The organism is Rhizobium sp. WYCCWR 11128, assembly GCF_013416305.1.
In the GTDB taxonomy this organism is placed as follows: domain Bacteria; phylum Pseudomonadota; class Alphaproteobacteria; order Rhizobiales; family Rhizobiaceae; genus Rhizobium; species Rhizobium indicum.
The window spans coordinates 57189-114859 of the sequence record NZ_JACCEZ010000008.1 but is presented as its reverse complement, the minus strand read 5'-3'; the positions used below and the strand labels follow the sequence as shown (position 1 = coordinate 114859).

The following is a 57671-nucleotide window of genomic DNA, read 5'->3' as shown; positions in this document are numbered from 1 at the left end:
GCATCTATCAGCCGACGAGCGGTGAAATCCGCTATCGCAACCGCAGCGGCGGCACGGTCGATCTCGCGGCCTTGTCGGGGTCTGCCCTCGACGAAATCCATCGCGACCTGCGCATCGTGTTTCAGGATCCGCAATCCTCACTCAATCCGCGCCTTCCCGTCATCGACATCATCGGCGAGGTGCTTGGTGTCAACGGCATCGCCAAGGGCCGGGAACTCGAGCACCGGGTCGCCGACCTCATGCAGAGCGTCGGCCTGCGGCCCGAATACATGCACCGCTATCCCCATGCTTTCTCCGGCGGCGAGCGCCAGCGCATCGGCATCGCCCGGGCGCTGGCCTCCAATCCGCGGCTGGTGATCGCCGATGAGGCCGTTTCGGCGCTCGATGTCAGCGTGCAGGCACAAACCATCAACCTCTTGCAGGACCTGCAGGAGCAGTTCGGTCTGACCTATCTCTTCGTCGCCCACGACCTCTCGGTCGTCCGGCACATCTCGGACAATATTGCCGTCATGTATGTCGGTCGGGTGGTCGAAAAGGCGCCGACGGAGCAGATCTTTTCGCGCCCGCTCCACCCCTACACCGAAGCGCTGCTCTCGGCCGTGCCGATTGCCGATCCGAGGATGCGCCGCCACGGCCAGCGCATCCGGCTGGCGGGCGAGGTCGCCGATCCCGCCCATCCGCCCCCCGGCTGCGCATTTCATCCGCGCTGCCGCTACGCCACCGAGCTTTGCAAGCAGGAGGTGCCGGGCTTACGCACCGTCACCGCCGATGGGCACGCAGTGGCCTGTCACTACGCCGAATCCTTGTCGCTTAATCCCTTCGCCGACCGTACCGTTCCGGAGTTCAATTGATGCCCGAATTCATTCCACGCTCCGAGCAGCGTCCCATCGTGGATATCTCCTCCACGACGCTCGATCTCATCTACTTCGACCTCGTCACGCTTTCGGCCGATGGCCAGAACACGCGGCGGCTGCCCATGCACGAAAGCCTCTACGTCGTGCTGTCGGGGCAGGTGGATATCGAGGTCGATGACATCATGTTCGAAGCGGTGGGCCGGCGAGCCGATATCTGGGGAGGCGATGCGGACTCGGTTTACGCGCCCGTCGGAGCCAATGTCCGGATATCGGCTCGTGGCGCGGCGGCGGAAGTCGCCATTGCCGGCGGCCTCTGCGACACGCGTTACGCCGCGTTTCGCATCACGCCGGATGAGGTCGACGCGGTCAATGTCGGCTCGTCGGACACGCACAGCCAGCGGCGGATCGTCCACCTGCTCGGCCAACGACAGAACGGACGCTGCGGCAACCTGCTGGTGAGCGAACTCTATGCCGGCGAGGGCTGCTGGTCCGGCTATCCCCCTCACAAGCACGATACCGAAGACGGCGATGTCGAAACCCGGCACGAAGAACTCTATCACTACCGCTTCCAGCCAGAGACCGGCTTCGGCAGCCAGATCACCTATGACGAAGACGGTCCGGTCAAGATCCTCATGACCCGCAACGGCGACACCGTCCTGGTCGACCGGGGTTACCACCCGACGGTCACCTCGCCGGGGCACCGGGGCTATATCTTCACCATTCTCGTCGGCAAGCATCGCCGGGGGCTGATCCAGCGCTTCGATCCCGCCCATCAGCATCTGACCAAAACCATCCCCGGCATCGATGCGATGCGCGACAAGTTCAAATAATCCGGCTCCTGGCTTCGTGCGCCGACATTGCGGCGCACTGCCAAACGTCCGCCCAAGGAGAGACGACCCATGCGTGAACGTACGCGAATAAACGTTGATGCCAGTGAAGCGGTGCGCCCGTTCAACCGGTTCTGGCGCGGCACCGGCTTTTCACCCGCCGAGCTGCTGCTCGAGCCCGAGATGCGCCAGATGCTCGCCTATATCGGCGGCCTGCCGAATGAGGGCATCAAGTTCCTGCGGGTGCATTATCTCTACAATCTGCTGAGCGCAAAGGGCGGGGCCGGCTATGACTGGTCCCTGCTCGACCGCGCGCTCGACGTGATGATCGAACACCGGCTGAAGCCGTTCTTCGAGCTGATGGGCAACCCGTCCGGCCTGTTCACCGACTATGAGGACATGGATCAGGTCAGGCGCTGGCGGGATCTCGTGACGGCGACGGTCGACCGTTATGGCGCGCGTTACGGCATGGACGAATTGCGCACATGGTATTTCGAAACGACGAACGAGGCCGATTCCGGCTGGTGGACCTACGGGATCAAGGGTTACACCAACTACTACGACGCCTGCGTCGTGGGGCTCGATGCCATCGATCCCAACCTGCCGATGGGCGGGCCTGGCACCGCCCGTACGCTCTCGCCGATCTTTCGCGCCCTCATGGCTCATTGCGACAGCGGCACGAGCTGCCTCACCGGCGATGGCCCGCCGCGGATCGATTACATCTCGATCCATGAAAAGGGCGTCAACGGCAGCAAGGAAGACCTGACCCCGAAAACCAACGCCATCGTCGACCGCACGTTGCTCGTCGTCGACTATCTCAAAGAGCATCACCCGCGCCTCGCGGGCCTGCCCATCATCAATGATGAATGCGATCCGCAGCTCGGCTGGAGCGATCATCATAGCTGGCACGGCAAAGCCTATTACGCCGGCATCATCGCCCGCATCGTCGAACAACACGACCGGCGCATCATCGCCCCGAAAGCGGCGAATTTCACCTTCCTCAGCAATGACCACGCCTTTATCGGCGGCTGGAGCCAGCGCACGATCTTTGCCTATTTCGGTTCGCGCAATTTCACCAAGGCGCAGTGGGAGCACAAGACCAATCTGGATATGCTGGTCACGGATGTCGACAGGGCGCCGCCCTTCGACATCATCAAGAAGCCCGGCCTCACATCGATGGAACTGCTGGCAACGCTTGGCGATACCGTTTGCAAGGTGACGGCCGAACCGCCGCTTGCTCCCGACCAGGATGGCCTGGCGATCCTGCCGACGCGGCTGCCGGGCGGCGGTGTTTCCATCAGCCTCATCCATAGCGTCGATGCCATCAACCGTTCGGGCCGGACCGCCGTCCGCCTCGAGGTGAGCGGCTTGGTTCCCAGCCGCCACGCCCTTTGCCTGCTGCGCATCGACGAGGAATTCACCAATCCGATGGAGGTCTGGGAGGCCCAGCGCGACGAAAGCGATCCGCGTGGCCCCTTCGAGCCGGTCGGCGCACCGCCCGCACCGACCGAGGCGCAGTTTGCCGAACTGCGCCGGGCGCAGGAGCCCGCCTTGCTGCATCCGATCAGCGTCGTCGACTGCGACGAAGGCCGGATCAGTGTCGACCTCGATGTGCCATTGCCGTCGCTGACGCAGGTGCTTGTCGTTCCTGATACTGGCACGCACCCGGCGGCACCGACCGGCCTTGTCGTCGAACGCTACCTTGGCCTTGGCGGCCGGGAGGAGCGCATGCTGTTCTGGGCTGCCGGCGATATCCGGCCGGCCATCTTCTACGATGTCCTGGTCAGCACCGATGGCGGGACTTTTGAAAAGGTCAGTTCCGTCCCGCTGATCTCGACGGCATTTCTGCACATGTCGCCGCCGGAGGGCGTGCGTTATGCGGTGTGCGCCCGTGATGCATTCGGCCGCCGCAGCGAGCTTTGTGTCTCCCTCTCATGAACAATGCCTTTCTGCCTGGGATCTGATCGATGGATATCGCCTATTTCACCAAGACCCTGGAGGGCCTGTCGCTCGAGAAGGCGGCCGGGATCACTGCCGGTTTGGGATTCGACTGCGCTGATCTTCTTATTCGCGACGGTCACGCCGTTTCCCCTGACAGGCCGGAGGAAATCGTCAATGCGGTAAAGCTCTTTGCCGCGGCCGGCCTGCGCACCCCGATGGCGACCATCGATTCCACCCGGCCCGACGATGCCGCATCCCGGCTTCTCGGTTGTTGCGGCGAGGCTGGCATCGGGCAGGTCCGGCTTGGCTTCTGGCGCTACGACCCGTCGCGGCGCTGGCAGGCCCAGCTTGATGAGGCGCGGCGCGATCTCGACGGCTTCGAGCGCCTGGCCGAACGCTTCGGCGTCAAGCTGACGATCCAGCTTCACGGCGGCACCCTGCACAGCTCGGGCGCGCTGGCGGTGCGATTGCTGGCCGGGCGTGATCCCATCAGAATTGGCGCTTATCCCGATCCGGCCAATCAGATCATTCGCGAGGGGAGCGAGGACTGGCGTCTAACCCTCGATATTCTCGAACCGTGGTTCTGCTGCATGGGCGTCAAGAACAGCGGTTGGTTCCCCGGCGCTTACGGAGCTCATGGCCAACGCGCATGGCATTCGGACTGGTACGGGCTCGATGAAGGCATGGTGCCCTGGAACGAAATAGTCCCGCATCTGGTGGCCACCGGCTTTGCCGGCGTGCTCTCGATGCAATCCCAATACCGCGTCTCTCGAGAGCGGGCGCTCGACAAGGTCCGCGCCGATCTTGCCCATCTCAGGCGCCTGGTCGCCGTAGCGAAAGAGTAGAACCATGATCGAACAGGCTCCCGTTATCGCCGTATTGCTGACCGAAAAAACCCGCCGGATGATGCTGGACGACGCGGCGATTGCCCAGTTGAACGCTCTTGGCGAGGTGCGTTGGCCGACCGGCGCCACAATCGACGCCACCGATGTCGACCACCTGCTGCAAGACGCCACGGCATGTCTCACCGGATGGGGCACGCCGCCCTTCGATCCCGCCGCGCGCCAGCGCCATCCGCAACTCGCCCTTGTCGCCCATTCGGCAGGCAGCGTCCGAACACTCGTTCCCCCCCGTCTGTTCGACGATGGCATTCGCGTCACCCATGCCGCCTCGAAAATTGCCGCCTCGGTTGCCGAGTTCGTCGTCGCCGAAGCGCTGCTCGCCATGCGCGGCATTCATCGGCTGCATCATCAATTGCGCAACGGCGGCGAATGGCTCGACGTCCGCGCAGCCGTGCCGCAAAGATTGCTGGGCGCCAGAACGGTTGGCATCGTCGGCGCCGGATATGTCGGGCGGGCGGTCATGCGGCTGCTCGTTCCATTCGGCTGCCGCGTGCTGGTCGTCGATCCCTTTCTCCACGATAGCGAGGCCGCTGCGCTCGGCGTTTTCAATGCCGGGTTGAACGATATGCTGGCTCAGAGCGACGTGATCTCTCTGCATGCGCCTGTCCTGCCCGAAACGCGCCGCATGATCGGCGCCCGCGAACTGGCGCTGCTGCGCCCCGGCGCGCTGTTCATCAATACGGCGCGCTCGCAGCTGGTCGACGAGGCGGCTCTGCTCGCCGAGATCCGCTCCGGCCGCATCGAGGCGGCTCTGGACGTCTTTGACGACGAGCCGCTGCCTGCAGATAGTCCGTTCCGCGATCCCGCACTGGCCAATGTCACCATTTCGCCGCACGCTGCCGGTCACACCGAAGAGGCGCATCTCGCCCAAGGACAGGCCATGGTGGATGAGATCGGCCGGCTGCTTCGCCGGGAACCTCTCCATCACGAAGTGTCCCGTGCCATGCTCGACCGCATGGCATGACCATGGATAGAAGCATTGGAGGTTCCGTGACGGCGCCGCGCATCAGAATCATCGAGATCGCCGCTTTCGAGCGCGACATCAGGCTGCGCCTGCCGTTCCGTTTTGGCGCGGCAACTCTCGAAAAGGCGCCGCAAGCCTTTCTCAGGGTCCGCGTCGAGGATGAAGAGGGGCGAACCGCCCTTGGCGCCGCCGCCGAGATGATGGTGCCGAAATGGTTCGACAAGAACCCGGCGCTCACGCCGGCGCAGAATGTCGATCAGTTGCGCACCTCGATCCGCACTGCTGCGGCCGCTTCGCTCGAACCGTCGGCGCCGACGACATTGTTTGCCGCCGCCCGTCTGAACGAAATGGAAACCGTGCGGCGTTTGCCTGGAAATCCGTTGGCCGCCGGTTTTGGTCCGTCGCTCATCGCCCGCGCCGCGCTCGATGCCTATTGCCGCCTTGCCGGCATTTCCTTCTTCGAGGCGGTGCGGGGCAATCTCGTCGGCATCGGCGGCCCCATGCTGCCCGACGATATCGACGCGGATGCAGCTTCGGCGGTGCTGTCCGATCTCCGTCCTGCCGGCTCGATCTCGGCCCGGCATACGATCGGGCTTGTCGATCCGATCAGCGAGGGCGATGTCGTCCATCCCGTCGATGACGGCCTGCCGGAAAGCCTCGAGGCGGTGATTACGCGCTATGGCAACCGCTGGTTCAAGATCAAGCTTTCAGGCGCGATCGATGCCGATATCGACCGGCTGACGCGGATCGCCGCCGTGCTGGACAGCGTGACCGACTACCGGGTGACGGTCGACGGCAACGAACAGTTTGGCGGACCCGAACAGCTCGCCGCCTTGCTGGCGCAAATCAAGGCGACGCCCCGGCTGGCGAGGCTGCGTGCGGCCATTGCCTTTGTCGAACAGCCGTTCTCGCGCGCAATCACCATGGAAACGCCGCTGGGGGCTTTGGCGGCGCAATTGCCCTTCCTGATCGATGAGAGCGATGACGGCGATGGCGCCTTCGCCTCCGCCAGGCGGCTCGGCTATACCGGCGTCTCCTCGAAAACCTGCAAGGGCATTTACCGTTCGCTGCTGAAGGCGATCCGCATCAGAACCGGAACGGTGCCGGGATTGTTCCTCTCCGGCGAGGATCTGACCTGCCAGGCTGGGCTTGCCGTGCAACAGGATCTGGCGCTGGTCTCGCTGCTCGGTCTCTCCCACGTCGAGCGCAACGGCCATCACTATGTGGCCGGCATGCAGGGAGCGTCGCAGGCGGAGAAGGCGCGCTTTGCCGCGGCCCATCCCGATCTCTACGAGCAGGGTGCCGACGGACCGCTGCTGTCGATCCGCGACGGCCGGATCGCCATCGGCTCGCTCGGGGCGGTCGGCTACGCGAGCGGCGCCTTGCCCGATTTCGAAGCGATGACGCCATTGTCATGACGGCCGACAATGGTCAGCATGAGAGATAGGGAGTGCTGCCTCGTTGAACTGTTCGATCTGTCCGGCAAACACGCCCTGATCACCCGGAGCATCGATCACCCCGTTCCTCCAATTGAAATGTCTTCCAGTAGAGCATGACGCTCTATTCGAACGTTTTCAGCGCGGCCTGATTGGATCCCGGGACTTAAGAGAGCAGCAATTGAGATATAATTTTTTGAATCAAGCTTCAGCAACCACCGCCAAATCTCGGCAAATATGACTTTTCGCTCCGCGAAGCGGCAATGCAGAATATTTCGATGTGCCTTGGACACACGACACTCCGGATTGAACTGAGGTCGAACTCTAATAGCTGTGTGGATGTTAAGCGCGGTTAAGGAAGTGTAAAGTTTGGTAAAGGTTCTTTCTGCGACGCAGGCGAGGTAGGCTGTTGGCAGAGAAGATGCAGGACGCGCAGGCGGCGCGAGGCCGCCTGCGGGGGAACACGTCCCGCGGTCTCGTCCCGGGGGAGGGAATTCGACCGAAGAGGTTGCCATGAAAGCCGCCGGTGCGGCCCGTATCGGCTACGGAACCATCCGGCCAATGGCGCAGATGGTCATCTCGGACCTTGCCCTCGCTTCGAAAGCTCGGGCTTGAAGGTGATCGCCGCACGATCGTTGGATGCAAGCGGTTCCGAGTCGGCAGTATCAGGCCCGGTCGGGCGCACGAGGCGCTTGAGCGCCTCGTTGAGGTCGTCGACAAAAGTGAAGATGACAGGGATGACGATGAGGCTGAGCAGCGTCGACATCATGACACCGCCGATCACCACGATCGCCATCGGCTGCCGGAAGCTGGAATCGCCGCCTGTCAGGCTGAGAGCCACCGGAAGCATGCCGAATGCCATGGCGATGGTGGTCATGATGATCGGTCGCGCGCGCTTGTGGCAGGCATCCACAAGGGCATCGAACCGCGACATGCCCTGGCGACGCGACATGATCGCGTATTCGATGAGAAGGATGGAGTTCTTCGTCACCACGCCCATGAGCATGAGCAGCCCGATGACGGCCGACATCGAGAAGCTGGTTCCGGTCACCACCAGCGGCACCAGCGCACCGCCGAGCGAGAGCGGCAGAGCCATCAGAAGGGTGAGTGGCTGCAGGAAGTCGTGGAACAGCAGGACGAGGACTGCGTAGATGCAGAACACACCGATCGCCATTGCAAGGCCAAAGCTCTGGAACAGCTCCGAACTGCGCTGCAGTTCGCCCTGTTCGACAAGGGTGACCCCCGGCGGCAGGCGTCGGAGTGCCGGCAGAGCCTGCGCCTCGCGGTTGACGTCGCCCAGGATGCGGCCGTTGAGCTCGACGGAAAGAGTGACATTGCGCATCCGGTCGATGCGGTCGATCTCCGACGGACTGCCGCCGATCCGGATATCGGCAATCGACCCGAGATCGACATTGCCGTTCGTTCCAGCCACCCGCATGTTCTTGATGTCGTCGAGCTTCGTACGTGTCTCGGGGCTGAAGCGGACAACGATCGGAACCTGGCGCTGCGGCAGGTTGAGTTTTGGCAGATCGGCGGAATATTCCCCGTTCGTCGCTACGCGCACCGCCTCGGCGATGGCGCTCGACGTCACCCCGAGCGCTGCTGCGCGGGCGAAGTCGGGCGTGATCTGGATCTCGGGCGCCTGCCTGGCTGCGGTCGATGTCACCGCGCCGATGCCCTGCAGCGTGCGGAGCTGCTCTTCGAGCGCCGTGCTTGCACTGTCAAGCGCGTTGGCATCGTCACTGGCAAGGGTGATCTCCAGCTTCGTGCCGTTGCCGCCGCCGCCGACCGCGACCCGCACACCTGATAGGACCGAGAGAGCCTGCCGGATGTCGTTTTCGATTTCCGACTGTTTGCGATCGCGCTCGCCGATGGGCGACAGCACAGCGACGATCGTGGCGGATCCGACGCTGCTCGTGGTGCTGGAGTCGGGGCCGCCGCCTGATGATGCGGAACCGACCGAGGAAAAGACATGTGTCACGTCCTGGAGCTTGCCGACGATATCGGCGGCCTTCGTGGTGGTGGCGTCCGTCTGCTCGATAGTGGCACCCGGCTGCATGGTGAGCGTGATCTGAGCTCGCGCGTCGTCGGAAGCGGGCAGGAAGCCGGATTTCAGGAGTGGGATGGTGGCAAGCGAAAGTGCGACGACGACGGCAGTCACTGCCACCGTGGTCTTCCTGCGGTTCATGGCGGCTTTCACGATTGCCAGATAGGCGCGCATGACGCGGCCGTCCTTTTCCTCGGTCGGATGGGCCTTCATGAAATAGGCGGCCATCATCGGCGTCAGCAAGCGTGCGACGACGAGCGAGACGAGGACGGCAACGGCGGCGGTGATGCCGAACTGGCGGAATATAAGGCCCGGTATGCCGCTCATGAAGGCCGTCGGCAGGAAGACCGCGACCAACGTGAAGGTGGTTGCGATGACGGCGAGCCCGATCTCGTTGGCCGCCTCAAGAGCGGCGTCGATCGGCCGCTTGCCCATCTGCAGATGGCGGGCGATGTTCTCGACCTCGACGATGGCATCGTCAACGAGGATGCCGACCACGAGCGACAGCGCCAGCAAGGTGACGATATTCAGGCTGAAGCCGGCCAGGTACATGACAAGGAAGGTCGGTATGACCGATAATGGCAACGCCACGGCCGACAGGATTGTCGCACGCCAGTCCCGAAGGAAGAGCCAGACGACGATGATCGCCAGGATCGCCCCTTCGTAGAGCATGTGCATCGAACCATCGTAGTTGTCGATGATCGGCCCGATCGTGCTGTAGGCTTCCTCGATCTGCACGTTGGAATGCTTGGCCGCGAACTGTTTCATCGTCTCGTCGACGTCGGCCGCGACACCGCTGTCCGAAAACCCGTTCGAGCGCTTGATCTCGACCGCGATCACCGGTTTGCCGTCGAGATAGGCCATCGAGGACCGCTCGGCGAAACTGTCCGTGACCGATGCGACGTCGTCGAGACGAACCTGCTGCCCGTTGGCCAGAGGAATTCTGAGTTCCTTCAGAGCATCGACCGAGGCCACGGCGCCGAGCGTGCGCAATGTCTGCCGGGTGCCGCCAATCTCTCCAAGGCCACCTGAAGTATCAGCCTGAACCGACTTCAATTGCGCCGACACAGTGGTCGCCGTGACGCCGAATGCCGCCATCGTCGTCGGATCGAGGTCGACGTGAACCTCGCGGTCGACACCGCCGATGCGGTTGACCTGTCCGACGCCCGATACCGATAGGAGCGCCTTGGTCAGATCGTTGTCGATGAACCAGGAGAGCTCGGTTTCATTAAGGGCGGTAGACTGGATGGCATAGGTGACCAGCGCCGAACTCTGCACGGTGACTTTGGTGACGCTTGGCGTTTGCATCTGCGCCGGCAGATCGGCCTTTGCGCTGTCGACGGCGTTGCGGACCTCGTTCAGGGCCGTTTCGCTGTCCTTCTCCAGTTTGAAGGACACGCTGATCGACACCGTGCCATCGGTGATCGTCGTCGTGACGTGGTCGAGATAGCTCAGCGAGGCAAGATTGTCCTCGATCGTGCGGGCGACCTCCGTTTCGAGCTGCGCCGGCGCTGCGCCATCGAGCGTCGCGGTAATTTTGATGGTCGGGAGGTCCATATCGGGGAAGTTCTGGACCGGCAGATGCTTGAACGCCAGCAAACCGCCGACGGCAAGCATCGCAAAGAGCAGGATTGCCGGTACGGGATTGCGGATCGAAAATGCGGAGAAGTTCATCAACCTTCTCCCGCAGTCTTCACGAGATCGTTGTCCGACAGAAACGCTCCGCCCGACGTCACCACTCTCGCCGACTTATCTATGCCGGAGACGATCTCGACTTCCCCGTCGTTGCGGCGGCCGGTCTCGACCCGCACCCGCCTTACCCGCTTGTCCTCGCCGGCGGTGAAGACGTAGTTTATGCCGTCACGGAAAACGATCGCCGTCTCCGGAACCGTCAGTGCCGGTGTGGTCCTCAGTTCGATGGTGCCGGTGACATAAAGGCCGGTGCGCGGCTGAACATCCTGGGGAAGCGCGACATAGACGATCGCCCGGCTTGTATTGGTGTCGACCGAAGGTCCGACGAGCCTCACCTTGCCCTGAATGGCGTGTCCGTCCGGCCCGTCGATGTCGACGCTCAATCCTTCCGAGATGCGCGAGAGGTAACGAGCGGAAACCTCGGCCTGCCATTCGACCCGCTGCTGGCGGACCAGGCGAAACAGCTCGGCGCCGGAGGAGACGACCGCGCCGAGTTCGGCCGATCGCGAGGTTACGAGACCGTCGTCGACGGCCGTGACAGTTGTCTGGTCGAGCTTGATCTTCTGGCTGTCGAGCGCCGCCTCTTCAGACGCAAGATTTGCCGTCGCCGTCTGTTCGTCGGCGAAATATTCGACGATCTTTTCATCCGAGAGAGCGCCCGAAGAGCGAAGCTGGCGAGCCCGATCCGCATTGGCCTTCGCCTTTGTCAGGTTTGCCTTAGCGGTCACGACGGCCGCCTCCTGCTTGCGAAGGTCGGCCTGCACGCTGTCCTGCGACATCAGGACGAGGATCTGCCCCTTCTTAACCACGGAGCCGACGTCGGCCAGGATTTCGGTTACGCGCAGACCGCTCGTCTCGGAAGCGATGATGGCTTCCTGCCAGGGCTTCAGCCAGCCGCTTGCGGGAACGGTTTCCGGCCAGTCCCGCTCAGCCGGCGTCACCAGCGAGACGGTAAGGGCAGGTGCGGCGGATTGATCCGCCATGGCATTGCGCAGGGGAAGCAGAAGCGCTGCCGTAACAAGAGCGGCAACGAATATTCTGGGCGGCTTTCTCAACGATGCACTCCTTGTGGTCCAAGGCATGGGTGCCTTTTCCCGATCCGTGCCAACTCGATGCAGGATTGCGGCTCATGATGAGGCAACCCGATACTGGCTCGCGGTGATGTCATGGCAGGATAAGTAACCGGGTGAACGTTAAGTGCGGTCAAGTTAGTGTTAAGTTAGGTAAAACCCGGTCGCGCGACGGTGTTTGTGCTGTATGGCTGACAAGGATCAATGACGGACGAAGTGAATGAACAAGGTTCTCCTCATCGACGACGATGCCGAGCTGACGACGCTTCTGCAGGAATATCTGGTCGAAGAAGGATATGAGGTCGTCACCGATACGGACGGGCGCGCCGCCATTGCGGCGGCGGCCGGCAATACGGTCGATATTATCGTGCTCGACATCATGATGCCTCGGATGAACGGGATCGAGGTTCTGCAGAGGATCAGGAAGCTCAGCCAGGTCCCGGTCCTGATGCTGACCGCAAGGGGCGATGACGTCGACAGGATATCGGGTCTCAATCTGGGTGCCGACGACTATGTGCCGAAGCCATGCTCGCCGGGCGAACTTGCGGCGAGACTGCGCGCTATCCTCCGCCGGGCAGGCCAGCCGGCGGCCGGCGCGACGACCGACACGATAAGGGCGGGAAAACTCGTGATTCATCCGAGCAGCAGGATCGCCGAATGGCGCGGCGAAAGCTTGGAACTGACGGGCACGGAATTCAGCCTGCTCGAGGTCCTCGCTCGCAGCGCCGGCCAGCTCGTGTCGAAGCAGGACATTTCGAAGCGGGCCTTCGGCAAGCCGCTGACCCCGTTCGATCGCCGTATCGACGTCCATATCAGCAGCGTTCGTCAGAAGCTCGGACTGAGGGAGGACGGGCAATCCTGGATCCAGTCCGTTCGCGGCCAGGGCTACCAACTTCTCGTGGACTGACCATGCCCCGGCTTTTCTGGAAATTCTTCACGACGATCTGGCTGACGATGGCGGCGACAGTCGGCGTGATCTTCCTGCTCGTCAATTTTCTCCAGGGGGTTCCTTTTGCGCGCGAACTGGAGGAAGAGCGGCGCGCGATCGCCCTGAACCTCACCGCAAACGTGCTCGCCAGAGATGGCGAAGATGCCGCCGCGCATTTCGTGCGCACAAGCGAAGAGACGCTACCGGCTGGTCTGACGATCTCCAAAACTGCGGAAGCCGATGCCTGTGCGGTTCCAAAGACCGTCGATACAAGATCTTTCCAGAAGGACGGGGTTTGCTATCAGATTTCCCTGCCGGTCCAGGCGACGTTCACCTTCGACAACATAGGTCCGTTCATACCGTGGCTCGCGATCCTGATTTCGAGCACGATATCGGCAGGTGCACTCGCCCGGTACCTCATTCGTCCCGTCGTGCATCTGCGTGATGGCTTGAGCGCGCTCGCCCATGGCCGCTTCGACTTCCGCATCGGTGACAAGATGGCCGGCCGAAAGGACGAGGTCACCGCGCTTGCGCATGACTTCGATTCCAGCGCCGCCCGGCTTCAAGAGCTGCAGGATGCGCAGCAGAGATTGTTCCATGATGTCTCCCACGAATTGCGTTCGCCTTTGTCCCGTCTGCAGGCCGCTGTCGGCGTCCTCCGGCAGAGCCCGGCCAAACTCGGCGCCATGCTGGACCGCATGGACCGGGAGGTCGAACGGCTCGATGCGCTGGTCGGCGAAGTTCTGACGCTTGCCAGGTTGACTGCGGGATCCAGCCGGCCGCTGAAAACGCACACTCTTGATGTCATCGAGCTCCTGAACGAAATTCTCGGCGATGCGGCATTCGAAGCCCAGGCGCGGGAGGTCTCAATCACAACCAGTGTCGAGGGCGTCTTCCGCGCCGAAGTCGAAGGCGAACTGATCTACAGGGCGCTCGAAAACGTCGTCCGCAACGCCGTCAAATACACGGCCGAGCATTCGCACATATCAGTGGCTTGCGAGGCGACGACCGAGCGCCTCAAAATCTGCGTCACGGATCAAGGGCCGGGTGTCAGGCGAGACGAACTCGAACGGATCTTCCAGCCGTTCTCACGTGGGACAGAGGCCGTGCCAAGAGGCGGATATGGCCTGGGTCTTGCAATCACCAGGCAGGCCGTCGAGCGCCATGGCGGGCGTGTGCATGCGTCGTTGCCGGATGCCGGAGGCCTGGCAATCACCCTGGAACTTCCTAGAAAACCGACACCCTATGGTTCTGTTGACCACCAAGCCTGATTCGGCTCCCCGCGATTTTACCTAACTTTACAGTGTCTTTACCGCCATTAACGTTGGCGCCGCTAAGCCTGAACCCATGATCTCGGTTCAGAAAGCTCGCCAGTGAGTCCGTCGCTCTGCACGAAAATATCATCGCTCCGCTACGCCGCATCCGCCCTCACGCTGCTGCTCGCAGGCTGCGTCAGCGGGCCGGATCATGTTCCCCCTGAGATGCCGCTCCCCGCCAAATTCGCAGAGGGTGGCAGCAAGAGCAATGGTGGTGTCGTGACGGCAGAGTGGTGGACGGCCTATCGCGACAAGCGGCTCGACGGCCTGGTGGCCCATGGCCTCAGTGAGAACCTCGATGTGCTGCAGGCGCTCGAGAGCATCAACTCGGCTGCCGCCAATGTCACGGTTGCCGGCGCCGGCGGTCTGCCGAGTCTCAGTGTCGACGCATCGCACACGGTATCCGGCGAGAAGGGGCGGCTCCGCACGACGGTCGGCACCACCAACACGACAGCCGGCGGGGCCAGCCTTTCCTGGCTGCTCGACGTCTTCGGCCAGTATCGTCGCTCGAAGGAGAGCGCCATCGCCTCGCTGGGGGCCGCCTATGCGACGGCCGACAATGCAAGGCTCACCTTCCTGAAAGACCTGGTCGAGAGCTATATCGACGCCCGCTACTATCAGGAGCGCATCGCGCTTTCACAGGCGAGCTTGAAATCCCGCCAACAGACTTACGAACTCACGCAGCTGCAGCTCAAGGCAGGTGCCGCCTCCCGCCTCGACGTCGTTCAGGCCGAGGGTCTGGTACAGTCGACGAAGTCCGACATTCCCGGCCTCGAACAGAGCTTCACCGAATCGGCCCATCACATTGCCACTCTGCTCGGGATGCCGGCGGCCTCGCTGATGGGCGAGTTGCAGAAAAGCGCCGGCCAGCCGGTTTTCCGCGGCGACATTCGCGCCGGCATTCCGGCTGACCTCATCCGCAACCGTCCCGATATCCGCAAGGCCGAACGCGAGCTGGCGGCGGCTGTTGCCGATATCGGCACCGCAGAAGCCCAGCTCTATCCGTCGATCTCGCTCTCCGGTTCGATCTCGCCGAGCTGGGTCAAATCATCAGGCGCCAGCGGCGGAACTCTGACCAGCTGGTCTTTCGGGCCGACGCTCAACCTGCCGATCTTCGATGGCGGCAAATTGCGGGCGAATGTCGATCTCGAAAAATCCGATGCCAAGACCCAGTATCTCGCCTGGAAAGCGGCGGTGCTGAACGGGGTCGAAGAGGTGGAAAACGCGCTGTCGGCGGTTCGCCGCGACACGCAGACGCTGGAACCGCTGCGCAGGCAGGTGCAGACGGCGCAGGAATCGCTGGCACTGTCGACCACCAGTTACAAGGACGGCGCCTCGTCGCTGCTCGACGTCCTCGACGCGCAGCGTTCGGTCTCCGATGCCCAGGCAAGCTTAGCCGCCACCGTGCAGCAGGTCGCCAAGGATTATGTCGATCTCTACGTCGCCATCGGCGCCGGTTACCTCCCCCAAGAAGAGCCGATCGCCTCGAAACGAGCGGCGAAATCGGGCTGATCGGCCGTCCAATCACCTCGCGGCGGCACCGGTCAAACGGAGCCTGCTGCCCTTATATTTCAATATTTTACCCAACTTTACACTGGCTTTACCGCCATTAGCGCTGGCCTCGCTAAAAGCTGAATCCATGATCCCGGTTCAGAAGATTCGCCGATGACTTCCAATATCCGACCAGCAGAAGTGCCAACGCGGGCGGCACTCTGCGCCGTCCTCCTCGCTTTGCTCTCCTCCTGCACGAACGTACCCCTGCAGCAGGGCACTTCCCTCGGCTCTTATGCGGGAATGGCGACGTCGGGCGGCTCTCTGACCAAAGCAAAATTGCGGGTGAATTCGCCGGCGGTTCTTGCCGCGCAAACGGTACGCATCGCTCCGACGAAGGTGGAGAATGCCGGCGGCGGTTCTTTCGACGCCAAGGACCTGGCGCTCCTGACCAACGCCGTCGACCGGGCGCTGTGCATGAGCCTCATCGACCGCTTCAAGGTCGTGGGTCCAAGCCAGCCGGCGGATCTCGTCGTCCATGCGACCGTCACCGACATCATCGCGACGAACCGTGCGGTCGCCGCGACCTCCACCGTCGCCACGCTCGGCGCTTCGGTGGCAATGGTTCCAATCCCGAGGATTCCGATCGGTCTCGGCGGCTTGTCGGTGGAAGCCGAAGCTGTCGGCCAGGACGGTACGCAGCAGGCGGCGATGATCTGGTCGCGTGGCGCGAACATGCTGACGACAAAGGCACGGATATCCTCGGTCGGGGATGCCTATTCCCTGTCATCTGCATTCGGCGTCGATTTCAGCCGCATGCTGGTCAAAGGTCAGGACCCGTTCAAGGAAACGTCGTCCATCCGATTGATGCAAAAGATCAAGGCTTCATTCGGCAGCGACCCGAAATACCAGGCCTGCAAGGCCTTCGGGCCTGTGCCCGGCATCAAAGGGGCGGTCGCCGGTCAGCTCGGTCTGCCGCCGAGCTGGAGCGACAAGGGCGCGGCGGTCTCTCACTAGCAGCCAGGCGGCGGTCATCAATCATGCGCGGCATGGCGGCTGCGACATTTCAAAAACCAGCAGAAAGGACATCGACATGAAGACATATCCACGGCTTGCGGGGGCATTGATCGCAGCGCTTGCGGCGAGCCCGGCATTCTCAGCGCAGGAACCGTTCCTGCCGTCCGAGAAGGCAGCCGCGATCCTCGCCGATGGGGCGCCCTGGTCGGCACTGGCGCCGGATGGCAAGGCCCTCAAAGTCACCCTGGCGAAGGACGGCACCGGAAGCATTCGCGGTCCGATGCCGTTTGCGCTCTCCATCACCTGGACGGTCAAGGACGATGCGATGTGCATATCTGGCAAGATGGGCACGCACTGCCTTCGATTCCGCTCGGTTCCCGGAGGGCTTCAGGGTTGGGACGGCGACAAGCCGGATCTGAAGTTCAGCCGTTGACGGCAGGGAGTACCTTTCAGAGATACGCCGCAACATGAGGACTTTTCGATGAAATATTTGCTGACCTTCGCCACGGTCTCGTTGCTTCTGGCAGCGCAATCGGCTGTCATGGCACAAGTTCCGCCGCCCATCCCCTTGCTTCCCGGCCCTCCGGGGCCACCACGCGTTGTCATGCCGCCACCGCCCGATGCTCCTGCGCCATCGGAGGAATATTCGAATGAATATGACGGGAGACATTATGCTTTGTGCGCGCGCCGGTACCGGTCGTATTCAGCCTATGACAATAGCTTTCAGCCCTCTCGGGGACCGCGCAGGCAATGTTATTCCCCCTATGATTGAGCCGGCGTCCTTTCGAGCCTGCCGGAGCGGTTGTCTAACGTCCGGCGGCCTTCAGGATGCGGAGGGCGAGCTTGTAATGCGGCAAATCCAGCATGCGTCCGTCAAGCTGGATGACGCCGGTGTCCGGCCTGGCGTCAAAGGCGGCGGCGACTTTCTCTGCCCAGGCGATCTCGAAAGCCTCAGGCGTGAAGGCGTGGTTGATCACCTCGACCTGGCTTGGATGGATGGCCATCATGCCGGAAAAGCCGTCGCGCCGGGCACGGCCGACATAGGCCCTGAGACCGTTGAGATCGTGGAAATCGGGATAGACGGTGTCGATGGCCGGAACGGCGGTGGCGTGCGCCGCAAATAGAGTCAGCGAGCGGGCAAGCTCGAAAGGCGGCGTATAACGGCCATCCGTCCTGCGCGCGGTCGCAGCCCCCATCGCGGCGGGCAGATCCTCGGCCCCCCAGGTCAGGCCGCAAAGGTTCGCCGCGACCTCCCGGTAGCTGCCGATTTCGAAGATCGCGGATGGTGTTTCGGTTGCGATCGGCAAAATGGGGATTTCAGATGCAAGAGAGCCTGCGAGCTTCAGCACGGAAGCCGCACCCTCGGCCTTCGGCAGCATGATCGCGAAAGGATGAAGGCCGCTCAGAGCGGCAAGGTCGTCTTCGAATTCCGGGGAGGCGAGGGGATTGATGCGGATCAGCAGATGGGTTTCGCCTGCATGGCGCAGAACGAAGTCATGGATGGCCTCGCGGGCTCGTGGCTTGTTGGCGGGCGCAACCGAATCTTCCAGATCGAGAATGACCGCATCGGCGCCCGAGGCGAGCGCCTTTTCGAAACGCTCCGGCCGGTCGCCGGGCACGAAGAGCAGCGAGCGCAGCTTCATGACGGCTTCACCTTCAGCATCGCCATGCGCAGGCACTGGCAGACGGTCTCGCCGCGCTGGTTGAGGGTGATATGCCGGAAAGTGACGATGCCGGCATCGGGGCGGGAGTTCGAGCGACGCAGTTCCGTCACCTCCGTTTCCACCCGCAGCGTGTCACCGATGAAAACCGGCTTCGGCATCGTCACCTTGTCGTAACCGAGATTGGCGACGAGCGTGCCGAGTGTGGTGTCGCCGACCGAAAGGCCGACGGTCAGCGCAAAGGTGAAGGTGCCGTTGACGACGATCCGGCCGAATTCGGTGCCGGCCGCATAGTCGGCATCGAGATGCAGCGGCTGCGGATTGTGGGAAAGCGTCGTAAACAGCAGGTTGTCGGTCTCGGTGACCGTGCGGCGGATCTCGTGGGCGATGCGGTCGCCGACCGTCCATTCGTCGAAATAGCGGCCGGCCATCAGTCCTGCTCCTTCATGACGGTGACGACCAGCTGGTTTTCCGAGACCCTGGTGCCGGTGGAAACCTGCAGTTTTCCGATAATGCCGTCGAAGGGCGCGCGCAGCGAATGCTCCATTTTCATCGCTTCCACCGTCAGCAGGCGGTCCCCCTTGGCGACATGATCGCCTTCGGCGACATCCACCGAAATGACGAGGCCGGGCATGGGCGACAGGATCGCGCCATCGCCTGGCCCATGGTTTGCTTCGACCTCGCTCGCGGCGGGCAGGCCGATCGGCCAGGCATTGCCAGCGTCGAAAAGCACCATCGTTTCGTCCATCTCAAAGGCATTTGCTTCGAGGTCCGCGCGCGCCCGTCCCCAATAGAGGTGACCGTCGATGCGCACGCGCACCCGGTTGTCGTTTGGCCCGGCGATGCGAAAACCGGTCAGCACCGACCAGGGATCATCATCCGTGCCCTTCGAGAGCGCGGTGGCCGCTCTGTCGATGGCCGTTGTATCCGGCTCCGTTGCCACAAGGCTGTTGCCATGGCGGTCGAGAAAGCCGGTATCGATCCGGGCGGCGCGAAAATCCGGATCGACGGCGATGCGGGCGAGAAGACCGGCATTGGATCGGACCGGCCAGATCTCGATCTCCTCGCAGGCGGTTGCGAGCTTCGAAAGTGCGGCCTCGCGGGTCGCCCCATGCGCAATGATCTTGGCGATCATCGGATCGTAGAAGGCGGTGATCTCATCGCCCTGTTCGACGCCGCTATCGACGCGGACCGTTTGCGGCAGGCTGAGATGGTCGAGCCGGCCGGTCGAGGGCAGATAGCCGGCAGCGGGGTTTTCGGCATAGAGCCGGGCTTCGAAGGCCCAGCCGTTCATGACGATCTCGTCCTGCGTTTTCGGCAGTGGCTCGCCGCTTGCGACCTTCAGCTGCCAGAGCACGAGATCTTCGCCTGATATCGCTTCGGTAACGGGATGCTCCACCTGCAGCCGCGTATTCATCTCCATGAACCAGATCCGGTCGGGATGCAGGCCCTCCGAGGCATCGGCGATGAATTCGATGGTGCCGGCGCCGACATAATTGACCGCTCTTGCTGCCTTCACTGCCGCATCGCAGATCGCAGCGCGGGTGGCGGCATCGAGACCAGGGGCGGGAGCCTCCTCGATGACCTTCTGGTGACGGCGCTGCAGTGAGCAATCGCGTTCGAAGAGATGCACGCAATTTCCGAGCTGATCGGCGAAAACCTGCACCTCGATATGGCGCGGATTGGCGATATAGCGTTCGATCAGAACGCGGTCGTCGCCGAAGGCGGCGGTTGCCTCACGCATGCAGGAGGCCAGAAGTTCGGCGAATTCTTGCGGACGGTCGACGCGGCGCATGCCCTTGCCGCCGCCGCCGGCGACCGCCTTTATGAGCACGGGATAACCGATGTTTTCCGCCTCGGCCGCCAGCCTCTCTTCGCTCTGGTCCGCGCCTATATAGCCGGGGGTTACGGGCACGCCGGCCGCCTGCATCAATTCCTTCGCCGCGTCCTTGAGCCCCATCGCCCGGATGGCCGCCGGGGGCGCGCCGACCCAGAGGATGCCGGCCTTTTCCACCGCTTCGGCAAATCCGGCATTTTCCGAAAGGAAACCGTAGCCGGGATGGATCGCAGCAGCGCCGGTTTTCCGGGCGGCATCGAGGATGCGTTCCTGCGAGAGATAACTTTCGCGGGCCGGCGAGGGGCCGATGGCGATCGCCTCGTCCGCCTCCGTTACGAAGGGCAGGCCGGCATCGGCTTCGGAATAGACGGCGATCGTGCGGATGCCGAGCATCTTGGCGGTGCGGATGATGCGGCGGGCGATTTCACCCCTGTTGGCAATGAGAAGGCTTTCCATCATCGCCGCCTCACATCCTGAACAGGCCGAAGCGCGTCCCTCTAGGGATCGGCGCATTCAGGCAGGCGGAAAAGGCAAGGCCCAGCACATCCCGGGTCTGCCGCGGATCGATGATGCCGTCGTCCCAGAGGCGGGCGGTGGCATAATAGGGATTGCCCTCGGCCTCGTAGCCGGCGCGGATCGGCGCCTTGAAGGCCTCCTCCTGTTCAATAAGCCAATTCTCACCGCGCGCCTCCATGGAGTCCCGGCGGATGGTGGCGAGCACCGAGGCCGCCTGTTCGCCGCCCATCACGCTGATACGGCTGTTCGGCCAGGTGAAGAGGAAGCGCGGGCGATAAGCGCGGCCGCACATGCCGTAATTGCCGGCGCCGAAGCTGCCGCCGATGATGACGGTGACCTTCGGCACGCTCGCGGTCGCAACCGCCGTCACCAGCTTTGCCCCATCCTTGGCGATGCCGCCGGCCTCATAGCGGCCGCCGACCATGAAGCCGGAGATGTTTTGCAGGAAAAGCAAAGGTATGCGGCGCTGGCAGGCGAGCTCGATGAAATGGGCGCCCTTCAGCGCGCTTTCGGAAAACAGCACGCCGTTATTGGCGATGACGGCGACCGGCATGCCCCAGATACGGGCGAAGCCGCAGACCAGCGTGGTGCCGTAGAGCGGTTTGAACTCGTGCAGTTCCGAGCCATCGACTATCCGGCCGATGACCTCACGCACATCATAGGGCGAGCGCACGTCATCCGGGATGAGGCCGCAGAGATCTTCGGGATCGAGTTTCGGCGGCCGCGGCGGCTTGAGGTCGATATCGACTGATTTGATGCTGTTGAGGCTGGCGACGATATCGCGGACGAGCAGCAGCGCATGTTCGTCATTTTCCGCGACGTGATCGACGACGCCGGAGCGGCGGCCATGGGTCTCGGCGCCGCCGAGCTCTTCGGCCGAAATGATCTCGCCGGTCGCGGCTTTGACCAGCGGCGGGCCGGCGAGGAAGATCGTGCCCTGATTGCGCACGATCACCGTTTCGTCGGACATGGCGGGCACATAGGCGCCACCGGCGGTGCAGCTTCCCATGACGCAGGCGATCTGCGGAATGCCTTCGGCCGACATCTGCGCCTGGTTGTAGAAGATCGCGCCGAAATGATCGCGGTCGGGAAAGACTTCGGCCTGATGCGGAAGATTGGCGCCGCCGCTATCGACCAGATAGAGGCAGGGCAGCCGGTTCTGCAGGGCGATCTCCTGCGCCCGCAGATGTTTCTTCACCGTCAGCGGGTAATAGGCGCCGCCCTTTACCGTCGCGTCATTGGCGACGATCATCACTTCGCGGCCGGAAACGCGGCCGATGCCTGATATGATGCCGGCCCCTGGTGCTTCGTCATCATACATGCCGTTGGCCGCCAGCGTGCCGATCTCCAGGAACGGACTGCCGGCATCAAGCAAAAGCTGAATGCGGTCGCGCGGCAGGAGCTTGCCCTTGCCGGTATGGCGCTCGCGCGCCGTTTGCGATCCGCCCTCGCGCGCTTTCGCCGTGCGGTCTTGGAGCTCGTCGATAAGGGCCTTGTTCTTGCCGGCATTGGCTTTGAAGCTGTCGCTATTGCGGTCGATCGCAGTCGAAATCACCGTCATGATGCGATGAGCTCCCGGCCGATCAGATAGCGGCGGATCTCATTGGTGCCGGCGCCGATATCGTAGAGCTTGGCGTCGCGCAAATAGCGTTCGACCGGCCATTCCTTGGTATAGCCGGCGCCGCCGAGCGCCTGGATCGCTTCCAGCGAGACCTTCACGGCATTTTCGCTGGCAAAGAGGATCGCAGCAGCTGCATCGGTGCGCGTCGCGCGGCCGGCATCGCAGGCACGGGCGACGGAATAGACATAGGCGCGCGCCGAATTCAGCGCGACATACATGTCGGCGATCTTGCCCTGCATCAGCTGGAAATCGCCGATCGCTTTGCCGAACTGCTTGCGATCGCGAACATAGGGCAGCACAACGTCGAGGCAGGCCTGCATGATGCCGAGCGGTCCGGCGGCAAGCACGGCGCGCTCGTAATCAAGGCCGGACATCAGGATCTTCACACCTTCTCCCTCCCGGCCCATCAGCGCCTCGGCCGGCACCGCGCAATCCTCAAAGACCAGTTCAGCCGTATCGCTGCCGCGCATGCCGAGCTTGGAGAGTTTCTTGGAGACGCTGAAGCCCGGCAGACCTTTTTCGATGATCAAGGCTGAAATGCCTTTCGGGCCGGCTGCGGGATCGGTCTTGGCATAAACGACCAGCACGTCGGCATGCGGTGCATTGGTGATCCAGAACTTGGTGCCGTTCAGAATATAGCGATCGCCTTTTTTCTCGGCACGCAACCGCATGGAGACGACATCGGAGCCGGCGCCGACCTCCGACATGGCGAGCGAGCCGACATGTTCGCCGGAGATCAGCTTCGGCAGATAGCGGCGCTTTTGTTCCGGCGAGGCCCAGCGGCGGATCTGGTTGACGCAGAGATTGGAATGGGCGCCGTAACTGAGCCCCACGGAGGCCGAGGCGCGCGAAACTTCCTCCATGGCGACGACATGATCGAGATAACCGAGACCGGCGCCACCGAATTCTTCCTCGACGGTGATCCCATGCAGGCCGAGCGCACCCATCTCGGGCCAGAGCTGGCGTGGAAACATGTTGCTTTCGTCGATCTCCGCAGCCAGCGGAGCAATATGATCGGCGGCAAACCGCGCCGTCGTTTCACGGATCGCGTCCGCGGTTTCTCCGAGCGAAAAATCAAACATGGCACTCCTCCCGCTGAAATATGTAGCGCGGGTTGCTGCGGGGTCAAAGTGCCCTTGAATGATGCGGGTGGAGAGCGTTGCGAATTCTTGTCGAGGGCGCGTGAGCGCCATTTTCTTGAAAAGATGGAAAATATGGAATATATGGAAATTAAACCGGAGAGATAATCATGCGACAGTTCACGACAGGTGATCTCAATAAACAGATTGGTGATGTCACCGATGTTGCCAGTCGCGAGCCGGTTATTCTCACCCGCCACAACAAGCCACGTTTCGTGCTGATGAGCTATGAGCACTACCAGCGGATGCGCAGCGGCGGGGACCCGCGTCGTGCGCATCACATTTCGGAGATGCCGGACGAGCATGCCGAATTGTTCGACGAGGCGATTGAGCGGCTGGCGCGCGGGGAAAGCTACGACGATGAACCATGAGTTTCGTCCCGGCGAGGTGATAACTTATCCCTATCTCTGGGCATGGCAACAGCAACGTAGTGAGACCGAGGGGCGCAAACAGCGCTCAGTCTGTGTCGTCATCGCGATCCGCAGTGCGAGCGATGGAAACACCCATCTCGTCCTTCTGGCAATCACCACACAGTCGCCGGAAGTGGGAAGGGTTGCGCTGGAAATTCCCGATATCGAACGCCGGCGCGCCGGTCTCGGTGATCTCAAACAGAGTTGGATCGTCGTCGACGAATACAATTACGATATCGTCGAGCGATCCTGGTACATCGAGCCTCATCAGGCGGTCCTTGGTCGCTTCAGCAAGTCCTTCATGATGAAGATTGCCGCCATGTTCGCGAAAGCGCGTGGCCAGTCAGGGCGGGTCAACCGATTCGCCTGACATGCCCTCGATTTCCGCTCCGTCCCGCCGGAAAGCCTCGGGGCTCTTGCCCATCCATTTGCGGAAGGCGCGGAAGAAGGCGCTCGGCTCGGAATAGCCGAGCTGAACGGCAATCTCGCCGATGGTCTTCGGTGTAGCCAGCAGCAGTTCGACGGCGAGGTCGCGGCGGATGTCGTCCTTGATGGCGGCGTAGCTTTGTCCCTCGTCGTGCAGGCGGTGGCGTAGCGTGGAGGGCGGCATGCGCATGTCGGCGGCGAGCTCGGCGAAGCTCCGCCACATAGCAGGTGTTGCCTGGTTCAAGCGCCGGCGCACAGTGGCGGCGACGCCGGCATCGTAACGGTAGCGCACCAAGATATTGGCAGGCGCACCGCGCAGGAACTGTTTGAGCGCCTGTTCGCTGCGTGAAATCGGCAGGTCGAGCATGGCGCTGTCGAAGCCGAGGCGGCTGATCGGTTGGGAGAAGCGTACCGGCGCGCCGAAAAAAAGCCGATAGTCGGCGCCTTGTTTGGGCTCGGCGCAGCGGAAATCGACGAGGCGGATCGGAATGCGCCGGCCGACCAGCCAGCAGATGATGCCGTGCAGGATGATCCAATAGGTGCGGTAGGCGAAGGCCGAACGCGGGCCGCCGGCGTCGCTGAGCTCGACCTCCGCCAGACCGTCGCGGATGACGAGCTGTCCCCTGGGATCGTCGAGCACGACATCGAGGAAGCGCAGCGCCCGACGGAGCGCTTGACCCAGCGTCGGCGCATGCAGCACGGAGTGGCAGAGCAGCGTGAAGCTGCCGCTGCGCATCGGCCTTGCGCCCATGCCGAAGAATTCATCGTCGAGCTCGGCGGCGATCGCCAGCCAGAGCGCGCCATAGGTCTCTGCCGAAACCGGCTGATCGACCGGGGATGCCAGACCGACGCGCGCAAGGATCGGCGCCGTCGGCTTGCCGAGCCGTCGCAGGCTGTCGAGTGCCTCCTCCACGAAGCCCGGCGCGATCATGCGTCGCTCGATCTCGGCCATTCTATCCTCGCTATGGCAAAACTGGCCGAAATAATGGAGCAGTTCTGTCATCGCTTGCAATAGGTGGAGCGAATAGAATCGTATCCGTCGGTTGCGCTTGGAGGAATGGCGCGGCCGGCGGGGAGGAATATTCATGCTGATCCCAGGTGCAAGTTTCATCGTGACCGGCGGCGGCTCCGGTCTCGGAGCGGCAACGGCACGTATGATCGTGGAAGCCGGCGGGCGGGTGACGGTCGCCGACCTCAACGTGGAAGCCGGTGAGGAAATTGTCCGGGAATTCGGGAGCGATGCCCGTTTCGTCAAGGCTGACGTGACGGATGGCGAGGAAGCAGCCGCAGTGATCGCTGCAGCCCTCGAAGCCTTCGGGGACTTACGCGGCTTGGTGAATTGCGCCGGCGTGGCGCCGGCCGAAAAAGTGATCGGCCGCGACGGGCCGCATCGGCTCGAAAGTTTTGCACGCACGGTCGGGATCAATCTCATCGGCACGTTCAACATGATCCGCCTGGCCGCCGCGGCGATCGAGAAGACGGAGCCGGATGCGGAAGGCGAACGCGGCGTGATCGTCAATACGGCCTCGGTTGCCGCCTTCGACGGCCAGATCGGCCAGGCAGCCTATGCCGCCTCCAAGGGCGGGGTGGCGGCGATGACCTTGCCGATCGCCCGCGAGCTTGCCCGCCATGGCATTCGCGTCGTCGCGATTGCGCCCGGTATTTTCGAGACGCCGATGATGGCTGATATGCCGGCCGAGGTTCAGGCGGCACTCGGCAAGAGCGTGCCCTTTCCGCCGCGGCTCGGCCGGCCAGCGGAATTTGCCGGGCTGGTACGTCATATCTTTGAAAACAACATGCTGAACGGCGAGGTCATCCGCCTCGACGGCGCATTGCGGATGGGCGCGCGTTGAGCGCGTCGCCCCAAGGAGGAAAGATGGTTTTGCAGGATCCCATCGTCATCGTCGGTGCAGCGCGCACCCCGATCGGCAGCTTTCAGGGAGAGCTGAAGGACGCCACCGCACCCGAGCTTGGAGCAACGGCGATCCGGGCGGCACTCCAGCGCAGCGGTGTCGAGGCCGAGGCGATCGAAGAGGTCGTCTTCGGCTGCGTGCTGCCCGCCGGCCAGGGCCAAGCGCCGGCGCGCCAGGCGGCGATCCATGCCGGGCTGCCTTTTGCGACCGCGGCGAGCACCGTCAACAAGATGTGCGGCTCGGGCATGAAGGCGGTGATGATGGCGCATGATCTGATCGCCGCGGGCAGTGGCTCGATAGCCGTCGCGGGCGGCATGGAAAGCATGACCAATGCGCCCTATCTCCTTGACAAGGCCCGCGGCGGCTACAGGCTCGGCCATGGGCGTGTCGTGGATCACATGTTCCTCGACGGGCTGGAGGATGCTTATGACAAGGGGCGCTTGATGGGCAGCTTCGCGGAGGATTGCGCCGAGGCCTATCAGTTCACGCGCGAGGCGCAGGATGCCTATGCGATCGCCTCGCTGACGCGGGCGCAGAAGGCGATCGCGGAAGGCTGTTTCGAAAGCGAGATCGTGCCGGTCACGGTGAAATCCGGTAAATCAGAGCAGGTGGCGAGCCGCGACGAACAGCCGGGCAAGGCGAAGCTCGACAAGATCCCGACGCTGAAGCCGGCCTTCCGTGACGGCGGCACGGTGACGGCTGCCAATTCCAGCTCGATTTCCGATGGCGCGGCAGCCGTGGTGCTGATGCGCCGCTCCGAGGCGGAACATCGCGGCCTCAAGCCGCTTGCCACTATCCTTGGCCATGCCACGCATTCTCAGGCACCCAATCTTTTCGCCACCGCACCGATCGGCGCTCTGCAGAAGCTGTCCGACCGTACCGGCTTGGCGCTCTCGGAGGTCGATCTCTTCGAAATCAACGAGGCCTTTGCCGTCGTCGCCATGGCGGCGATGCGCGATCTCAACCTGCCGCATGAGAAGGTCAATGTGCATGGCGGCGCCTGCGCGCTCGGCCATCCCATAGGCGCATCGGGAGCCCGCATCCTGGTAACACTGCTTGCGGCGCTGGAGCGCTACGACCTGAAGCGCGGCATGGCCGCGCTCTGCATCGGTGGCGGCGAGGCGACGGCAGTCGCCATCGAGCGGCAATAGGGAAGGGGAAAACAGATGATCCTTTCCGACCTCCAGCAGCAGATCTCAGATCTCGCCCGCGATTTTGCCCGCGACCGGCTGGCGCCGGGAGCGGCCAAACGCGACCGGGAACATCTCTTTCCGCGCGAGGAGTTGAAGGAGATGGGCGAACTCGGGCTGCTCGGCATGCTGGTGCCGGAAGCCTATGGCGGCTCGGACACCGGCGTGGTCGCCTATGCCGCGGCACTGGAGGAAATTGCCGCTGGCGACGGGCCTTGTTCGACGATCATGAGCGTGCACAGCTCCGTCGGCTGTGTGCCGATCCTGAAATTCGGCACCGAGGAGCAGCGGCAGCGCTTCCTGCCGAAGCTGGCAAATGGTGAATGGATCGGCGGCTTCGCACTGACCGAGCCACAGGCCGGTTCCGATGCTTCCAACCTCAAGACCAAGGCGCGGCGTGACGGCGATCACTACGTGCTCGACGGCGCCAAGCAGTTCATCACTTCGGGAAAGAACGGCAATGTCATCATCGTCTTCGCCGTGACCGATCCTGATGCCGGCAAGAAGGGCATTACCGCCTTCATCGTGCCGACGGACACGCCGGGCTACGAGGTGATCCGGGTCGAGGAAAAGCTCGGACTGCATTCCACCGATACCTGCCAGATCGCCTTCAACAACATGCGCATTCCTGCGGATTTGAGGCTGGGTGCGGAAGGCGAAGGCTACCGTATCGCGCTCGCCAATCTCGAGGGCGGACGGATCGGCATTGCCGCGCAGGCGGTCGGCATGGCGCGGGCGGCCTTCGAGGCGGCGCGTGACTACGCCAAGGAGCGTACGGCCTTCGGCAAGCCGATTTTCGAACATCAGGCCGTGGCCTTCCGCCTTGCCGATATGGCGGTGCGGATCGAGGCGGCGCGCCAGCTCGTCTTTCACGCGGCTTCCCTCAGGGAGGCGGAGCTTCCCTGCCTGTCGGAAGCCTCGATGGCGAAGCTCTTTGCCTCCGAGATGGCCGAGCGCGTCTGCTCCGACGCGATCCAGATCCATGGCGGTTATGGCTACATGGCCGATTATCCGGTCGAGCGCATCTACCGCGACGTGCGCATCTGCCAGATCTATGAAGGAACGAGCGACGTGCAGCGCATGGTGATCGCCCGCAATCTATAGGAATGACATCCGGTCCGCTTCCGGGGAGGGAGGGCAGGACCGGAAAAGGGAGGAACGAAAAAACATGGTGGATTCCGCTCGTTTGAGCCTGCACGTCCCCGAACCCGCCGTCCGTCCGGGCGGCCAGCCTGATTTTTCCAACGTCAAGATTGCCAAGGCCGGCTCGGTGCCGCGGCCGGAGGCGGATGTCGCATCGGAGGACATCCGCGACCTTGCCTATTCGATCATCCGCGTTTTGAACCGCGACGGCGAGGCGGTCGGCCCCTGGGCAGGCTCGCTTTCCGATGAGGAATTGCTGACCGGGCTGCGCAACATGATGAAACTGCGGGCCTTCGACGCCCGCATGCTGATGGCGCAGCGGCAGGGCAAGACCTCCTTCTATATGCAGCATCTCGGCGAGGAAGCCGTCAGTTGCGCCTTTCGCAAGGCGCTCGAGAAGGGAGACATGAATTTCCCGACCTATCGCCAGGCGGGCCTGCTGATTGCCGACGACTATCCTATGGTCGAGATGATGAACCAGATCTACTCGAACGAGAGCGATCCCCTCCGCGGCCGGCAACTGCCGATCATGTATTCCTCCAAGGAGCACGGCTTCTTCACCATCTCGGGCAATCTCGCCACCCAATATGTGCAGGCCGTCGGCTGGGCGATGGCCTCGGCGATCAAGAACGACAGCCGCATTGCCGCGGCCTGGATCGGCGATGGATCGACGGCGGAATCGGATTTCCATTCTGCGCTCGTCTTCGCCTCGACCTATAAGGCGCCCGTCATCCTCAACATCGTCAACAATCAGTGGGCGATCTCCACCTTCCAGGGCATCGCCCGCGGCGGCTCCGGCACCTTCGCTGCCCGCGGCCTCGGCTTCGGCATTCCGGCGTTGCGGGTCGACGGAAACGACTATCTCGCCGTCCACGCCGTCGCCCGCTGGGCGGCGGAGCGCGCGCGGCGCAATCTCGGCCCGACGCTGATCGAATATGTGACCTATCGCGTCGGCGCGCATTCGACCTCGGACGATCCGAGCGCCTATCGGCCGAAGACGGAATCGGAGGTCTGGCCGCTCGGCGATCCGGTGCTGCGGCTGAAGAAACATCTGATCGTCAAGGGTGTTTGGTCGGAAGAGCGGCATGTGCAGGCGGAAGCCGAAATCATGGACGAGGTGATCGAGGCGCAGCGCCAGGCCGAGACGCATGGCACGCTGCATGCCGGCGGCAGGCCTTCGGTGCGCGACATTTTCGAGGGCGTCTATGCCGAGATGCCGCCGCATATCCGCCGCCAGCGGCAGAAGGCGGGGTACTGACATGGCCAGAATGACGATGATCGAGGCGGTGCGCAGCGCCATGGACGTCTCGATGGCGCGCGACGATAATGTCGTCGTTTTCGGCGAAGACGTCGGCTATTTCGGCGGCGTCTTTCGCTCGACGCAGGGCCTGCAGGCAAAATACGGCAGGACGCGCTGCTTCGATACGCCGATCAGCGAATCCGGCATCGTCGGCACGGCGATCGGCATGGCGGCCTATGGGCTGAAGCCCTGCGTCGAAATCCAGTTCGCCGATTACATGTATCCGGCCTATGACCAGCTGACGCAGGAGGCGGCGCGCATCCGCTACCGTTCCAACGGCGATTTCACCTGCCCGATCGTCGTGCGCATGCCCACAGGCGGCGGCATCTTCGGCGGCCAGACGCACAGCCAGAGCCCGGAGGCGCTTTTCACCCATGTCTGCGGGCTGAAGGTGATCGTCCCTTCCAATCCCTATGACGCCAAAGGCCTGCTGATCGCGGCGATCGAGGATCCTGATCCCGTCATGTTCCTGGAGCCGAAGCGGCTCTATAACGGCCCCTTCGACGGCCATCACGAGCGGCCGGTGACGCCCTGGTCGAAACACGACCTCGGCGAGGTGCCCGATGGCCACTACACCATCCCGATCGGCAAGGCCGAAGTGCGGCGCGCGGGATCGGCGGTGACGGTGGTTGCCTATGGCACCATGGTGCATGTGGCGCTTGCCGCAGCCGAGGATGCCGGCGTCGATGCCGAGGTGATCGATTTGAGAAGCCTGCTGCCGCTCGATCTCGATACGATCGTCAAATCGGTCTCGAAGACCGGACGTTGCGTCGTCGTGCATGAGGCAACACTGACATCCGGCTTCGGCGCCGAGGTCGCAGCACTGGTACAGGAACATTGCTTCTATCATCTCGAAGCGCCGGTCGTGCGTGTTGCCGGCTGGGACACGCCCTATCCGCATGCGCAGGAGTGGGACTATTTCCCCGGTCCCGGCCGTGTCGGGCGGGCGCTTGCCGAAGTCATGGAGGCCTGAGCTGTGGGCGAATTCATCATCAAGATGCCGGATGTCGGGGAGGGGGTCGCCGAGGCCGAGATTGTGGAATGGCTCGTGAAGACGGGAGATCCCGTCCGCGAGGACATGGTGATCGCCGCCGTCATGACCGACAAGGCCACCGTGGAAATTCCGTCTCCCGTCAATGGCACCGTCACCTGGCTTGCCGGCGAGGTCGGAGACCGCATCGCGGTCAAGGCCCCGCTGGTACGGATCGAGACGGCGGGAGATGTCGGCGAGGCGCAGCCCGTAGGGATTTCGCAGACGCCGATTGCCGAAACGCTCACGGCCGAGATTGCAAAACCTGCTCCGGCAACGCCAACTCCTGCGCCGGCGCCGGCGGAAAAGCCGCTTGCCGCTCCCTCGGTGCGGCTCTTCGCCAGGGAAAGCGGTGTCGATCTCAGGCAGGTGCAGGCGACCGGACCGGCCGGGCGCATCCTGCGCGAGGATATCGAGCAATTCCTAGGCCATGGGACCGCGCCTGCAACGGCAAAGAACGGCTTTGCCAGGAAGACAGCGACCGAGGAGATCAAGCTGACTGGTCTGCGCCGCCGCATTGCCGAGAAGATGGTGCTTTCCGCCTCGCGCATCCCCCACATCACCTATGTGGAGGAAGTGGATATGTCCGCGCTCGAGGAGTTGCGCGCCACCATGAACGGCGATCGCAGGCCTGATCATCCGAAGCTGACGGTTCTGCCCTTCCTGATGCGGGCTCTGGTCAAGGCCATCTCCGAGCAGCCTGACGTCAACGCCACTTTCGACGACGATGCCGGCATCATCACGCGCTATAGTGCCGTGCATATCGCCATCGCCACGCAGACGCCGGCCGGTCTGACTGTGCCGGTGGTGCGGCATGCCGAAGCCCGCGGCATCTGGGATTGCGCCGCCGAGATGAACCGGCTGGCGGAAGCGGCGCGATCGGGTACTGCGACACGCGATGAGCTTTCCGGGTCCACCATCACCATCAGCTCGCTCGGAGCGCTCGGTGGTATCGTCTCGACACCCATCATCAATCATCCTGAGGTGGCGATCGTCGGCGTCAACAAGATCGCCACACGACCGGTCTGGGACGGCACGCAGTTCGTGCCGCGCAAGATGATGAACCTCTCCTCCAGCTTCGATCATCGCATCATCGACGGCTGGGATGCGGCAAACTTCGTGCAGCGCATCCGCACGCTGCTCGAAACGCCGGCGCTCATTTTTATCGAAAGCTGAGATCCATGAAAGAGATCGCCTGCAAGCTCCTCGTCATCGGCGCCGGTCCGGGCGGTTATGTCTGCGCCATTCGCGCCGGGCAGCTCGGCATCGATACTGTTATCGTCGAGGCCGGCAAGCCGGGCGGCACCTGCCTGACGGTCGGCTGCATTCCCTCCAAGGCGTTGATCCATGCGGCTGAGGAATTCGAGGCGACGCAAAAGATGCTTGCCGGCAAGAACCCGATGGGCATCCGCGTCGAAGGCGCCTCGATCGATCTTGGCAGGACGATTGCCTGGAAGGACGGGATCGTCGGCCGGCTGACGGGTGGCGTCTCGGGCCTGCTGCAGAAGGCGCGCGTCAAGATTGTCCACGGGCGAGCCCACTTCCGCGACGGCAAGACGGTGGAGGTGGAGACGGAAACCGGCCAGCAGATCATCCGCGCCGAAACCGTGGTCATTGCCACCGGTTCCGATCCGGTGGAGCTTGCCAATCTGCCTTTCGGCGGCCGGGTCATTTCCTCGACGGAGGCGCTGTCGCTGACGGAACTGCCGAAAAAACTCGTCGTGGTCGGCGGCGGTTATATCGGGCTGGAGCTCGGGACCGCCTTTGCCAAGATGGGGTCTGATGTGACGGTTGTCGAGGCGACGCTACAGGTGCTGCCGCTATATGATGCCGAGCTGGTGCGGCCCGTCATCCGCAAGCTGACCGAAGGCGGTATCCGGGTGTTGACGGGTGCGAAGGCGATCGGCCTTGCCGATAATGGGGAGGCATTGATCGTCGAAACGGCTGATGGCCGGCGAGAGACCCTGCCGGCGGACCGCATCCTCGTCACCGTCGGCCGCCGCCCAAGAACCGCAGGATCCGGTCTCGAAGAGCTCGATCTCGATCGTGCCGGCCCTTATCTGAGGATCGACGACCGTTGCCGCACGTCGATGCGCGGCATCTATGCGATCGGCGATGTGACCGGCGAGCCGATGCTTGCCCATCGGGCCATGGCGCAAGGGGAGATGGTGGCGGAAATCATCGCCGGAAAGAAGCGGGCCTGGGACAAACGATGCATTCCCGCCATCTGCTTCACCGATCCGGAGATCGTTAGCGCCGGGCTGTCGCCGGCCGAGGCGAAGGCGCAAGGCTATGAAATCCGCACCGGCCAGTTTCCGTTCAGCGCCAACGGACGGGCAATGACGATGCTGTCCGAAGAAGGCTTCGTGCGCGTCGTGGCCCGCGCCGATACTAATCTCGTGCTCGGCCTGCAGGCGGTGGGAGCCGGGGTCTCCGAGCTCTCGGCGGCTTTTGCTTTGGCCATCGAGATGGGTGCGCGCCTGGAAGACATCGCCGGCACCATCCATGCGCATCCGACCCGCAGCGAAGCGGTGATGGAGGCGGCGCTGAAAGCTCTGGGAAGCGCCCTGCATATCTGAGCCGAAGCCTGAGACCGTGGCCATCCGAACGGTGAGGCGCTCCGGGATGATTGCAGCGCGTCTCTTTCCGGCTTCCTTGCCGGCGCAGCAAGGAAGTCTGTGTGGCAATGGCGAGTTGCCATCAGCGGCGGATATCGATGGCTTGGCTTGGCATTTTCTCGGCGTTTTGCAGGCTGCAATGAACCTGCCACAGGCAGGCGCGAGCGGCCTCGTGCTGCGGCGCGTCATCGACTTCGGGATGTCGGCATGGCCGCTGAAATAGCAGATGTGGGGAATGCACGGGAGCGAGCTTCGTGACAGATCATAGCGGTTTCAGGAAGCAGGCTTCTGGGAATCTGCGTCTTGATAACCATCATGAGAAATTGGCTCGTTTCACCTCTCAATTTACTGGGTGGGCCAAGAGTTCTTATCCCATCAAGAGCGCTAAACGGGCGGCCCGGCCTCGGCTGAGTCGAGCGATTGACAACGATCGCTTCGAGTCTTTCTCGCAACACCTAAGCGGGAACTGTGATCTTGGACGGATTTGGCTGGATTAGAGCGATTCAGTTGCGGTATCCGTAGGACTGCGAAGCGATTTGCGCGAGCGGGACAGCTAGAGACAGCACGTCCGCATCTCCTAAAGCAGGACCTTGATGAACGCGGATATGATAGCCGCCTGGGCGGTGGAAAATGGATTCCATGCGATGGATTCCGGGAATTATCGTCGCCATGACAATGCAGGCGTGATCACGATCGAGATAAAGAGGATGTCATTCCTCCTCATCGATGAGAGGCAAGGATTGCGACCGCGCCTCATATCGCGGTTGTTCAAAGACATATCCCTCACAAGCGGGAGCGATCGCTTGCAGGGTCTTCTTCTTGACCGCAATCCCACTCATTGAGCGCTGACGCTGTCACCACAGGCCAGCCAATTCAGGTGGCGGATTGTGGCTGACGCCGATCAGCACCGTCGCAAACGTTCAACACTTTCAATATTTCTTCTTGCGAACGATCTTGTTGCCGCGGGGTCCGCTCACGACCGGTGTTCGGTCGCGGTTTTCTGCAAGCAGGTTCCGCCAGCGTTCCAGGCGATCGGCGAGCAGGGCGCCGCTTGCGACGGCTGCCTGAACCGCGCATCCCGGTTCATGGGCATGGGTGCAATCGCGAAAGCGGCAAAGCGGCGCCAGTTCAGTTATTTCAGCAAAGAGGGTGTCTATACCGTCGGCAACATCACTCACGTAAAGCGTTCTTATTCCCGGCGTATCGATGACCCAGCCACCGCCTGAAATTGCATGCAGGGATCGCGCCGTGGTGGTGTGTCGGCCCTGCGCGTCGTATTCGCGGATGGTGCCCGTCTTTTGCTTTATGTCAGATTCTGGCCCAGTCATGGTGTTCACCAGTGTTGATTTTCCGACACCAGAAGACCCCACCAACGCAACCGTTTGGCCAACGCCGCACCAGGGCCTCAACAGGGAAACGGCGTCCGCGGAGCGCCCATTCAAGGCAATGACAGGCAGGTCACGCTGCAAAGCCTCGGCTTGCGCCTGGAACATGCCGGCATCTTCCGCGGTGTCGGCCTTCGTCAGCACAATCACCGGATTGCTCCCGGCCTGGTTGGCCATGATCAGGTAACGTTCCAGCCGAGCAAGATTAAAATCGGCATTGCACGAGGTCACGATCAACAGGGTGTCGACGTTGGCGGCAACAAGTTGCTGGCCACGTCCGCCTTCCGGGCGTCGTTGAAAGACGCTTTTTCGGTCGAGACGTCTGATAAGCATGTCAGTCAGTGGATCGGCAAGAACCCAGTCGCCCACCGCGTAGTCACCAGTACTGGTATTGGCTGGAAATTCCAGTCCGACCGGCCCGGTGACATCGATTGCCTCGATGCGTGCCCGGTGAACTGAAGCGATGCGTCTGGGGATCAAGCCCGCTTCGCTGGGCTGGACCTGGTCCGCGAAGAATTCAGACCACCCAAGCAGTTCCAGCGGTGAAGAAAGTTGGGAGCTGGTCAAATCTTGTTCCACTTTCAGTAAGGCTGCCATAAGGGGTTTTTGAATGATCTTCCGCGGCGTTTCGCCTAGCTGCGTGGATGATCCCGTTTTGGCAACGAGGTTGCGTAAGCAGCAGCTTCTCCGGGGTAGGGGAAATCGTCCCCGAGCTGACGGTCGCCATCGTAGACTTTGAAGCTAGGCCCCTCAACTTCAACGATCTTATAACCATTCACGTATTCGATCTTCGGTGTTTTCCAGCCCATCAAAAGCTCTCCATTCCGGTCCGAGGGTTGTCTCTGACATGGTGCCAAGACCTCATACACAGCGGTCTATGACCTATCAGGTGCTTCACGATTAGCCAACGCCGGTTCGATCCCGTTCAAGACCACCGTTCGTCTGCAAATTCGGCGAAGAGTCATCGCCAGGCTGGTTTATAGGTGATCAATGGGGCACAATGGTGAGGGCGATCGCCTGACCGACGTGGTCGAGCCCGCCGGCTCAGATAGCTTTGCCGTCAACAAACTCGACGGCAAGCAAGTGGCCTCGCGCCTGCGACCGCAATTCCCTCGACCAGACGCGCGACTGACCTTCAATCTCGCAAGGCGATCTATTTCGACCTGCAGTGCCAGCCGTATTGCATAGGGAGAGCACCGAGCAGGCCGTTAATACGTGCTCGTTCGGGGTTTCGCCGAACCAATCGCGCGGCCAAAAACCGGCAGCACAATCCGTTACCCGTTGACGCTCCGAGCAGTCGCAGCGCTACCGCCGCCGGCAGCCCGGAGCGTAGCAAGCGCCTTGGCCGAGAAGAGCGCGTAAATGATCAGCGGAAGACAGACGAGATAGGATGTCCGGATGCCAGCATGTTCGGCAATGAAACCGAGCAGCGGCGGCGCCAGGAAGAAGACGACAAAGCTCATCTGGCCGAGGGCGGCGACGTTGAGATACGCCGCGCGATCTGTGCGTTGGGCCGCCGCCGAAACGGCGAGAGGATAGACCGCGCTGCAGCCGGCGCCCATCAAGGCAAAGCCCGCCAGCGCGACATAGGGATGCGGCGCCCCCGACACGGCGCAGATGCCGATCGCCGAAAGAACAAGCAACATCGTGGCGACGGCCCGTGCGCCAAACCGATCGACCAGCGGATCGACGAACAGGCGCGCCAGCGCCATGCAGAAGGTAAAGAGCGTCAATCCCAATCCGCCAATGAAGGGCTCGACCGAAAACACATCGCGCATATAGATCGCCGACCAGTCGATCCCGGCACCTTCGACGAGAAAGGCCGCGATGCCGATCACGCAGAGCGGCATTAGGCCCCAGGTGGGAAGCGCTACCAGCGGTGCCTTGCCTTCATGCAACGCGATCCGCGCCGGCGCATTCCGCATGCCGGAAATCGCCCAGATGCCGATGACAAGAACCGTGACAAAGGTGGCGGCGAGATGGAGTTCCATCGAAATGCCCGCTTGGCGGACGACCGATGAGACAAGCGCCGTGACGAAGAAGCCGAGGCTCCAGAAACCATGCGCCCTGTTCATCACGCCGCGTCCTAGCTGCGCTTCGATGCGGTCGATCTCAACATTGAGATTGATCTCCAGCGCCCCGGCGAGCAGCCCCTCAACGAAGAGCACACAGAACACGACCGGCGCCGCACCGATCCACGGCACCAGCGACAGCAGCGCAGACGTGCCGAGAACAGTAATGAATGCCGTCGTACGCGCGCCGAGCCGGGCGATCAAGGGCGAAGATAAAGTCAACGAAATCAAGGCGCCGATCGCAGCCCCTATCAGCGTTAACCCAAGCTCGGACTTATTGACGCCAAGCGCAACCTGCAAATCCGGCATCCTCGACAGCAGCGCCCCCAGCGACACAGCGAAGAGAAAGAAGCAGGCATAGATCCGCTGCTGCGGCGCGATTTTCATGATGCAACTCCGGGGATTGACGCGTCGAAGCAGAGCACGCGCGTATGGACCTGTGATGTCTATCTCACAGGGCCCAAGATCGAAACTTGTTTCTGAGGGAATGTGTCGGAGAAAGTGATCTTGGGAACCGGCGCGATTTGCCTAGCGCGGTGACGTGCGCGTGCCGTTTGATCGAGCTTGCCGCCGTGAACGGCGTCTGCATCATATCCTTTGTCCGCAAGCATCTTTCGCGGACGGGTGACGGGAATAGCAAGAAGTTGAGGGACTGCCTTGTAATCAGAAACCTCGCCACCTGTTCGGATGAAGCCAAGAGGGCGACCTTGACCGTCTGCGCGGGCATGGATTTTTGTCGTAAAGCCGCCGAGTGATCAACCAACAGCCTCCTTATCAGTCCCCTTTTGCGCCAGCAGCCTGAGAATGGCCCGGTATGAGCGTGCTATCGATCATGTGCTGCCAGTCGTCGGTTAAGCCAAGCTCCACAAGTGTCTCAGCACGGCAACGGTAGCGGAGCTAATTCTTGATTGGACAGCCAGCTCCGATTACGAGTCCGATGACGACTTGCAATGAAAAGGTAGCGATGTCACCGAATGAACCAGCAAAAGCCTAGAGCAACGCTACGAACCGTTGCCCAGCACCTCGGCATTTCCGTTACCACCGTGAGCCGAGCGCTCAAAGACGGGCCTGAAGTGAATCAGGAGACGATCGATCGCGTCAAGCGCGCGGCTGACAAGCTCGGGTATAGACCCAACACAGGTGGGGTCAATCTTCGCACAGGGCGCTCCCAATCGATCGCAATGGTGCTTTCATTCGAACGACAGGAGCAGCTTAATATCGTGACGGCGTCACTGCTCGTTGGCATCTCCACGGCCATGAAAGCGAGAGGCTATCGCACCGGTATCGTTCCTCATCTGCAACACGACGATCCGCTTGACATCGTCCGCAATCTGGCCCGCGAGGGTTCGGTTGATGGAGTGATCATCACGCATACGCGTCCCCAGGATGAGCGGGTAAAATATTTGCTCGAGATCGGGATGCCCTTTGTCACGTTTGGCCGGACTGAACTCCTGAGCGCCCACCCGTATGTCGACCTCGACCACGAGCAGATCGGCGCCGACGCGGCAAGATTACTGCTAGACAACGGACATCCGAACCCCTTGCTTTTCGCGCCGTCGAGCCAATTCAGCTACAGCCTGCAATTCGTGAAAGGCTGGACGAAGACCTTCAACGCCCGCAACCTGACCGTGCCCGATGAATTGATCCATTTTTCGGCGACGACGCCGCAGAGCGGCGTCGATATGGCGCGGGAGGTATTGCTCCGTCATCCAGAGTCGACAGGCGCCTTTGTCGCGTCTGACGAGGCAGGGCTTGGATTCATCACCGCCATGCAGCAGGCGGGCCGGCAGATCGGTAAGGATTTCGGCCTTATCACGTACGGCGGCGCGAGGTTACATGACTTTCTGAGCCCGCCGACGAGTGCATTCTATTACCCGCATGCTGGCATTGCAGACCTGCTTTCCGAAATGCTGGCCCGCGCGATCGATGGCGAAGATTACGCGCAACTACGCCGCGTGGTCCCTGGCGAATTTGTTGATCACGGCAGCCATATCCTCAATCCATGATCTTCCGTAACGTTATGGATGGAGCTTTCATGGTCGAACATGAAATGGCTCCAAACAAAGCCTTTTCGGTTGACAAACAACTGATGATCGCTATTCGTAACGTTACGGATAACGTCGAGCCACTTCGACGCTAGCCGAAAATGGCCAAAAGGTCGGCGGCAATTGTCTTGAGGAGAACGTGCCGCCTGCTACCGGTGTCTGAGCCGTGGGAATTGGTGCCGCAGTGTTGCTGGACGCAGCGGAGCATCGAACAAAATTTATGAATTGGGATCCCGCAGCGAGCCGATACGGCCTCGTTTCGGGAAGGAGAAATCGACTGCCGCGCGGGATCACCCGTCGGCTTGAGAGGAGGACCTTATGAACTGCACAATGAACAATTTGGCCCGCAGCGCATCGTCGCTACTGCTTGCTACGGCAATAAGCCTTGCTACTACTGCGATCGCACACGCGGATGTAACCTTGACGGCGATGTTCCCCTTCACCAAGGTGGACCCGGATTACGCTCGACTTCAGGAAACCTATGAACGGTTTCACGCTGCAAATCCTGACATCACGATCAATTTCGACTATCTCGATCACGATGCATATCATAACAAGATGCAGGCCCTTGCGATCTCGGGTAACTTGCCTGACATTCTCACGCTTTGGCCCGGAAAGCGCACCGGCTACCTCACGGGCCGCGGCTACGCCAAGGATCTTCGCGACCTGATCAAGCGCGATGGCGTTGACAAGCTCTTGCGCCCTGTGTCTACCCAGGCACAGGCGGCCACGGGCGAAGTTTACGAGATCGGCGTGCCCTTCGTAAACTTCACCAATGTGGTCTACGTGAACCGCAAGCTGTTGAACGAGGTCAAGCTCGACTATCCGAAGACGCTCGGCGAAATGATCGGGCAATCCAAGGCGATCCGCGCTGCGGGATATCGTCCGGCCGTCTTCGGCGATCAATCGAGCTGGGTGCTGCAGTCCTGCCTGCTGTCGGTCATGGTCGGTCGCATGGGCACACCTGAATGGTTTGCCAATGTCCTTAAAGGCGCCGATGGTGCAGCCTTCACGGATGCGCCTTTCGTTGGCGCGCTCAAGAAAATTCGCGAAATGGTCGACGCCGGCTTCATCGATCCCAGTGAGCCGTCCACGACACGCGAACAGGCGCTCTCCGCGTTCGTGAGCGGACGCAGCGTCTACTTTATCGGCGGCATCTGGGAGGTTGTGAACCTCACTTCGGCCTTGCCGCCCGAAATGAAGGCGGACGTCGAAATCCGTGCGCTTCCAGAGATCGAAGGCGCGGCCCTCGCCAATTCCGACTCTTCCTCCGGTCAGCCCTCCACAGGGTTCGGCATGTCCGCCAAACTCGACGACGAGAAGAGTGAAGCGGCATGGAAGTGGATCAAGTTCAATCTTGATCCATCGAATAAGGACATCGATGTCAAATACGGGATGCTGCCGATCTACGCGCAAGACGTGGGTGTCGGCGACATGCTGATCGATCCGTTGGCAAAGAAGAGCTACGCCTTTTCGTCGTCCATCGTCCATGTGCTGCCGGTTCTTGATGATCGCCTGGACGCCGAAGGGGTGATGCAGGTCGTCAATGCCGGATTGCAGGAGCTTGTTCTAGGTTCGGTCACGCCGGAGGAACTTGCTGCGAAATACGAAGCTTGGGTCGCTGCGAACGACAGCAACCGAAAGACCAAGTAGTCACCCGAGTGAACTCCCAAGCAGCCGTGGGAATGCTCCCGCCAGGACAATTGGCGGGAGCATCCCAGAAAACCTATCCGCATCGATGAGAAAGAGCCTGACGTGGCTTTCGCAGCAAAATCTGATCGCATCAGCTATGCGATACTGACCGCACCGGCCCTGCTCATCTACGGGCTCGTGATCGTCATCCCGGTCGTCTACAGTCTCGTGCTTAGCTTCACTGACTGGGCGGGCGCGGGCATTCCGAACTTCATCGGCTTTACCAATTACGTCGTGATGTTTTCCGATCCCATCTTCTGGTGGGGCCTGCGCAACAACGGCCTTGTCATACTCGTGTCGCTGATCGGCCAGATCCCGCTGGGCTTCTTTCTCGCCTATGTCATTTATCGGCGTCTGGTCAGAGGTGCGGGTTTCTTCGAAGCGGTGATATTTTTTCCGGCGCTGCTTAGCCCCGTGGTGGTGGCTTTGCTGTTCGGGGTCGTCTTCGCCCCGACGGGCCTAGTCTCGCAGATCATCGGCCGCGCGATCAATGACCCAATGTTCTCGCTGACCATATTCAACTCGAAGAACACGGCAATTCTGCCTTATCTGATCGTGCTGCTTTGGATGTATACGGGCATCTATTTCATTATCTTTCTTGCCAACCTCCAGAAGACGAGCCCAGAGATGCTGGAGGCAGCCGTGCTTGACGGCGCAAACGAGTGGCACATCCTGAAGTCCCTTATCCTGCCGCAGCAGGTCCCTGTATTCCTGACCTCAGCGATCTATGCAGTCGCCGGAAGCCTCAAAAGCTTCGAGATCCTCTGGATCATGACAAATGGCGGTCCGAGTTACTACAGCAGCGTACTCGGCCTCTATATGATCCAGAATACCTTCTCATTCTACAAATACGGCTTCGGCAGCGCCATTTCGGTGGTCCTCATCCTGCTCAGCGTATTTCTCATCTTGATACTGTCGGCCATCGCCGCGCGGTTCACGCGCGTCTACGAAGAAGGGACCCACTAGGATGTCGAGGTTCACATCTAGCCAGGCGATGGTTCCTATGCCGTTTCGAGTTGCGGCCTACGCGGCGCTCGGCTTCTTCACCATATTCACGACGTTTCCGCTTATCTGGCTTACCTATACGTCGTTCAAGCCGGAGACGGAGATCGTTTCCAACATGGTGGCCCTGCCGGTCAACTGGACGCTGAATAACTATATTCAGGCCTGGAAATTGGGCGAGTTCTCTCATCTGTTCGTCAATAGTCTGATCTTCTGCGTGATGACGACCGTCATCGTCGTCTTGTTCTCTGTTTCGGCAGCATTCGCCTTTACCAAGATTCCTTCCAAGCTGACCCCGATCATGTTCTCGTTTATCGTCATGGGGCTTCTGGTGACGATCTCGTCGTCGATCGTACCGCTATTTATCGCCGAAAATTTCCTTGGACTTACCAACACACATCTCGGGATCATCATTCCCTACGTCGCCTTCAACATCTCGTTTGCCGTCTATCTAGCGGCGGCGTTCGTCCGTTCGATTCCGAATGAGTTGATCGAGGCTGCCAAGATGGATGGCGCCGGCTATCTCAGAATTTACACGGCGATCGTGCTGCCGATGGCGCGACCGATCATCACGACGATCGCCATTTTTACGTTCCATGCCTGCTGGGTGGAATATGTACTCGTCTACATGCTGTCTTCGGACGCAACGATCCGCACCGTGCAGGTCGGGTTGAGTCTCCTCAAGGGGCAGCTCTCATTCAATTTCGGCTTTCTTTTTGCGGCGGTCGTGATCTCCAGCCTGCCGCTGCTCGTCCTCTACCTTCTGTTCAGAAAACACCTTCAGGCCGGGTTCTCCATGGGCGCGGTCAAGGGCTAGGCCCAGCCCGTGTCGTCACTAATTTTCAAAAGCGGGAGTAACGAACATTCTTTGTGTAGAAATCCTTGGACCGCGTCAGGCGCAGGTCTCCCAACGGCCGGATCCGCAAGCGTCCGGCGACATCGTCAAGATCCAGGTCCTGGTCGCGCCCATGTGCACGGAATGGCAATCCTGGCGTTCTGGCAAGCTTTCGTGTGAGCTCGGTCATGAGGCGGTCGGCGTTGTTGTCGATGCCGCACAATCAAAGCGCCTGAAGGTCGGCGACCGCGTCATCGTCATGCCGCATGCCGGTTGTGGCGTCTGCTCGGCTTGCCGCTCGGGGGAACATATCCACTGCACCTCGCAGCGCGATCTTTTGGACGAGACGGGTTCATCGTCCGGCATCGGCTGTTACGCCGAATTTTTGTTGAAGCCGGATTACCTGCTGCAACCTGTCCCTGACGACATTGAGACGCATCACGCCGCAATGGCGATTTGTGCCCTCGGTCCGAGCTTCACGGCGATGCACCGCATGCAGGTAAGCCCACAGGATACCATGCTGATTTCCGGCTGCGGCGCCGTCGGTCTTGGGGCGATCATCAATGCGCGAACAATTGGCGCGCGCGTCATCGCGCTCGAATTGAACCCATATCGCGCTGCGCTGGCACAGGAGTTGGGAGCAGAGCTGGTCATCGACCCCCGTGCGCCGGACCTTATCGAGCAGGTGCGGGCCGCAAGCGGCGGTTATGGTGTGGACGCCGCCCTTGACACCAGTAACAATGAGGGCGCTCCAGCGGTTGTCCTGGAGTTGCTGCGGGCGCGGGGAAGGCTGGCCTTCGTCACCTGGAGCGGTTCGCTACCGGTCAACCGCATCACCGGCAAGGGTATCGACATCTTCGGCGCTTGGCACTGGAACCATGACGTCTTCGCCGAAGAGTTGTTGCAGCGCGTGCGCGATGCCAGGCCGCTTCTCGACAGATTGACCACGCATCGCTTCGCCATGTCGGAGGTCGCGTCTGCCTTTGCTCTTCAGGAAACCGGCAATTGCGGAAAAGTGCTGCTCTATCCGGGCAAAACTGCTCAGGCTTGAGGGCCTCAGAGACAAGATGCGGCCGGGGACGCGGTGGCCGCCGCCCGCCAACAGAATCAATTTGGGAGACTATTCATGACGTTCAGACTCGGTGGCTATGGGATCGAATACGGGGGTGATCCCGAAGCTTATGCACGCGCACATGTCGAATTCGGGTACAACGCGGCCTACATGCCGAACATCAAGCTCGAGAACCGCCAAGAAATCGCCGATCTGGTGAAAAGCTTCGCTGCCGCCGATCTCGTTTTTGCTGAAGGAGGGGCCTGGAAAAACCTCATTGCCCATGATGACGTGACGCGGAAAGCCAATCTCGAATATGCCGTGCATCAACTGGCTCTGGCGGACGAGCTGGGAGCAGGCGCCATCGTCGCCTACCACGGAACCGTCGGCCACCCCGGCGACCCGTGGCAGCTGAGCGACAATTACGACTATGGCCCGCATCCAGACAATCAAAGCGAGGCTGGATTCCAGCGCGCGGTCGATACGGCCCGCTATGTCATCGATATGGTGAAGCCCAAGCGCACCAAGTTCTCGTTGGAGATGGTGCCGTGGCTGGTGACCGATACCCCGGAAAACTATCTCAAATTGCTAAAGGCGATCGACCGGCCGCAGTTCGCAGCCCATATCGACGCGGCAAATATGGTCATCTCGCCGCGGCTCTATTTCAATACAGGAAAGATGATCCAAGATTGTTTCGCCCTTCTTGGACCCTGGATCGTTTCGTGCCACGCGAAGGATCTGGTGATGAAAGGCGGACCTGGAACGATCTCTTTCCATTTGGATGAAGTCGTGCCTGGCGAAGGGAATCTCGACTACACGGTTTATGTCACCGAGATTGCAAAACTCGGGCGCCAAGTTCCGCTCATGCTCGAGCATTTCGATGTGCCCGGCTATCGGCGTGGCCTTGCGCACATCAGGAGGGTCGCACGCAGCGCAGGGGTTGTTTAGAGGCCGTCACGGCGGCGCAAGCAATCGTAACAAAGCGCTGTTCTAAGCGGATCAGCAGACGGGAAGGCCAAGCGGCAGAGAAGCCACGGCAAAGCCTATGTATGCCGATACCCAACATGTGACACCCGCCAGTGGTTCGCAGCCGGTCCACTGGGATAACAACGCCAGCGACTGCATCGTGCCCGCTTGCGGAAGGTTGCAAACTCGGGGAAATTGCGAAACAGACGTCGGCTTAGCGGTGTTCGGAGATGATTGAAATTGAGGCCCCCTTTGAATTCATCTGTGGGATCGAAATGCGGGTCGCTAGCTCCGGGTCTTCAAATCATGCCGGAACGAGGTTAGATCAGCCTCTGCAAACGTTCGAACCGTGACTGCCATGATGCGCTTTCGTGGAAGCCGGGATATCAGCAAAGAGTTGCACCGACCTTGGAAAGCTTCGAAACCTGCTGGTGAACAGCACCGCCATCAATTTCCCTTCCCCTATCGTCTCAACCATCAGAAAATTTTCTCATGACCAATCCTATCAGCGTCTATTCGATGCCCGGAACGTGTTTTTTCGATCTGGCTCCTGCTGTGGGCGGCGAGCCCTATCGCATATTCCTTTCCATTCCGGCGGAGAAACCGCCGGCGGGTGGATGGCCGCTTCTCATCATGACCGACGGCAACGCCACTTTCCCTTTCGCGGTCGCCAGCTTGGTCACGCAGGCACCTTATCCGACGGGGACGAATGTCAGTTGGGGGGTGATCGCGGCGATCGGCTACCCCTCCGACGAGCCCTATGATCCGCTCCGCCGGTCTTGGGACCTCGGGCCTCCGCCGGTCAAATCCTATCCGCCGTTCGTTGAGGGCGGTCCGCCGGTTGTCATCGGAGGGACCGGCAAGCTGGTGGATTTCATCGAGAACGAGCTTATACCGCGGATTGCGGAGATGGTGATCCTGGATCCGATGCGCCGATCGCTTTTCGGACATTCCTTCGGCGGCCTCTTTACTCTCTACGCCCTGTTCGAGCGCCCAAGTCTGTTTGCCAATTGGATTGCGGCCAGCCCAACCATCTATTGGGAGAACAGTGAAATCCTCAAGAATGAAGCGCAGCGTCAAGACGCACCGGGGAATGCACCTTTCCTGCATTTGTCCGCCGGAGAATACGAAGGCGATCAGCTGGCACCCTTCCAGTACCGGAACGAGGATGCCACTGCACGCCTGGAGAAGAGGAAGACGGAACGGACCGTCCTCCTGGCGCGGGAGATGGCGGAGCGATTAAACGGCACTGCCGACGGATTGCGTACCGAATTCGAGCTTTATGCCGGTGAGACCCACATGTCCGTTCTTGCGGCGGCCGTCAATCGCGCGGTGAGCATTGCGTTCGCCGTCCAGGATTTGACCGACAGGTGACGCTCTCTGCAGGTACGATCCGGCGGTTAGACGATCGTATTTGAAACGAACATCCTCGTGGCGTGCACTCGTAACGTCAATGCCCACATGGGGCGTTCAGGATTACATCGTCTCTCCGTGTTGCCCCGAAACCTCATGGTCCCGACCGGGTGCAAAGATGGTCACAAAAGCGTGATTATTAAGTTGACTCCAATTCTCCTGTTTGAGTAAACGACTTTTAGCAGTGGCCGGAGGGGGCGGCCGGCACACTGCCCGATATTGGTCTGACAGGGGATAGTATGACAGTGGGACTACAGGGAAAATTGCGCGTGTTCACAAGCCGATTGGTTGCGAGCAGCGCTTTAATAACGGTGTCGTTCGGATCGGCAGGTATCGGCTGGGCACAAGACAATTCGGCCGAAGAGGCAACGCAATTGGCTCCGATCGTCATAACCGGCAAGTCGGATCGTGTGGTTGGCCCTGATCGCACCATCGTTGCCAAGGATACCGCCACAGGCACCAAAACAGATACTCCGGTCGTCGATGTACCGGCGTCCGTGTCGGTGGTGACGCAAAAAGAGTTGGAAGAGCGTCATGTGGACAATCTTCAGCAGGCGGTCGCTTATACCGCCGGCGTCTTTTCAGATGAGTTCGGCAACGACGACCGGTACGACTATATCAGAATTCGCGGCTTTGATCAGACGGCGCTCGGCACCTATCGGGATGGACTGGCGGCGCGTATTCCCGCTTGGTTCACGGCCAGCCGCCTCGAACCCTATGGTCTTCAGCGCGTCGAGGTCCTGAAGGGATCGACGTCGACCCTCTTTGGCCTCAACGGTCCGGGAGGACTCGTCAATGCGATCACCAAGCGTCCCTTGGATGAGAAGCATGGCGAAGTTTACACGTCTTATGGGGATGGCACCAAGGAAGTGGGTGCGGATTTCGGCGGCCCAATCGATGCCGATGGCGTATGGACCTACCGGCTTACCGGACTTGCCAAGGACGGTGACCAGGGCTTGGATTATTCGAACGACGACCGCACCTACATTGCACCGGCATTGACGATCAAGCCGGAAGAGGGGACCTCGCTCACCATTCTGACCGATTATTATAAACGCGATGGAACGGGCGCACGGGGCGTTCCGACCGGCGCAAATATCGATATCGACACCTTCCTCGGCGAACCAGACTTCAATCGCTTCAATACGGAGCAGGTCGACATCGGATATCAGTTCGAGCACGAGATCAACGACAACCTGACCTTCCGCTCGAATGCCCGCTATACGCATCTCGAGCTCGACTATGCTGAAGTTTATGGCGCATCGCTGGATCCGACGGCCAATCGAACGGCGTTCTCGGTTGACGGCATGTCCAACCGCTATGCCTTCGACAATCAGCTCCAGTACGATACTGGATGGGACGGGATCGACAGCAAGACGCTGGTCGGCGTCGATTACACCAGTGACAATACGCGCGAAAACATCCTGTTCGGCACGGCCGGGCCGATCGATATTGATAATCCGGTCTATTGCGGTCTTTCCTGCATTAACCTTGGCCCTTACGTGAACTGGCGCGTCAAGCAGCAGGCGCTCGGGATCTATGCTCAGGAGCAATTGACGTTCGACCACCGATGGATCGTTACCCTGGGCGGACGATGGGACCAGGTTCACACGACTGCGGATTACCTCGATAGCGGGACAAGCGACGACGACACGGCGTCAGCTTTCACCAAGCGTGCCGGACTGACGTATAAATTTACGCCGAATCTCGCAGCTTATGCGAACTATTCGGAAAGCTTCCAGCCGCTCGTCGCGCAGACCGCAAACGGCTACGCTGTGACAGGATCGTTGAAACCACAGCAGGGTGAACAATACGAGGTTGGCCTCAAATATCAGCCGGATGGGTTTGACGGTCTCTTCACCTTGGCGCTGTTTGATCTTACCCAAACGAATGTGCCGAGCTATGTCAGCCCTCTGGTGCAGGAGCAGATTGGCAAGGTCGGTGTGCGCGGCATCGAACTTGAAGGGAAAGCCGCAATCAACGACAGGCTCAATCTGACGCTTGCTTATTCCTATTGGGATGCTGAAATCCGTGAAGACGGGACAGGCGGCAATGTCGGTAACCGGCCTTCCCGCGTGCCGCGACATCTGGCATCGGCCTGGCTCGATTACAAGATTCCGGGAGATGGATGGCGCGGTGACCTGACGATCGGGGGAGGTGTCCGCTATATCGGTCAGACCTACGGTGACGATGCAAATACGGTGTCGCTTGCCAGCTATACGCTGGTTGATGCCGCGGTCAGTTACAAGGTGACCGAGGACGTGACGCTGGCCGTCAATGCGACGAACCTCTTTGACCATAAGTATGTCGCCACCAGCTATTTCGGAACTGAGTTCTACGGCGATCGGCGTAAGGTCGTCGGCACGCTGAAGTATTCCTGGTAAAGTGCCGGACGCCGCCTTTGTCCGATCAAGGCGGCGTCCGCAATCTGAGCGTCGAAATATACTGTAATTCCGACTGTTTCAGCGCCGCGCCTCTGAAAAGACGCGCGGCGCTGTAGTCGGCGTCGTGGATGACCGCTTGTCTGCGGATCTTCGCTGACAGAGCAAAAACGCTCCTATTCATGGCGGACTTTCATCACCGCGATGACGCCCACCGCCCTGCGCGCAACCCTCAGTTGGCGCCGCGCTTCCGCATCATCAGCATTAAGAACGGCGCTCCGATGAGTGCGGAAACAAGACCGGCCGGGATCTGGTAGGGCGATACGATCGTGCGGCCGACGAAATCAGCCGCAACCATAAGCCCCCCTCCGATCAGAGCGGCGCCAACCATTTGCGGCAGCGCGCGCGCCAATCCCGCCTCGCGCGCAAGGTGAGGTCCCATGAGGCCGATGAACGACAACGGGCCAACCGTGAGCGTCGCGGCAGCCGTCAACAATCCTGCGAGGCCAAAGAGCGCAAATCGCGATTTTGCCAAGGGTATGCCGAGCGCCGCCGAAGGCGATGGCCCAAGAGGAAGGATGTCAAGCCAGCGGCGAGCGGCGAGAGAGACGGCAATCAGCACGGCGCCGAGCGCCACCTCCATTGCGGCGGTCGACCCCTCGATAAGATAGGTGGACCCGCTCATCCACCGCATCAGCAGAACTGCTCTCGGATCTCCCGTCGAGCTCAACACGCCGACGACAGCATCGACCATCGCGCTTAAGGCAATGCCCGCCAGCAGGACTCGTTCAGGCGCGAACGCCGATCGCCGGGAACTGGCGAAGATGACAAAAAGAACGCTGATCGCACCGGCCACGGCAAATGCAAATTGTCCGGAAAATCCTGGAGCGACGGCAAACAGGGCAATAGCAACACCGAAGGTCGCACCGGCACTGATTCCCAGAACTTCGGGACTTGCCATTTCGTTTCCGGTCAGTCGCTGAAGGATCGAGCCCGCGACCGCAAGCATGGCGCCCGATGTCAGGGCGGCGAGGATTTTAGGTATCCTGATCGCGAGGACATCGACCGAAAATTCGCCTGATGTAAAGGCCCAGCCGCCATTGACGTCGCGTCCGAGAAAAGCGCTGACCATCAACAGTACGAGCAGGCCGGCGGCCGCGATGATGACCGGCCGAGTTCCATCCCATCGACGTGGCCGTCTGAACGCCGGCGATTGCTGTAGTCTATGACGGAGCTTCAGCCGCGGCAGGAGCGCGAGAAGCAGCGGCGAACCGAAGATGGCTGTTACCGCCCCCGTCGGCAAAAAATCACCAAGTCCGCCGGCGACGAGTTGCAGGATGGAGTCGGCGAAGAACAGCAGTCCGGCGCCGATCAGGGGAGACCAGAGGATGAGCTGCGCGGGACGCCGTGCTCCGGACAATCGCGCAATCGTCGGCGCGACCAGTCCAATGAAACCAATCACCCCAACGGCGCTCGTGACAAATGCAGCAAGCGCGACGGCAAGGGCGACGACAACGAAACGCAGGCGGACCAATCTGACGCCGAGTGCCGTGGAACTGCTCTCGCCAAGATCGAGCAGCGAAAGCGGTCTCATCACGAAAGCGCAGCCGATGGCGATGACAGCTAACTTCCAAAGAAGCGACAGGGGAATGACCCAGCTTTGCTGTGCCAGCGAGCCGGCGCCCCAGATGAACAGGCTCGAGAGGTAGCGCTGGTTCAAATAGGTCAGGATGGCAGCGAGGCCGCCGCACCAAAGACTGAGAACCAGCCCCGACAAAACAAGCGAATAAGGCGAAAAACCGCGGCGCGCGCCCAGGCTGACGACGATCGCGGCGGCGGTCGCACTGCCGATCAGAGCGACAAGATCGCGGCCGGCGCCAAGCAAGTCGGGAAGAAACAGCGATGTTACCACCAGCGCCAGGTTTGCTCCGGCCGACACGCCAAGGGTGGTAGGATCGGCGAGCGGGTTTCGCAAAACTTGCTGAAACAGCGCACCGGACAAGGCAAGCGCGGCTCCAGCAATCAGCGCTGTCGCAAGACGGGGAAGCGTCGAATAGGTGAACACCATTCGCGTGACATCGTAATCCGGTCGAGCCATTTCTGACATCGCAGGAGCGGCAAGAAACCACGATGCCACGCCTCCACCGCACATCAGGAGGAGGAGGACAATTGCTGGCCCGATATTGTCGCGGCGGGATACCATCAAGCGTCCTTTTCCAGAAGATCTGTCAAAAGGCCCGCGAAGCGCATGGCCTCGTTCACCATCCCGAACATCAGGGCTGGCGGCAGAATTGACAGATGGCCTGGACGCGCAAACGAAAGCCTGTTCCACAGCGGGCTCTGAGCGAGCTTTGGAAGAACGTCCGGAGGAATTGGCTCAAAGGCGATTAGACGCGCGTCCGGATCGGTGACCTTGGAGAGATCTTCAATCCCGATCGTTTCAAAGCCCCAGTAATTCGACTCTCTGGTCCAGGCGTTCCGGACACCGATGCGCTCGAGCACATTGTGGAACAGTCCGGGACTCGAGTAGATGCGGGCATGGCGGGCATCCATGAAATTCACCAGGGCGACCGGCGGCAGGTTCTTGCCCTCCAGGCGACTGCGGCATTGCGCAAAGAAGACGTCGGCGCGCGCGAGAAACTGCTCTGCTTCATTCTCACGGCCAAGCTCAACGGCCAATTTACGCGTCGCCGCGATGGCAGCGGTAAGAATAGGTCCAATGCCTGGCGTAAAGATTTCCAGCCGAACGACTTTCGCCACCGACTGCAGCTTGGGCAACAGCTCATCCAGGTAGGGTGTGGTCAAGATAATGTCGGGCTTCAGCGTGACGAGAATTTCAAAATTGACCTCGAACGCACTGCCGATATCGACGACGGATTTTGGCATCGGCGGCTCGACAACCCATCTGTCCCAATCGGCGAGGTCTGAAATCCCGACCGGAGGCAATCCGAGGGATAAAAGGGTGGACGCAAGACCGTAGTCGAGGCTGACGATCCTTGGGCCCATCGACTGTGCAAACAGCGGAGCTGGAATGAGCGAGGCCGCCGCGAACTGCAAAAAGGTGCGCCGCGAAACCCCCATTGATCGGCCGGCCTCAGCAAACATAGGCGAGCGGATAGGGCAGGTTGGGCGCGGAGATCACATCCATGTCGATCCCATAGATCTCTTGCAGCGTGTTCGGCGAGAGGATCGCGCTCGGTGTTCCGCTGGCAACCACGCGACCGCGTTTCAATGCATGGATCCGATCGCAGAAGCGGGCGGCCATGTTGATGTCGTGGAGAACGATGACGACACTCCTTCCACCCTCATGCGCCAAGCGTCGCACAAGTGAGAGCACCTCGACCTGATGAGCAACGTCGAGTGCTGCAGTCGGTTCGTCGAGCAACAGGCAGCGAGCATCCTGAGCGATCAGCATCGCGATCCAGGCACGTTGCCGCTCGCCGCCCGACAGTGTTCCCATGATGCGGTCGGCGAACGTTTCGATATGCGTGGCTCGAAGGGCTTCCTCGACTTTCTCTTCATCGTCCTTGGTGAAGCGGCCGAGCGCTCCGTGCCACGGATAACGACCGCATCCCACAAGCTCGCGGACCGTCATTTCCGATCCGGTCGTGACATCCTGGGGCAGATATGCGACCGAACGCGCAAAGGCGCGTTCGCTATACATCCTCAGATCCTGGTTCCCGTAAGAGATCGATCCAGTGCTCGGCGCAAGCTGGCGAGCTAACATTTTGAGAAGGCTGGATTTGCCGGAGCCGTTGTGGCCGACCAGCGCGACAACTTCTCCTGCCGGAAATTTAAGACTGACGTCGCAGAGTATTTCGTTCCGCTCTATCAAAAGCCCGATATTTTCGGCGACAAAAGTTTCAGCTGTTCGAGGCGGATCTTGCATCGGGAGTATAGCCACGTGACATCCTTTAACCGGGTGACAGGTCGGTACTAAAGATGAGAGCGGCAATCAACTATTTTCGTTATTCCTCCACCTCGTCATCTCGTGCGGCGGCCCCGGCTTTGGGCCAGCAACGCTGGCTTCTTTGCCGCCTCACGTTAAGCGACTGAGGGAGGACAAAAAGGAAAATCCTCTCTGGCGTGTATATTTCTGAAGAAATTTTTGAAATTATCATTATTTAGCAGTGGCATGCCGGATCAATCGCCGTTCACCCTGCGAAAGTTGATACAATTTAGGATTGCGCAAAGCGGCATAAGCTGAATTATGGAACTACGCTATCGGCTTTCAGTCGAACTTCGACGACACATGGTAAGCTCCACTTAAGTGCTGACGACTGCGTCACCATTTTTGCGGCCTTTCTGGAGGTGAAGGGCCCTCCCGGGCCCTTCAGATCAGTTTGAAGATCGGCCGTTCAGCCCCACTTCATTTCTCCCTTGGCAACCTTGGAGCCGATGTCGAGCGCAACGCCCATGCCGAGACCGGGGAAGCGGGCTTCCATGGCGGCCTTCAGCGCAGTGGAATCGGCGGCCTTGGCGAGTTCTTCCTCGAAAGCGAGCAGATAGCCCTTCGTGTGTTCGACGGCGGACAGGTCGGTTGCCGCTTCCGGCGTCATGTGGCCGGGAACGACGATCGTCGGCTTGCGGGCGCTGATCTTGTCGAGGGTGGCCACCCAAGCGGCACGCTGTTCCGGAGCCTGGGTGTCGGCCGTCCACACATGAACGCCGGAGAAAATCATGACGCCCCCGAAAACAGCGTTCAGCGACGGCACGAACAGGTACCGGCGATTGCTTAACCCTGCTTCGGCCGCGACAATCTCGACGGTTTCACCATCGACTGTGAGGCTTGGAGCGTCGAAGGCTTCCGGCATGACAATGTCTGCAAGGGTCTGCGGGCCGTTCTCCTTGAGCTGCGGCCCCCAAACGGCAAGCTTTTTCTCGACGTTGCCCTTGATCGCTGCAATCGTATCGGAAGCGGCCAGCACTTTTGCGCCGGGAAAGGCTTCGAGGACCGGCTTCAGGCTGAAGTAGTAGTCCGGATCGGACTGGCTGACATAAATCGCGGTCAGCGTCTTGCCGGTGGCCTTGATGGCTTCCGCCAGCGCACGGCCGTCGGGATAGCTGAACCCGCCATCGATCAGCAACGCTTCGCTGGGGCCGGTCAGCAGCACCGGCGCGCGAAAGAAGCCATTCTGACCGGCGGGGAAGTGCTTCCAGGCCAGCTTTGATCCGGCCGCGTTACCGAGACCGGCAGGCGCAAAAACGGCAACGGCGCCGGCTGCGAGGGCGGTTTTCATGATTTCTCTCCTTGAATACATGGTTGTCTCCGATGATCGCCAGTTTCGATTTTCTGCTGCCGTGAGTGTTGCCCCCCGGCAGGGTTTGTCGGTAGTTCATGGAACGGGCTGCTGAAAATGAACGATCACGCCGCCTGAAGCTCGGCAGCAAGTCGGTCAAAGCCGCCGAATAAGGCATCGCTGCGCAGCACGCGGCGCTTATCGCCGTCGCTGACCAAAAGCGCGGGGACACCATCCATCCGGAATGCAGCCATGAGTTTGCGGGACTTCCCGATCCTGTTGCGATAGATATCGAGCAGAGCCTCGTCCGGAGCCCGGACACGAGTGGCGGCATCGGAAAACCCGGCCTGATGGAGAACCTCGGCCACGACAGCAATCTCCGAGGTGTTGCGGCCGGCAACATAACGGGCGTTTTGAAGTGCCTTCAGAGCTTCGCGCTCTCTGTCGAGTTGCGTAAGTCCGACCGCAATGATCCCGAGCGTCGCAGGGGCGGAGTCGAACATACTGTCTTTGCCCCCGAGAACCTGATCGCGATAGAGCTGGCTGAAGACCTGTCCCGTGAGCCGGTTGATCCGCTGGTCATTATGCCAGGCATAGGCTGCGAAACGTTCGTCCAGCGGACGGGCGCCTTCGCCCGCGAAGAGCCCGGTGGGTGCAAGCTCGACGGTGAGATTGTCAAGCTTGGCCATTTTGTCGAGCGCGGGCGCCGGACCATAGCACCAGCCGCAAAGCGGATCGTAGAGATAGGTAAGATGCATATCGGACCATCCTTGACGCGATGGACAACAGATAGTGCACTTCTATTGGGTGATAAATATTGTTAAATGTGACAGAATGTATGTCAAAAACTTACAATCAAATGGAAGAAGGTTATGGAGGCTGTCAACCTCAATCGGCTGGCCTATTTCGCAGCCGTCGTCGATACCGGCTCGTTCACCAAAGCTGCCGAGCGCCTCGCGATCACGAAGACGGTCGTCAGCCAGCAGGTTGCGCGGCTGGAAGCTGAGTTGAAAACAAGCTTGCTTCTCCGAACAACACGACGCGTCGAGCCGACTGAGGCCGGCAAGCTTCTCTACGCGCGCTGCGTCTTGATTTTCCGCGAAGCCGAGGACGCGGTCGGTGAAATCACCCGCTCAAATGCCGAGCCGACAGGCATGCTACGCATTGCTGCGCCCAATGATTATGGTGCGAGCACAATCGCCCCGATTGCTGCATCCTTTATCCGGAAGTACCCCGCTTGCAGGGTCGAGCTTCTGCTTGCCGATACGAAGATGGATCTGCTCGCCAATCAGATTGATCTGTCGGTCCGCGTTGGATGGCTCGATGACTCCAGTCACCAAGCGAGACGGATCGGCTCGTTCCGGCAGTTTCTTGTGGCGTCTCCCAGCTTCTCCGCCACGCTCAGTTTGAACAGCCCAGAGGATGCGGCGGGTCAGCCGTTTATCGCCAACCTGGCCCTCAAGGAGCCGGTGACCTGGAGGTTTATCCAGGGCGATTTCGATCGGCGCACCGTGCGGATGCAACAGAGCCTCATGAGCAATTCGACGCCTGCTGTTCTCGCGGCCACGCTTGCGGGGGCGGGCATATCCGTGCTGCCGGATTTTCTGGCTGAAGAGCATATAGACGCTGGCCGACTGATAAGATTGTTGCCGGACTGGACCCTGCCTGCCGGAGGAATTTATGTCGTCTATCCGGCAGCTCGGTTTCGTCCGCCCAAGGTCACGGCTTTTGTCGCAATGCTGACTGGTAGTTGCTAGCGTGGCTCAGACTGCGCCAACGCGCAGGTATACGGTGGCAGGAATTGGTATGTTGCCGCAGGGATTTGCAAAGGAAATTCCGACGCCATATTCTCTCTTTGACGACGACCCCTTCCCCAAGTTCCTTCAGGCGCTGTGGTGTAGGAAAGCAAGGGCGAGCATGGGACAAGAGACAAGCCACCTTCTGGAGCGGATGACGATTGTCGGTGAACTGGAGGCTGCCTCCTTCGTTCCCTGGATCCGGCGCCACGCTGCCAAGCTTGGGCTCTCGCACACCATATCTCATACGAGTTCCATGCGGATCGAACTTGAGGTTGCTGGGCCGGAGGAGCTGATCGACATGATGGAGATGGGATGCTCTCTCGGGCCTATCGACGTGTGGGTCGAGAGGATAGATCGAACGACGATCAGCGGCGAAAGGACCTAGTCCGGGCTGTGGCGTATTTCACCCGTGCATATTATTTACTCAATGTTGCCAATGCGAAATAATTATGCAAACCTGATAAGGTTGCGGCGGAATTGCCTCGGCGCCGACGTGGGACTTGATCGGCAAGCATTTGGTTTTGTTTGGGAATTCTAGTCATGCCTTCCGATACGACGGGCTTTTGGACGCCAGTCGCCCTCTCCCGGGATTTGCCGGCCGGAACCGTCATGCCGGTGCGGACGGCAGCCGGATCGATTGCCCTGTGGCGCAGCGCTTCGGGGCGCATATCGGCATCGGCGGATCGCTGTCCGCATCGCGGCATGCGCCTGTCTCACGGCTTCGTGCGCGGCGAGGCGCTCTCCTGCATCTATCACGGGTGGAGCTATGGCCAGGCCGGAAACTGTCTGCGCATCCCCGCCCATCCGGGGCTGACACCACCGGAAACCATCCGCGTCGCCACCCATGATGTCGAGGAAGCGGACAGCGTGATCTGGGTGGCCGTGGGCACGCCCGCATCGAAGCCGCCGGGGCTCGAGGGCCTCATTCCCCTGCGCTCGCTGACGGCGTTCGCCGGCATCGCCGCGATCGAGGCGGCGGCCGGCGGCAAGGCGAGCCCTGATGGTCTTGTCGAGTTCGATGCATCCACCGGGACCATCTGTCTGCTATTATCCGCCCAAGAAGACGGACAGACGCTGATCCATGTGCTGCTGAAGGGTGACACCGGCCTTGCTGCGGGCATCGGCGCTTCACGGGCCGCCGAAAGCCTGCGCCGCCGGGCTGAGGGTCTTCAGAAAAAGGAGATCGCGCAATGACCATGCAGGCGATGATCGATGAATGGTATCCGGTCGGGCTTTTCAGCCAGCTCGACAGCGCCAGCCGCAAGACGGCGCTGATGGGCGAGCCGATCGACGTGGCGCGCGATGCCGATGGCAATGCGAGGGTGACGGGCGGCGATGGCCGCGTTCTGCCGGTGCGTGTGCGGTACGGTCATGTCTGGTCCTCCCTCGGCCAGCCGAAGAAGGACCTTTTCCCCATTCCCGAGGCAGATCAGCCCGGTCGCCGCTTCGTCGATGTCGGCGTGGTGCGGGTGCGCTGCTCGCCGCTGCGCGCCGTCGAGAACTTCCTCGATATCGCCCATTTCCCCTTCGTCCACACCGATATTCTCGGCGCGGAGCCGCATACAGAGGTCCAGAACTACAAGGTCGAGATCCGCGAGGAGGAAGACGAGGTCTGGGCAACGCAGGTGAAATTCTACCAGCCGCAGGCCGCCAAGTCGGCAAGCGGCGGGATCACGACGGAATACATGTACCGCGTGCCGGCGCCCACCTGCTCCGTGCTTTACAAGACCTGCCCGCCGCGCCCGAGCGAATGGGACGTGATCACGCTTTTCGTGCAGCCGTTGGCTGAGGACCTCTGCGACGTCTGGCCATGGATGGCGCTCTTCGACGACGAAACCGCGATGACCGACCTCATTCATTTCCAGCAGACGATCTTTCTGCAGGACCGTTCGATCCTCGAAAACCAGATCCCGCGGCTGCTGCCGCTCGACCCCGGCATGGAAATTCCGACGCGGGCCGATCTGACATCGATCGCTTACCGGCGCTGGCTGAAGCGCCACAACTATACCTACGGCGCACAGCTGGTGGCGCAATGAAGCTCTACGACTACATTCTCTCGCCCAGTTGCTACAAGGTGCGCCTGATGGCGGCGCTGACCGGCGTGAAGCTTGACCTGCGCCCGGTGGATTTCCATCCCGGCGCCGAGCATCGCGGCCCCGAGCTGCTTGCGCTCAACCCGGCAGGCTCCATTCCGATCCTGGAAGATGGGGATCTGATCCTGACGGAATCGTCGGCGATCCTCGTCTATCTCGCCGCCAAGGCAGCACCCGAATGGCTCGGCAGTGGTAAGGCCGAGGAAGCGGCGCGGGTGCAGCAATGGCTGTCGTTCTCCGGCCGGCTGACGGCAAGCCTCGGGGCAGCGCGACTCCATGAAATGCTGTTGCGGCCGGGCGATATCGGCGCGCTGCAGGCCCAGGGCATCGCCGCGCTTCGCGAGCTTGAAGCTGGGCTTGTCGAGCAGGGCCTTCGCGGCATGCGCTTCCTCGCCGCCGACCGGCCGA

At 61.2% G+C, this 57671-nt stretch carries 52 protein-coding genes and 1 pseudogene (2 of these 53 cut by a window edge); 36 read left to right on the top strand and 17 right to left on the bottom strand.

What is annotated here, in order from left to right; all coding sequences use genetic code 11:
• From HX898_RS23215 to HX898_RS23190, 6 genes are all read left to right on the top strand, one after another.
• On the top strand, window positions 1–851 hold the 3' portion of the coding sequence (locus HX898_RS23215) for an oligopeptide/dipeptide ABC transporter ATP-binding protein (RefSeq protein WP_180195872.1). 208 nt of this gene lie to the left of the window's left edge; the window shows 851 of its 1059 coding nt (coding positions 209–1059); its start codon lies beyond the left edge, outside the window; it ends in the stop codon at window positions 849–851.
• Complete coding sequence (locus HX898_RS23210) at window positions 851–1684, top strand: 5-deoxy-glucuronate isomerase (RefSeq protein WP_180195871.1); 834 nt, start codon at window positions 851–853, stop codon at window positions 1682–1684. The genes HX898_RS23215 and HX898_RS23210 overlap by 1 nt, the downstream gene beginning before the upstream one ends.
• Window positions 1685–1753: 69 nt before the next feature.
• Entirely contained in the window at window positions 1754–3619 is a 1866-nt protein-coding gene (locus HX898_RS23205) for a glycosyl hydrolase (protein WP_180195870.1), read from the top strand.
• Window positions 3620–3648: 29 nt separating this feature from the next.
• Window positions 3649–4467, top strand: coding sequence for a TIM barrel protein (locus HX898_RS23200; RefSeq protein ID WP_180195869.1), 819 nt, complete (start codon window positions 3649–3651; stop codon window positions 4465–4467).
• Between the two features lie 4 nt (window positions 4468–4471).
• Window positions 4472–5488 (top strand): hydroxyacid dehydrogenase, encoded by a 1017-nt coding sequence (locus HX898_RS23195; RefSeq protein WP_180195868.1) that lies wholly within the window; start codon window positions 4472–4474, stop codon window positions 5486–5488.
• Entirely contained in the window at window positions 5485–6906 is a 1422-nt protein-coding gene (locus HX898_RS23190) for a mandelate racemase (RefSeq protein WP_180195867.1), read from the top strand. Before HX898_RS23195 ends, HX898_RS23190 begins: the two co-directional genes overlap by 4 nt.
• Before the next feature lie 592 nt (window positions 6907–7498).
• Here the strand turns inward: HX898_RS23190 and HX898_RS23185 are convergent.
• Together HX898_RS23185 and HX898_RS23180 are read right to left on the bottom strand one after the other, a co-directional pair.
• Window positions 7499–10645, bottom strand: a complete 3147-nt coding sequence (locus tag HX898_RS23185; protein ID WP_180195866.1) for an efflux RND transporter permease subunit — start codon at window positions 10643–10645, stop codon at window positions 7499–7501.
• Window positions 10645–11745: an efflux RND transporter periplasmic adaptor subunit gene (locus HX898_RS23180; RefSeq protein ID WP_180195865.1), complete on the bottom strand. Its 1101-nt coding sequence runs from the start codon at window positions 11743–11745 to the stop codon at window positions 10645–10647. The genes HX898_RS23185 and HX898_RS23180 overlap by 1 nt, the downstream gene beginning before the upstream one ends.
• Before the next feature lie 208 nt (window positions 11746–11953).
• On the opposite strand from HX898_RS23180, the gene HX898_RS23175 reads away from it, so the two are divergent.
• The 6 genes and pseudogenes from HX898_RS23175 to HX898_RS33300 all read left to right on the top strand — a co-directional run.
• On the top strand, window positions 11954–12640 hold the full coding sequence (locus HX898_RS23175) for a response regulator (protein WP_105010368.1): 687 nt from the start codon (window positions 11954–11956) through the stop codon (window positions 12638–12640).
• Window positions 12641–12642: 2 nt separating this feature from the next.
• Window positions 12643–13932 (top strand): ATP-binding protein, encoded by a 1290-nt coding sequence (locus HX898_RS23170; RefSeq protein ID WP_180195864.1) that lies wholly within the window; start codon window positions 12643–12645, stop codon window positions 13930–13932.
• A 102-nt stretch (window positions 13933–14034) separates the two neighbouring features.
• Entirely contained in the window at window positions 14035–15489 is a 1455-nt protein-coding gene (locus HX898_RS23165; RefSeq protein ID WP_180195863.1) for an efflux transporter outer membrane subunit, read from the top strand.
• Between the two features lie 153 nt (window positions 15490–15642).
• Window positions 15643–16485 (top strand): DUF3313 domain-containing protein, encoded by an 843-nt coding sequence (locus tag HX898_RS23160; RefSeq protein ID WP_180195862.1) that lies wholly within the window; start codon window positions 15643–15645, stop codon window positions 16483–16485.
• Window positions 16486–16561: 76 nt separating this feature from the next.
• The gene (locus tag HX898_RS23155) at window positions 16562–16918 is read left to right on the top strand and encodes a hypothetical protein (RefSeq protein WP_180195861.1); all 357 of its coding nucleotides are present in this window, start codon (window positions 16562–16564) and stop codon (window positions 16916–16918) included.
• Window positions 16919–17092: 174 nt separating this feature from the next.
• Window positions 17093–17257 (top strand): annotated as a pseudogene (locus HX898_RS33300) (BA14K family protein); the annotation flags it as partial.
• Between the two features lie 34 nt (window positions 17258–17291).
• Here HX898_RS33300 and HX898_RS23145 read toward each other — a convergent pair.
• From HX898_RS23145 to HX898_RS23125, 5 genes are read right to left on the bottom strand one after another with little or no spacing between them, the layout of a single operon-like run.
• Entirely contained in the window at window positions 17292–18128 is an 837-nt protein-coding gene (locus tag HX898_RS23145; RefSeq protein ID WP_180195859.1) for a CoA ester lyase, read from the bottom strand.
• Window positions 18125–18577 carry a MaoC family dehydratase gene (locus HX898_RS23140; RefSeq protein ID WP_180195858.1) on the bottom strand — a complete coding sequence of 151 codons (453 nt, stop codon included), beginning with the start codon at window positions 18575–18577 and terminating at the stop codon, window positions 18125–18127. Before HX898_RS23140 ends, HX898_RS23145 begins: the two co-directional genes overlap by 4 nt.
• Entirely contained in the window at window positions 18577–20442 is a 1866-nt protein-coding gene (locus HX898_RS23135; RefSeq protein WP_180195857.1) for an acetyl/propionyl/methylcrotonyl-CoA carboxylase subunit alpha, read from the bottom strand. Before HX898_RS23135 ends, HX898_RS23140 begins: the two co-directional genes overlap by 1 nt.
• Window positions 20443–20449: 7 nt before the next feature.
• A complete protein-coding gene (locus HX898_RS23130; RefSeq protein ID WP_180195856.1) occupies window positions 20450–22060 on the bottom strand; it encodes a carboxyl transferase domain-containing protein in 1611 nt (536 codons plus the stop codon).
• On the bottom strand, window positions 22057–23202 hold the full coding sequence (locus tag HX898_RS23125; RefSeq protein WP_180195855.1) for an isovaleryl-CoA dehydrogenase: 1146 nt from the start codon (window positions 23200–23202) through the stop codon (window positions 22057–22059). Before HX898_RS23125 ends, HX898_RS23130 begins: the two co-directional genes overlap by 4 nt.
• A 167-nt stretch (window positions 23203–23369) precedes the next feature.
• On the opposite strand from HX898_RS23125, the gene HX898_RS23120 reads away from it, so the two are divergent.
• Both HX898_RS23120 and HX898_RS23115 read left to right on the top strand, forming a co-directional pair.
• Complete coding sequence (locus HX898_RS23120; RefSeq protein ID WP_011654326.1) at window positions 23370–23630, top strand: type II toxin-antitoxin system prevent-host-death family antitoxin; 261 nt, start codon at window positions 23370–23372, stop codon at window positions 23628–23630.
• Entirely contained in the window at window positions 23620–24039 is a 420-nt protein-coding gene (locus tag HX898_RS23115; protein WP_180195854.1) for a hypothetical protein, read from the top strand. The genes HX898_RS23120 and HX898_RS23115 overlap by 11 nt, the downstream gene beginning before the upstream one ends.
• Here HX898_RS23115 and HX898_RS23110 read toward each other — a convergent pair.
• Window positions 24013–25098 carry an AraC family transcriptional regulator gene (locus tag HX898_RS23110; RefSeq protein WP_180195853.1) on the bottom strand — a complete coding sequence of 362 codons (1086 nt, stop codon included), beginning with the start codon at window positions 25096–25098 and terminating at the stop codon, window positions 24013–24015. The two genes, HX898_RS23115 and HX898_RS23110, sit on opposite strands and share 27 nt — an antisense overlap.
• Window positions 25099–25180: 82 nt before the next feature.
• Between HX898_RS23110 and HX898_RS23105 the strand changes: the two genes are divergently transcribed.
• The 9 genes from HX898_RS23105 (at window position 25181) to HX898_RS23065 (ending at window position 34131) form a co-directional block, all read left to right on the top strand.
• Window positions 25181–25948, top strand: a complete 768-nt coding sequence (locus tag HX898_RS23105; protein WP_180195852.1) for a 3-hydroxyacyl-CoA dehydrogenase — start codon at window positions 25181–25183, stop codon at window positions 25946–25948.
• A 23-nt stretch (window positions 25949–25971) separates the two neighbouring features.
• Window positions 25972–27159: an acetyl-CoA C-acyltransferase gene (locus HX898_RS23100; protein WP_180195851.1), complete on the top strand. Its 1188-nt coding sequence runs from the start codon at window positions 25972–25974 to the stop codon at window positions 27157–27159.
• Window positions 27160–27174: 15 nt separating this feature from the next.
• Window positions 27175–28302 carry an acyl-CoA dehydrogenase family protein gene (locus HX898_RS23095; RefSeq protein WP_180195850.1) on the top strand — a complete coding sequence of 376 codons (1128 nt, stop codon included), beginning with the start codon at window positions 27175–27177 and terminating at the stop codon, window positions 28300–28302.
• Between the two features lie 64 nt (window positions 28303–28366).
• Entirely contained in the window at window positions 28367–29599 is a 1233-nt protein-coding gene (locus HX898_RS23090; protein ID WP_180195849.1) for a thiamine pyrophosphate-dependent enzyme, read from the top strand.
• 1 nt (window position 29600) lies between these two features.
• Entirely contained in the window at window positions 29601–30614 is a 1014-nt protein-coding gene (locus tag HX898_RS23085) for an alpha-ketoacid dehydrogenase subunit beta (protein WP_180195848.1), read from the top strand.
• A 3-nt stretch (window positions 30615–30617) separates the two neighbouring features.
• Window positions 30618–31847 (top strand): dihydrolipoamide acetyltransferase family protein, encoded by a 1230-nt coding sequence (locus HX898_RS23080; RefSeq protein ID WP_180195847.1) that lies wholly within the window; start codon window positions 30618–30620, stop codon window positions 31845–31847.
• A gap of 5 nt (window positions 31848–31852) precedes the next feature.
• Window positions 31853–33250, top strand: coding sequence for a dihydrolipoyl dehydrogenase (lpdA, locus tag HX898_RS23075; protein ID WP_180195846.1), 1398 nt, complete (start codon window positions 31853–31855; stop codon window positions 33248–33250).
• Between the two features lie 46 nt (window positions 33251–33296).
• Entirely contained in the window at window positions 33297–33512 is a 216-nt protein-coding gene (locus HX898_RS23070) for a hypothetical protein (RefSeq protein ID WP_180195810.1), read from the top strand.
• 370 nt (window positions 33513–33882) lie between these two features.
• On the top strand, window positions 33883–34131 hold the full coding sequence (locus tag HX898_RS23065) for a hypothetical protein (protein ID WP_173883718.1): 249 nt from the start codon (window positions 33883–33885) through the stop codon (window positions 34129–34131).
• A gap of 87 nt (window positions 34132–34218) precedes the next feature.
• On the opposite strand, the gene rsgA is transcribed toward HX898_RS23065, so the two are convergent.
• The 4 genes from rsgA to HX898_RS33295 form a co-directional block, all read right to left on the bottom strand.
• On the bottom strand, window positions 34219–35271 hold the full coding sequence (rsgA, locus tag HX898_RS23060) for a ribosome small subunit-dependent GTPase A (protein WP_180195845.1): 1053 nt from the start codon (window positions 35269–35271) through the stop codon (window positions 34219–34221).
• 35 nt (window positions 35272–35306) lie between these two features.
• Complete coding sequence (locus tag HX898_RS23055) at window positions 35307–35483, bottom strand: hypothetical protein (protein WP_018071841.1); 177 nt, start codon at window positions 35481–35483, stop codon at window positions 35307–35309.
• 465 nt (window positions 35484–35948) lie between these two features.
• Window positions 35949–37133, bottom strand: a complete 1185-nt coding sequence (locus HX898_RS23050; RefSeq protein ID WP_173883720.1) for an MFS transporter — start codon at window positions 37131–37133, stop codon at window positions 35949–35951.
• 59 nt (window positions 37134–37192) lie between these two features.
• Window positions 37193–37435 (bottom strand): hypothetical protein, encoded by a 243-nt coding sequence (locus HX898_RS33295; protein ID WP_246413423.1) that lies wholly within the window; start codon window positions 37433–37435, stop codon window positions 37193–37195.
• 285 nt (window positions 37436–37720) lie between these two features.
• On the opposite strand from HX898_RS33295, the gene HX898_RS23040 reads away from it, so the two are divergent.
• From HX898_RS23040 to HX898_RS23005, 8 genes are all read left to right on the top strand, one after another.
• Window positions 37721–38752, top strand: a complete 1032-nt coding sequence (locus HX898_RS23040) for a substrate-binding domain-containing protein (RefSeq protein ID WP_138390076.1) — start codon at window positions 37721–37723, stop codon at window positions 38750–38752.
• Between the two features lie 378 nt (window positions 38753–39130).
• On the top strand, window positions 39131–40444 hold the full coding sequence (locus HX898_RS23035; protein WP_180195844.1) for an extracellular solute-binding protein: 1314 nt from the start codon (window positions 39131–39133) through the stop codon (window positions 40442–40444).
• 102 nt (window positions 40445–40546) lie between these two features.
• A complete protein-coding gene (locus HX898_RS23030) occupies window positions 40547–41449 on the top strand; it encodes a sugar ABC transporter permease (RefSeq protein ID WP_180195843.1) in 903 nt (300 codons plus the stop codon).
• Between the two features lie 37 nt (window positions 41450–41486).
• The gene (locus tag HX898_RS23025; RefSeq protein WP_180195842.1) at window positions 41487–42302 is read left to right on the top strand and encodes a carbohydrate ABC transporter permease; all 816 of its coding nucleotides are present in this window, start codon (window positions 41487–41489) and stop codon (window positions 42300–42302) included.
• Between the two features lie 151 nt (window positions 42303–42453).
• Window positions 42454–43371, top strand: a complete 918-nt coding sequence (locus HX898_RS23020; protein WP_210273217.1) for a zinc-binding dehydrogenase — start codon at window positions 42454–42456, stop codon at window positions 43369–43371.
• Window positions 43372–43446: 75 nt separating this feature from the next.
• On the top strand, window positions 43447–44319 hold the full coding sequence (locus HX898_RS23015) for a sugar phosphate isomerase/epimerase (protein WP_180195841.1): 873 nt from the start codon (window positions 43447–43449) through the stop codon (window positions 44317–44319).
• A 510-nt stretch (window positions 44320–44829) separates the two neighbouring features.
• A complete protein-coding gene (locus HX898_RS23010) occupies window positions 44830–45711 on the top strand; it encodes an alpha/beta hydrolase-fold protein (protein ID WP_180195840.1) in 882 nt (293 codons plus the stop codon).
• Window positions 45712–45989: 278 nt separating this feature from the next.
• The gene (locus HX898_RS23005; RefSeq protein WP_180195839.1) at window positions 45990–48134 is read left to right on the top strand and encodes a TonB-dependent siderophore receptor; all 2145 of its coding nucleotides are present in this window, start codon (window positions 45990–45992) and stop codon (window positions 48132–48134) included.
• 229 nt (window positions 48135–48363) lie between these two features.
• Here HX898_RS23005 and fhuB read toward each other — a convergent pair whose 3' ends face one another.
• The 5 genes from fhuB to HX898_RS22980 all read right to left on the bottom strand — a co-directional run bounded on the left by fhuB (window position 48364) and on the right by HX898_RS22980 (window position 54129).
• A complete protein-coding gene (gene fhuB, locus HX898_RS23000) occupies window positions 48364–50334 on the bottom strand; it encodes a Fe(3+)-hydroxamate ABC transporter permease FhuB (protein ID WP_180195838.1) in 1971 nt (656 codons plus the stop codon).
• Window positions 50334–51212 carry an iron-siderophore ABC transporter substrate-binding protein gene (locus HX898_RS22995; protein ID WP_180195837.1) on the bottom strand — a complete coding sequence of 293 codons (879 nt, stop codon included), beginning with the start codon at window positions 51210–51212 and terminating at the stop codon, window positions 50334–50336. Before HX898_RS22995 ends, fhuB begins: the two co-directional genes overlap by 1 nt.
• Window positions 51213–51225: 13 nt before the next feature.
• Window positions 51226–52020 (bottom strand): ATP-binding cassette domain-containing protein, encoded by a 795-nt coding sequence (locus HX898_RS22990; RefSeq protein WP_180195958.1) that lies wholly within the window; start codon window positions 52018–52020, stop codon window positions 51226–51228.
• 469 nt (window positions 52021–52489) lie between these two features.
• The gene (locus HX898_RS22985; RefSeq protein ID WP_180195836.1) at window positions 52490–53392 is read right to left on the bottom strand and encodes an MBL fold metallo-hydrolase; all 903 of its coding nucleotides are present in this window, start codon (window positions 53390–53392) and stop codon (window positions 52490–52492) included.
• A 104-nt stretch (window positions 53393–53496) separates the two neighbouring features.
• Window positions 53497–54129 (bottom strand): DsbA family protein, encoded by a 633-nt coding sequence (locus HX898_RS22980; protein WP_180195835.1) that lies wholly within the window; start codon window positions 54127–54129, stop codon window positions 53497–53499.
• A gap of 114 nt (window positions 54130–54243) precedes the next feature.
• Here HX898_RS22980 and HX898_RS22975 point away from each other — a divergent pair, with 114 nt between their 5' ends.
• The 5 genes from HX898_RS22975 to HX898_RS22955 all read left to right on the top strand — a co-directional run.
• Window positions 54244–55128, top strand: coding sequence for a LysR family transcriptional regulator (locus HX898_RS22975; RefSeq protein WP_180195834.1), 885 nt, complete (start codon window positions 54244–54246; stop codon window positions 55126–55128).
• Between the two features lie 160 nt (window positions 55129–55288).
• Window positions 55289–55555, top strand: a complete 267-nt coding sequence (locus HX898_RS22970; RefSeq protein ID WP_180195957.1) for an acylphosphatase — start codon at window positions 55289–55291, stop codon at window positions 55553–55555.
• Window positions 55556–55710: 155 nt separating this feature from the next.
• Window positions 55711–56364, top strand: coding sequence for a Rieske (2Fe-2S) protein (locus tag HX898_RS22965; protein ID WP_171600090.1), 654 nt, complete (start codon window positions 55711–55713; stop codon window positions 56362–56364).
• A complete protein-coding gene (locus HX898_RS22960; RefSeq protein WP_171600089.1) occupies window positions 56361–57206 on the top strand; it encodes an aromatic ring-hydroxylating dioxygenase subunit alpha in 846 nt (281 codons plus the stop codon). The genes HX898_RS22965 and HX898_RS22960 overlap by 4 nt, the downstream gene beginning before the upstream one ends.
• A protein-coding gene (locus tag HX898_RS22955) for a glutathione S-transferase family protein (RefSeq protein ID WP_018486147.1) crosses the window boundary here: on the top strand, window positions 57203–57671 show its 5' portion. 191 nt of this gene lie beyond the right edge of the window; only the first 469 of its 660 coding nucleotides appear in the window; the start codon lies at window positions 57203–57205; its stop codon lies off the right edge, out of view. The genes HX898_RS22960 and HX898_RS22955 overlap by 4 nt, the downstream gene beginning before the upstream one ends.

Excerpts from the sequence above, each read along its gene's own strand:
- HX898_RS23050 (WP_173883720.1), bottom strand. The coding sequence starts at position 37,133 with ATGAAAATCGCGCCGCAGCAGCGGATCTATGCCTGCTTCTTTCTCTTC.
- HX898_RS23055 (WP_018071841.1), bottom strand. The coding sequence starts at position 35,483 with ATGGGCTGGAAAACACCGAAGATCGAATACGTGAATGGTTATAAGATC.
- HX898_RS23125 (WP_180195855.1), bottom strand. The coding sequence starts at position 23,202 with ATGTTTGATTTTTCGCTCGGAGAAACCGCGGACGCGATCCGTGAAACG.
- HX898_RS23130 (WP_180195856.1), bottom strand. The coding sequence starts at position 22,060 with ATGACGGTGATTTCGACTGCGATCGACCGCAATAGCGACAGCTTCAAA.
- HX898_RS22965 (WP_171600090.1), top strand. The coding sequence starts at position 55,711 with ATGCCTTCCGATACGACGGGCTTTTGGACGCCAGTCGCCCTCTCCCGG.
- HX898_RS22960 (WP_171600089.1), top strand. The coding sequence starts at position 56,361 with ATGACCATGCAGGCGATGATCGATGAATGGTATCCGGTCGGGCTTTTC.
- HX898_RS23170 (WP_180195864.1), top strand. The coding sequence starts at position 12,643 with ATGCCCCGGCTTTTCTGGAAATTCTTCACGACGATCTGGCTGACGATG.
- HX898_RS23085 (WP_180195848.1), top strand. The coding sequence starts at position 29,601 with ATGGCCAGAATGACGATGATCGAGGCGGTGCGCAGCGCCATGGACGTC.
- HX898_RS23115 (WP_180195854.1), top strand. The coding sequence starts at position 23,620 with ATGAACCATGAGTTTCGTCCCGGCGAGGTGATAACTTATCCCTATCTC.
- HX898_RS23090 (WP_180195849.1), top strand. The coding sequence starts at position 28,367 with ATGGTGGATTCCGCTCGTTTGAGCCTGCACGTCCCCGAACCCGCCGTC.
- HX898_RS23025 (WP_180195842.1), top strand. The coding sequence starts at position 41,487 with ATGCCGTTTCGAGTTGCGGCCTACGCGGCGCTCGGCTTCTTCACCATA.
- lpdA (WP_180195846.1), top strand. The coding sequence starts at position 31,853 with ATGAAAGAGATCGCCTGCAAGCTCCTCGTCATCGGCGCCGGTCCGGGC.
- HX898_RS23120 (WP_011654326.1), top strand. The coding sequence starts at position 23,370 with ATGCGACAGTTCACGACAGGTGATCTCAATAAACAGATTGGTGATGTC.
- HX898_RS23145 (WP_180195859.1), bottom strand. The coding sequence starts at position 18,128 with ATGAAGCTGCGCTCGCTGCTCTTCGTGCCCGGCGACCGGCCGGAGCGT.
- HX898_RS23095 (WP_180195850.1), top strand. The coding sequence starts at position 27,175 with ATGATCCTTTCCGACCTCCAGCAGCAGATCTCAGATCTCGCCCGCGAT.
- HX898_RS23200 (WP_180195869.1), top strand. The coding sequence starts at position 3,649 with ATGGATATCGCCTATTTCACCAAGACCCTGGAGGGCCTGTCGCTCGAG.
- HX898_RS23010 (WP_180195840.1), top strand. The coding sequence starts at position 44,830 with ATGACCAATCCTATCAGCGTCTATTCGATGCCCGGAACGTGTTTTTTC.
- HX898_RS23205 (WP_180195870.1), top strand. The coding sequence starts at position 1,754 with ATGCGTGAACGTACGCGAATAAACGTTGATGCCAGTGAAGCGGTGCGC.
- HX898_RS22995 (WP_180195837.1), bottom strand. The coding sequence starts at position 51,212 with ATGGGGGTTTCGCGGCGCACCTTTTTGCAGTTCGCGGCGGCCTCGCTC.
- HX898_RS23015 (WP_180195841.1), top strand. The coding sequence starts at position 43,447 with ATGACGTTCAGACTCGGTGGCTATGGGATCGAATACGGGGGTGATCCC.
- HX898_RS22985 (WP_180195836.1), bottom strand. The coding sequence starts at position 53,392 with ATGTATTCAAGGAGAGAAATCATGAAAACCGCCCTCGCAGCCGGCGCC.
- HX898_RS22975 (WP_180195834.1), top strand. The coding sequence starts at position 54,244 with ATGGAGGCTGTCAACCTCAATCGGCTGGCCTATTTCGCAGCCGTCGTC.
- HX898_RS23185 (WP_180195866.1), bottom strand. The coding sequence starts at position 10,645 with ATGAACTTCTCCGCATTTTCGATCCGCAATCCCGTACCGGCAATCCTG.
- HX898_RS23065 (WP_173883718.1), top strand. The coding sequence starts at position 33,883 with ATGAACGCGGATATGATAGCCGCCTGGGCGGTGGAAAATGGATTCCAT.
- HX898_RS23135 (WP_180195857.1), bottom strand. The coding sequence starts at position 20,442 with ATGATGGAAAGCCTTCTCATTGCCAACAGGGGTGAAATCGCCCGCCGC.
- HX898_RS23210 (WP_180195871.1), top strand. The coding sequence starts at position 851 with ATGCCCGAATTCATTCCACGCTCCGAGCAGCGTCCCATCGTGGATATC.
- rsgA (WP_180195845.1), bottom strand. The coding sequence starts at position 35,271 with ATGGCAGCCTTACTGAAAGTGGAACAAGATTTGACCAGCTCCCAACTT.
- HX898_RS23140 (WP_180195858.1), bottom strand. The coding sequence starts at position 18,577 with ATGGCCGGCCGCTATTTCGACGAATGGACGGTCGGCGACCGCATCGCC.
- HX898_RS23180 (WP_180195865.1), bottom strand. The coding sequence starts at position 11,745 with ATGCCTTGGACCACAAGGAGTGCATCGTTGAGAAAGCCGCCCAGAATA.
- HX898_RS22970 (WP_180195957.1), top strand. The coding sequence starts at position 55,289 with ATGGGACAAGAGACAAGCCACCTTCTGGAGCGGATGACGATTGTCGGT.
- HX898_RS23020 (WP_210273217.1), top strand. The coding sequence starts at position 42,454 with ATGTGCACGGAATGGCAATCCTGGCGTTCTGGCAAGCTTTCGTGTGAG.
- HX898_RS23155 (WP_180195861.1), top strand. The coding sequence starts at position 16,562 with ATGAAGACATATCCACGGCTTGCGGGGGCATTGATCGCAGCGCTTGCG.
- HX898_RS23175 (WP_105010368.1), top strand. The coding sequence starts at position 11,954 with ATGAACAAGGTTCTCCTCATCGACGACGATGCCGAGCTGACGACGCTT.
- HX898_RS23110 (WP_180195853.1), bottom strand. The coding sequence starts at position 25,098 with ATGACAGAACTGCTCCATTATTTCGGCCAGTTTTGCCATAGCGAGGAT.
- HX898_RS22990 (WP_180195958.1), bottom strand. The coding sequence starts at position 52,020 with ATGCAAGATCCGCCTCGAACAGCTGAAACTTTTGTCGCCGAAAATATC.
- HX898_RS23005 (WP_180195839.1), top strand. The coding sequence starts at position 45,990 with ATGACAGTGGGACTACAGGGAAAATTGCGCGTGTTCACAAGCCGATTG.
- HX898_RS23190 (WP_180195867.1), top strand. The coding sequence starts at position 5,485 with ATGACCATGGATAGAAGCATTGGAGGTTCCGTGACGGCGCCGCGCATC.
- HX898_RS23100 (WP_180195851.1), top strand. The coding sequence starts at position 25,972 with ATGGTTTTGCAGGATCCCATCGTCATCGTCGGTGCAGCGCGCACCCCG.
- HX898_RS23105 (WP_180195852.1), top strand. The coding sequence starts at position 25,181 with ATGCTGATCCCAGGTGCAAGTTTCATCGTGACCGGCGGCGGCTCCGGT.
- HX898_RS23040 (WP_138390076.1), top strand. The coding sequence starts at position 37,721 with ATGAACCAGCAAAAGCCTAGAGCAACGCTACGAACCGTTGCCCAGCAC.
- HX898_RS23070 (WP_180195810.1), top strand. The coding sequence starts at position 33,297 with ATGATTGCAGCGCGTCTCTTTCCGGCTTCCTTGCCGGCGCAGCAAGGA.
- HX898_RS22980 (WP_180195835.1), bottom strand. The coding sequence starts at position 54,129 with ATGCATCTTACCTATCTCTACGATCCGCTTTGCGGCTGGTGCTATGGT.
- fhuB (WP_180195838.1), bottom strand. The coding sequence starts at position 50,334 with ATGGTATCCCGCCGCGACAATATCGGGCCAGCAATTGTCCTCCTCCTC.
- HX898_RS23195 (WP_180195868.1), top strand. The coding sequence starts at position 4,472 with ATGATCGAACAGGCTCCCGTTATCGCCGTATTGCTGACCGAAAAAACC.
- HX898_RS23160 (WP_180195862.1), top strand. The coding sequence starts at position 15,643 with ATGACTTCCAATATCCGACCAGCAGAAGTGCCAACGCGGGCGGCACTC.